Genomic DNA, 57671 nt, shown 5'->3' with positions numbered 1-57671 from the left:
AAACCTAGAACAAGAGATCCAGGCAGGGTTAACCCGTGAAACCCAATTGAAAGAACAATTGGCGTTTTATCAAAAGGTCATCGCACCTGAGGTTAGCGAAGATGGTTTTACCATTGACAGTATTCAGATAGCGCCATCGACTGCACCGAATCGTTTACAGTTATCCATGATCTTAGTTCAGCAAGTTCGTCTTAAAGGTGTCATTTATGGCGATTTAGACATTCAATTACACGGCAATATTGCGGGCAAATCTGTGACGTTAGATTTGCTTGATCATGTGGGGGAAGATAACCCGTTTGCGTTTCGATTTAAGTATTTTCAGATCATTGACACCTACTTCTCAGTGCCCGAAGGATTCGTGCCCGAAACCATCGCTATCGAGGCCGGAATACGCCAATACAAGCGGTATAAAGGCACTTACAAGCAAACGTTTGATATTTCTGTGAGTGAGGGGGATACCTGGGATATTCGTTATCAAACCGAGCGCTTTATAGGAGAATAGGCGGTACGGGGTTGTGGAATACTTGATTAAATTACTGGGTTATTAGATAATTCGTTGCCTTAACGAAAGTTATTTTGCATAGAAAGAGGTTTTTAGTGTCAGTTCAAAGTGCCATGCCCATCGAGTTTTCTGATGCTGCCGCAGCAAAAGTTAAGAGTTTGATAGAGGAAGAAGAAAACCCGAATTTAAAACTCCGCGTGTATATTACCGGAGGTGGTTGTTCTGGCTTCCAATATGGCTTCACCTTTGATGAAAACGTCAACCCAGACGACATGCAAATCGAAAAGGACAGCGTGACACTGGTGGTTGACCCTATGAGTCTGCAGTATTTAGTGGGTGGCGTTGTTGACTATACCGAAGGTTTAGAGGGATCACGCTTTTTAGTTGATAACCCAAATGCCAGCACTACCTGTGGTTGCGGTGCTAGTTTTAGTATTTGATCGTGCAATAACGACTATCTCTTATACGTGTCGCGGTCACTTGTGACACGCGACACTCGCACAAAAGACATGTTCACTTCCCCACATCTATTCCGCGGCCTTTTGCTGGGTATCTTTGGCTGCCAACGCTAACAATACTGGTGTCGATTGGCGGGAGAAGTTTGAATTATCACGTAACGTTTTTACTTCACAAGTGACAGTAACCTGCAACTCTTCATCTAATGCCTGTTTTACCGTGGCAACTTCTTGGGCTAATGAAACGTAAACAGCATCATTGATTTGTGTTGGAGTAAATGGGGCGGCTATCGCTATGCTACTAGTCAAAGTGAAAAATGTCGCAGCAATGATTTTTTTGGTTAGGCTCATGATTAAATCCTCATAGGGTCAAAAGTAAATGATTTGCCCTTTAATAGTAGGTTTTAAACACCTATTCGTTGCAGCGATAACGCCAAGAACAACAGATTTCCCGACCAATCACAGTTGTAACATTTTGATGCATTTTTAGTCGGTACCAACCTTAGTTCCATCGTGTTTCAGACACATTTATTCACACATGCAGTGCCTCACTCATATGCTCAGTTGAGATATTGCAATCGCATTGCCTTGAACATGCTTATTAGCAGCAATAGTAAAAGGCCAAGGTTCATTGTTCCGCCTGAGGATGTCGCCTGAGTCGGCGGGGGTGGTGGCGTTACGGGAGTTGCAGCTTGCACGTTCAGCGTTAAGCTCGATGAGGTGGCTAATGGTGGCTCGCCATCATCGGTAACGGTAGCCTTAATCGTCAATTGGCTCGCAACTAGGCTAGTTTCAGTAATGATAATCGAGTCGCCATTATCAGTGAACATTGAAGCCCCCTCGACCTGCCATTCAATCGAATGTCCATCGCCAGTGTTGGGATCTTGAACCTCTACGGAAATCGTTACATCACCATTGCCTGACACAATTTCATTGATTGCAGTGTTGTTCTGGCTGGCGGTTAGATTGACTACCGGCGCGGTATTCGTTTCCGCATCGCGGCTAAAAAAATATTGTCGATGAAAACGTCTCCGTTGCCTTCGACTTTTAGTTGGAAGGTATTGGTTAAATCAACATTGGTAAAGTGTGACAAAGGAATTTTATGGCGTTGCCAGCTTTGGTTTGTTACATCGAAGTGGAACGGCGTCTCAACCGGGCCTGGGCTAATCAAATATAAACTTAACCTGTCAGCATTGTAGGTCCAAAAATCAATATGCAAATAATCGAAATCAGAAACATCCTGGCGATTGCTATTAAAATCAGTTCCCTGATAATTTAAGCCCGCATATTTCAATGCGTTGTTGCCGTCAAAGTCGACTTCGGAAACTACCGTCATTTGCCCCCAATTGGGGTTGTAGTCGATGCCATTGATATTGGTAAAGCTGTCGCTGTAGAGTGAAATCACATTCGCCGCGGCTTCAGTCGGAAGGGCTGCACCAGAACTCGGCTCGGTTTGGACTTGGCAGCCATAAAAATCAACGATAGCCCCCGCTGGTGTATTAGGGCATTGGTCAATACTGTCACTAACCCCATCACCATCCGCGTCTTGTAAAGGCGGGTTTGCTGGATTGCATCCCGTATTACCATTGGCAGTAGAATGTGCGCAGTGGGCTACGTAATCGATTTCCAAAGTAGCTGTATTAAGATTGGGATCGATAGCCCCCCCCAGATTGCCGCCAACCGCGACATTCAGTAGCACAAACATGGGCTCTTCATATTGTCCACAGGTGCGCATATCGTGCTCAACCACTAGGTTGTCGTCCATAAAAAAGGCAATCTTATCGGGCGTCCATTCGATGGCATAGGTGTGAAATTCGGTAACATCGCTGCTCCCACCGGGGTACGTGGGACGGTACTCGTTGCCACAGCCTCCAGTATTAAAAAAATTGGTAATATAACTGGCACCTGAGTTGGCGTACCATTCCCACACGTCAATTTCGCCGGCGCCTGGATTGGGCCAATGGGAGAAATCGTTGTCGCCTTTATAGGGTTGTTCAGAAATCCGATTCTCCAACATCCAAAATGCTGGCCAAGTCCCCCCTTCCAGATCTAAAAAACGCAGTCGAGCTTCGATTCTGCCATATAAAAATTCGGCTTTATCTTTGCTGTTAATACGCCCTGATGTCCATGTGCGTGGCTCATTATTTAACCCCGGGCAAGCGATATCCATGCGTCGAGCAGTAATCTTTAGGGTGCCGTCGGAGAGGGCATAGTTGCGCTGCTCCGAGGTTTCATCATCGGTATAGCATTGCACTTCATTGTTATAATTGGCTTGGGTTTGCGCTGTCCAGTTTTGCCAATTCATTGACGAGCCACTAAAATCGTCTACCCATGCGAGTTCCCATCCAGCGTGTGCACAGGCAGCGAGGAACCAGAAAAACAAGGCTGCGCCTTTGATGAAGATGTTGTGCATTCTTTGGGAATAGCGCTGCATGTGGAATACCGTAATAAGACTTAGCTAGCTAGAGTGGCGCCCACAACCACTCAATAGCAAGTCTAAAACGTTGAAACGGACTCTGGAGTGGTCGAGTAGAGTTCTGATGTATATCCATGCAATAAAGTAATCACAGATTAGTTAGGTTTAGCAAGATAGCAGGAAGTTGCCTGCATTGATCAGCAACTGCTAAGCTATACTGAACGTGAATACAATCAAGATAGTAATATGAAGTTATACGGCTCTACGACTTCCCCCTACGTTCGCAGACTGCGGATATGGCTCGCTAATACCGAGCATGAATTCATCAATATGCAAATCTTTGATGGTCCCGATCGGGCGTTACTCGCTGAGCGTAATCCTGCGATGAAAATACCCATGCTCGAAGATGATGACAACCTGATCTTTGATTCTCGGGTGATTTATCGTTACTTGAGTGCTAAATATGATTATCCAATGCCCAGCTGGGAACAAGAAAACCAGCTTACAGTGATTGATGCGGTAAATGATTCACTGGTGCAGATTTTACTTCTCAAGCGTTCAGATTTTGATACATCTGCAGACCAAATGTACTTTCGTATTCAACGTGAGCGTATCGATACAAGCTTGCTTCATTTAGATGATTTAGTAGCGCAAGGTTGTTTTGATGATTGGCATTATCCAGCAATCTGTTTGTTTTGCTTAATCGACTGGATTGAGTTTCGGACCTTGCATGACCTATCTGAAGTCGAGCATTTACGGGCCTTTCATCAACGTAATGTGGATCGCATTGAAGTGACAGCGACCGATCCAAGAAGAGACTGACTCAGTCAGTCTCTCCCCAAGGCGCTGGTGGCGGTGTAATGGGTTTGGTCAAATCGAAATCCACACGAAATTCGCGCGCAGGGCGAACCATGCGATAGCTGAATTCGTTTGGGTATAAGAACAATTGCCATGTGTTATCTATGGATTGTGGAATCGCTTCACGGACGAATAGTTGCTGACTATATTGATCGGCAGGAAAGGATTGCACACTGGCGTAACCAACGGTCGTGCTGGTACCACCGTACTGGGTTAATCGATCATCTGAACCATCTTCATGGCGATGATCATGTTTCAAACTCAGGCCATGTTGGTCGTAGCGGATAACCCACGTGCGCGAGCGGTCTTCGCCAACATGAAATGGGATCCGAACTTCTTGCTCTGAGCATTCGCGCACATGCATGATCAGTGACTGATCAGCAAATCCTGTCCCGGCGGGTGTATCGACGCTGACTTTGCCTGCAAAAGCCTTGCCGCATAAGCTCTTAAGCTGGGTAAAAAAGCTTTCTGCTGGTTCAATAGCGGCAGCCGAGCTTAAGGTATAGAGGCAAGTAGTAACAACACTGATGGTTTTCAGAAACGGCTTAATTTGCATTAATATCCTCGCATAAAATCGATTTGATAGTTGAGCGCTTGGTTAGTGCACCAACGCTGATAATTGTCACTAAAGACTTGAAAGACTGCACGCGGATCTGAAATCGCTGCCGTGTGCTGGGTTATCCAAACTTTTGGATGTTGCCAGTAGGGGTGTCCACTCGGCAAGGGTTCCTGCGTAAACACATCCAACACCGCTGCCCGCAGTTGCCCTTGGTCTAAAGCGTTGAGCAATGCTTGATCATCAATCGAGTTGCCACGTCCTGCATTGATCACAACGCAATGTGCTGGTAATAACGCCAGAGTGTGTTGATTCAGCAAGTGTTTGGTGTTGGGGGTATCGGGTAGTAATACAACCAAGAAGTCGAGCTCAGCAAGGAAGTTATGCAAGTCATCAAATGCATAGAGTTGGGTATAGTCATCTTGGCTTTTACCACTCCGGTTGAGTCCCACTATGGTTGCTGCAAAACTGCGTAATACGGGGATTAACGCCGATGCCATACTGCCGGCACCCAAAATGCCAATACGTTTTTGGCTTAGCGTGTCTATTCGGGGCGGCTGCCATTGGCTTGGACGACGATGATCGGGATCTCCTTGGCGGGGGTGAAATGTCGATATATTCCGCGTGAAGTAAAGCAAATAGGCCAAAACATATTCACGAATAGCAGCGCTAAAGATACCTTTGGCTGCGGTCAGCACATAGTCTTGTTGCGCCAACTTGAGTAATGGGGCATTGCCCGACCAGGTTGATTGCAGCCATACCAGATTGGCACATTTAGGCACAACTTGAACGGCTAAATCAGGCTCACTCAGTAGTATTTCGACTTGTAGTGGGTCAAGCTCATCGGGGTGCGATACCACCTGTACAAGGTTTGGTGCTAGCGCCGCGTTGGCCAACGCCAGCCGTTGGTATTGTTTGGCATCTCGACTCAAAATACTCAGTGTATGCATTGTTGGCTATTAGTTGCTGTTGATTATTCTTTATTAATCATACGATTAGTGTGCCTGAGTAAAGATTAGTTGCCTAGAGGGTTGTTATTATTTTATTTCCGCGGAACGAAGTTCGTTTATAATTGTTAAAAAACGAATTATATTCGGATAAAAATCCAGGTTGAGAATAATTATGACTAATAACCCACAAGAACTTGATCGTACATTGACGCAAGCTAAAACTTTGTCACCTAAACGAAATACCACTCAAGCAACGACTATCCCAGCATTGGTCGATGAGCAATTAGCGCACTTCGGTATTGAACGTGACTCAGATTATGGTCGAGCACTTGCGGCTGCAGCCGAACATCTCTATCAGAGTCAATCTAGTGTGATGCAGTTGTGGGAAATTACGCAACAGACGTTAGATCACATTGGACAGCAGGAGAAGGTTGCCTATTTTAACGCTAAGAAATTTCTTTCTTTCCAAATCGCTAAAATATTAGACTCGCTGCAAAATCCTTTTCGAGCGACTTATCAAGCGTTATCGTCAACTGACACTACAGCAGGCAAATCCCACTACCCGTTATTTGATAACGTAACTGCACTATTTTCTGCAACTCCTGTTGTCGTGCGCACGGCAACTTATGTCTATGCCTGCACCGAATGGGTAGATGATGCTTTTCAGGGTAAAGAATCAACCCACCAAATCTATTCACGTTTATTGAATCCAACCAATATTTCGTTAGCTAACGCGATTGTCGATATGGAAGCAGGCCCTCACGCGGCAGATTACCTTGCCTGGAACTTTAATTCAGGTATGGCTGCTATCGATGCGCTGTTGTCGAATGTATTAACTCATGGTGATGTGTTGGTAGTTTCACGCAATGTGTATGGCGGTGTATTTCAGCTGTTGCATGATTATTTTGCCCGAGCCAACCGTATGGATATTCAGCTCGTTTGGTTTGACGGTTACAGTGCTGAAGATTTTGCCAAGTGCTTCGAGGAAGCAAAGATAACTCATGCAGAGCGCCTGAAAGCAGGTAAAGCAATGCACGTTTACTTGGAGTCACCATGTAACCCGCATGGCTACATCCTGGATGTGGCTGGGATCACGCGCATAGCGCATCAGCATGATGCCTTGGTTATGTTAGACAGTACTCTAGCAACTCCAGTATTGTCGCAACCGCTGCAACACCCAGATAAAGAAGCCCGCCCTGACTACATCGTGCATAGTTACACTAAAGATATTTGTGGTACTGGTGCTACCACGGCAGGGGTAGTTATTGGTGAAGCGTACCGCATGTTCCAGTCTAAAGGCGATTGTGTGAATGGGTGGGATTGGTCACGTACCATGTTCTGGGATGTTTACTATATCAAAGGCGCATTTCTCGACTCAGAAAAAGCCTTTGATGTGTTGACGGGTATGAAAACGCTGCCACAGCGGATCATGAACAAAGTCATTAACACCAAAGTGTTTACTCAATTCCTGCATGCGCATCCGGCATTCAATGTAAACTCGAATGCATTGGATGATCATAAGAATGCTGCTATTCGTCAGGCGTCTATGAATAATGGTTGGCCATGTAGCTTATTTACTGTGGATATGGAATCAGCAGAGATGGATCGCGACACTTTTGTACGATTCTTTGACGCTCTTGAGCCTGCATTTGGGCATCAGGTCAGTATTGGGCAAACCAATACGATTATTTTATGCCCTGCACTCACCTCGCACAGTGAATTGAGCGCGGAGGAGCAGCGCAAGGCTCAGATTTACATGACAACCATGCGCATCGCCATGGGCACAGATAATGTAAAAGCTCTGATAGCGCACTTTATTAATGCCGCCAAGTTACACATTGATCCCTCAGTACCGGGGTTCTCTGCGCAGTTTATGGGGGCTGATGAGATTGAAGCGCTGTTTAATAAAACCGCGCTGGAAGTCAGTCAGCAGCACTTTGCCGCGATGCCAAGTATGCATTCGTTACTGAGCTAAAGGTTGGCTTTGATTGTCGCGCTGAAACCAGATACTGCTGGTTTGCCTGGCAACGTTAATAGTTAGAGCTATTCACCCCATGGGTTACATGGGGTGGACGTCAAGTCGCATATACACGTTCACCTCTAGATCTTCTATGCGCGTTATTTCTTATTAAGCTGTTCTTATGCAATCTTTAGTGTCGATTGCAGCGTAGTGGCCGATAACCTATTGGTTACCATTTTTGCAGTAAGGATCAGGTATGAGTCAGTTATCCCTAAGCATTAGTTTGCATGCGCCGGTTGCGCGGGTGTTTGCCGCATTTTCTCAACCCGAACAACTTGTCCAATGGTTTGCGCCTGGCGCTTCGGTTGTGGTGCAAGTGATGTCGAGCTTTGTCGAAGGTGGCAAGTACAGTCTCACCATGCAGGAACCTTCGGGGCAGCAATTTCAATTAGTGGGTGAGTATCTGCAGATTGAAGAAGATGCCCATTTACGTTACTCATGGGCATGGGCGGATAATGCCGAAGAAACCATTATGACTGAAGTAGATGTGGTGTTTGTCGCGAGCGCAGAGGATACCTGTGAACTGACTTTGACCCACAGTGGCTTTGCCAACGACGCCGAGCGTGACCAGCATCAACAAGGCTGGATTGATTGCCTTGAGAAGCTGTCACGCCTGGTGTTGAGTTAGGCTTCTGGGCTGTATTTCGGGTAGTCCGTGTAACCCTTTGCACCATCAGTATACCAATAGGTCATGTCATCGGCAGGGGCCAGTGGCCATCCATTTTGCATGCGTTGAGGCAGGTCAGGGTTACTAATGTACGGCCGGCCAAAGGCAATTAAGTCAGCCTGTCCTTGCGCAATCGCTGTTTCCGCAGCCGCTTGGTCATAACCACAATTGCCCATTAATAGACCATCAAACAATGCTCTAAACTCGCTCAGTTGCATGGGTTCGCCGCGTTCATGGAAGCCAAATGCAAGGCCATCCATAACGTGCAGGTAGCCAAGTGAACGCTGGTTTAACTGTTGGGTAACGTAGGTAAACAACTCGCGGTAATCATCACACCCCATGTCGTTGAACACACCATTGGGAGATAGTCTAACGCCGACATGAGAGGCTGGCCATACGCTCAGTACAGCGTCGACAACCTCGCCAAGAAAACGGTAGCGGTTCTCAATACTGCCGCCGTACTCGTCATCACGTTGATTGCTACGGCCATCTAAAAACTGATTTATTAGATAGCCATTTGCGGCATGAATTTCCACCCCATCAAAGCCCGCTTGTTTAGCATTTTCAGCTGCACGGCGATAATCTTCAAGGGTCCTTGCAATATCTTCTTTAGTCATAGCTTTGGGGACTTCATAGTCTTTCTTGCCCTGCGGTGTATGAATATGATCACCGGCTAACTTTACCGCTGAGGCTGACAAGGGCAGTTCGCCGTTGTGGAAATCACTGTGTGATGCACGCCCACAATGCCAAAGCTGTAAAATAATACGACTGCCTTGCTGATGCACCGCATCAGTCACCTGACGCCATGCTGCGGTCATTTCAGCGGTGTAAATACCAGGTGAATTTACCCAGCCATTCCCTTCAGGCGAAATTGTTGTTGCTTCGGTGATTAATAATCCAGCACTGGAACGTTGTTGATAGTATTCGGCCATAAGGGCATTAGGTATTCGTTCACTGCCTGCCCGCCCGCGTGTTAGCGGTGCAAGGACAAAACGATTTTTCAATACGGCTGAAGCAAACTCTAGCGGGTCAAATAAAGAAGTAGAACTCACGGTGAATCTCCTGATTAGGTCAATACCAGATATATTGGGTACTTCCTGCCTATCCCAACAACCAGAAAAGTATAAGATAGAAAAAAAAGCCCCGCGTGTGCATTAGCGGGGCCTGGCAAAGGAGTGAACTATTGTGCGGTTGCAGCGTGCTGACGAACCAGTTGATCCATAAAGCGTACGCCCCATCCAGCCGCACCTTTGGGGGCTAAATCAGTGTCACTGGACAGATAGTCGACACCCGCAATATCTAGATGCACCCAAGGTAGGTTTTCGTCAATAAACGTGCCGACTACAGCTGCACCAATGCTAGCTCCAGGATTACCGGCTCCCGAGTTTTTAATATCGGCAATATCTGACTCGATTTGCTCGAAATGATTGGGATGTAAAGGCAATGGCCAGACCGCCTCACCGGCAGCCTCACCAACCGCCATCATCTCAGTGGATAACGCAAAGTCGCGGGTGATCACGGCGGCGTATTCATCACTTAGCGCGCGTGCTGCAGAGCCAGTTAGGGTTGCAATATTAACTAACATCTTCGGGTTAAACTCGCGCTGAGCATAGGTGACGGCATCAGCCAGAATTAGGCGGCCTTCTGCATCGGTAGAAATTATCTCTATACTTGTGCCATGCATCGTTTCAAGTACATCGCCTGGGCGGATGGCATCTTGCGACGGCATATTCTCGGCAAGCGGCATCAAGCCAACAAGATTAACGGCTTCACCGCGACTAGCAACTGCCAGCATGGTGCCCGCAACTGCTGCAGCACCGGACAGATCTGACTTCATTGCCCACATGCCATTGTTGGGTTTGAGACTAATGCCGCCAGTATCGAAGGTAATACCTTTACCGACTAGCGCAATTGGCGCACTATCCTTGGCTCCGCCCTTATATTCAATAACCAACAAACGCGGATCGTTGATGGAGCCTTTGCCGACACCCAGCAGCGCGCCCATATTATGCTTTTGCATGTCCTTAACATCTAATACATCGATATCAACGTTGTCGATGCCTTTAAACAACTTTTTGACGCGTTGAACAAAGCTCTCAGGATAAATGGTTTTACCCGGCTCACTGGCCATATCACGCGCTAAGTAAATGCCCTTCGCAACGTGTGCAAAGTCTTGTTCAAATAATTGTGTCGCATCTGGAGCAAGTGTATGCGCTAAGCTCAAATTTAATGAGGTCGGTTTATTGTCGGCTTTTTTGTAGCGATCAAAATGATAACCACGGAGCGTTGCACCTAATGCAAAGTGGGCTAATGCTGTGGCATCAGCCGCAGGCAAATCGAGAACCACGGTGAGAGGCTCGCTGCCGGCAACTTTACTCAGCCAAGCGACGCTCTGACCACCCAGCGTTTGCCACTCTGGTGCAGTCTGGATGTCATTACGATTAATCACATGCACGAAAACCTGCTTGTATGTGCCAATACCGTATAAAGTGAAACTTTGGGCTTGGTCAGGTTTAAAGGTGATTTGTTCAACTTGACGCATAAATTCGCCATTTGACTGCGCATTAATCTGTTTAGCAAGCTCGCTATGTAATTGCTCGCTTTGCATGACCAAAGCGATACTGTCACTACCCTGCGTCGGTGTGTCAGTAAAATTTAGCGTAATGGATGCATAAGCAGATAAGCTGGAAAAAAATAACCATGCAACAACTGCACGTAACCCGTATTTCATAAAAGTCTCCGTCAAGTTTTTTAACTGCCCTTTATAGCGCAAATAGGGGGGGGAAGATCAGTCCAACGCGATAAAACTACGAGGAGAAGAGATAAAAATAAACCTGATTATAATGTGGTTATAATCAGGTTTTCATTGATAGAACACGAAAGACACCGGTATGACAGTCGCACCTTATCCAAACGCAGTTGCGTCTGGCTGTTAGCGCTTGATATGCACTGTAAAAAACGGCTTAAGTGATTTTAGTCATAAGGTTTTTAACGGGGAGGGAAGTCAGCCAGCATCGCACTAACCACTTCATTGATCCGCGCTTCACGCTCTTCTGGCGTGGCATACTTAGATACTGTATTGGCGGCAGAGCTACTCCACACCACAGTTTTAGCCCGATTATCAATGATGTCGACAACCAATGTGCCGACGGTGTATTCGCGTACGCGAGTTGTTGGCACGTGGGCGCGATCGTACGGACCATACCACCAGAAAGGGCGAATTCCCCACGTTGTATAGTATGTATCAACATCAATACGCTTTTCATAACTCGTGTGAAATGCGACCAAGAAATCGGCTTGCGCAGTTTCAACTAAGGGGTGTCCATTGGCTGTCAAGGTCTTTGTAAGGCTGTCCTTAACTCGCTTATTCAGCAATGTTGTAACGGTTTCTGTAGAGGTGTGCTCAGGGGCAAAGGCAAAAGATTTAAGATGAGTGAAACTCGCCGTGGTGTCAAAGTCGGTATTGACCCGGGGTGACAATGAGCACGCTGATAATCCCAACAGGAAAAAACATAATAGGAAGAGCCGAAAATAACGCATTGATAACCTCATGGAATGTTAAACCTTATGACTTTTTGATACCGCAGACATCTTAATGAACTTGTGCTGCTAAGTGAAGCTTACCACCTCAAGCAAAACGGTGCATGAGACTGACAACATCTGCTGATTTCGACTCATCCTTCAGCCGTAAAGTTCACTACTTATAGATAGCAAGGGAGTTTTTGACTCAATTGGACGTTATAGACCAGAGCGGTCTCGACGTGGTTGACTTCTTTTCGTGCAGTCACTTTATCAAACACGAAATCACGTAAGTGCAACGCATTTGGAACGCAAACATGCAACAGAAAGTCATTTTCTCCACCGGTGTGATAGATGCTGACTACTTCTGTTGTACGCAATAAGTCGTGCTGAAAACCGGCAATGGTGCTACGGTCGTGTGATGATAGTCTAACTGCAACCATCGCTTGGATATGCCCGCCGAGTGCTTCAATATCAACAACCAATTGGCTACCACGAATAATCTGTTGTGCATTCAAACGCTTCACGCGTTCGTGACATGATGAAGGTGCTAGTCCAACCGCTTCAGCGAGAGATTTATTGTTGATTGCAGGATCAGCATATAATTCGGCCAATAGTTTAATATCGATAACATCCAAGGTTTGTTTACTTGTCATATTCGTCCTTTATTCTGGGGGATATAGCGCGCCTAATACAGCGCTTCGACTTGCCCCTGTGACTGCGGGCAAATTGCCGGGCAGCCGAGCATAAAACTGTTTGGCTAACCACGCAAACGCCAGTGCCTCCACGTGCATTGGATGAACCCCGCGAGATTGAGAAGTCAGCACTGTGGTGTGTGGTAAATGGATTGATAGCTGTTCCAGTAAAAATCGATTGAACGCGCCTCCGCCACAAATGATTAGCTCGTCAATGGGCAAATAGGGCTGTAATGCCTGTTTAATACTAACTACAGTCAATGCACATAAGGTCGCTTGAACATCTTCTGCTCGCAAGGAGGTTCCGGCGATATGCTTATCTAGCCATTGCAGTGAAAAATACTCTTTACCCGTACTTTTCGGTGCATCTTTAGCAAAGTAGGGGTCCAGCAGCATTTGTGATAACAATTCTTGGTTTACTTTACCTGATTGGGCCCACTCACCGTTATGGTCATACTGTTGATCGTTTTGTTGCTTGATCCACGCGTCCATCAGCGTATTTGCAGGGCCAGTATCAAAACCAATCACAGGTTTCGGATGGTCTTGTTTGGGGAGCACGGTTATATTCGCGATACCGCCTAAGTTTAAAATGGCTTCAGTGCGAGTGGGGCTACTAAAGCACGCTTGATGAAATGCTGGCGCAAGGGGGGCTCCCTGACCACCCAATGCCATATCCTTGCGGCGAAAATCAGCAATAACCGGAATACCGGTTTGTACAGCGATAACATTGGGATCACCAACTTGTAACGTAAATCGACTCTCTGTAAGCGGCTCAATACCCACCGGCCGATGTCGAATGGTCTGCCCATGCGCACCAATGGCAACGATATCTTGCGCCTCAAGCTTGGCTTTATTTAAACATTTTTTTACGGCCGCAATGCTGAGTTGTGCGACCCCATTTTCCACTGCGCCTAAGTGGTCGATTTCATTGTCACCGGGAGTCGCCAGCCGCTGTAATAAGTCGAGTAGCTGTCTAGGGTAGGGTAGATGAGTATGGGCAATGACTGTTAGTGTCGGTGCGGAGAAATCCACAATCACCGCATCTATGCCATCCATGCTAGTGCCTGACATCAATCCAATATAACGTTGCAGAGACTCAGGCATCGTGAATCTTAGTTCATGGCTAACATAATACGTTTATTGTGACTTAATTGCTCAAGCCGCAGCGCGGCCAACTGCTCAAACTCAGCGCGCTCTGTAGGATTGATTGGGTCAGCCTTGGGTAATTCAACCGTGCGCGGATTGCGATGCACGCCGTCGACAAGAAACTCATAATGCAGGTGGGCACCTGTGACCATACCCGAACTGCCTAAATATCCAATCACTTGCCCTTGTTTCACCGTTTCGCCAACTTTTACCGCGCGCTTTTTAAAGTGCAAATATTTGGTGGTGTATTTTTCACCGTGCTGAATGAAAACATGGTGACCGTTGTACTTGTCATAACCTGAGCGAATAACCTTACCATCACCGGCAGACATAATGGGTGTACCAACAGGTGCAACGTAGTCTGTACCACGATGTGCCTTCCAACGTTTTTGTACGGGGTGAAAGCGACGCGGATTAAAGTTTGAACTGACGCGAGTAAAGTGCACCGGCGCGCGCAAGAAGCTCTTGCGCATACTGCGGCCTTCAGCCGTATAGTAATTGCCATCGGTATAGCGGATAGCGTTGAATTCTTCATTTTGGTTTACGAATTCAGCCGCCACAATATCACCATGCCCGACAAATTCACCGTCAATATATTTTTCTTCAAAGACGATATTAAAGGTATCTCCAGCACGAATTTCTGAGGCGAAATCGATATCCCAACCAAAGATCCCAGCAAGCTGCATAATCTGATTGTCGGTTAAACCAGCGTCGATGCCGGCGTTCCAGAAGTTCGAGTTGATCTCGCCTTGGGCGAAGTTATGTCGGATATCGACCGACTTTTCTTCAATATCAGCTTTAAGCGAGCGTTCTTTATCGTCGCTGTTCGTGTATTGGGCAATGATAATTAGCTTTTCGGTTGGCGAGAAAACATACTCTACGCCCTCTAAGCGGCCATAACTATCGCGCTTGATGCTAATTTCTTCGCCAGGCTTGAGGGCAACCAGTTGTTTAGCCAGATCACCGATTTGGGTTACATCATAGGTGTCGCGCGGTGTTAATCCTGCACGTTTAAATATCTTGGCTAGCGTGTCACCAGAGCGAACGCGATAATTGACCCAATCGCTGGCCTCAAACTCGCCCGATGGTGGGAGTGTGGAATTGAGTTCAGGAAAATCCAATGGGTAGCGTTTACCGGCCTCTAGCACATGAGCTTCAGTGTGCTTAGATGCGACGACGGGTTCGGAGGGGATCAATAAAAGCAACACACAAAGCGCTGCCAAACCACTAACCGCAACTTTATGCGTGCTAGGTAATGATCGAAATGACCTTATTATTGCTGCTCGAAACGACATACACACCGGAATAAAACTAAATCACGGTCAGAATATACCGATTAAATTAAAATCGCCAGTTGTTCAAGGTTAATTGCAGGTAAATAACGCATGAAAACACTCACATTCGTGCACTTTTTCATACCCCACACTTTCAATGCCAGTCCACTGAAAGTAAACTATGCGGCTTTGTTAGACTAAATTCAAAAGTGAGTAGTACATGGCTGATTGGCAGGCTGCGCTAGAAGAAATAAAGCGCGGTGCAGATGATATTTTGGTAGAGGCCGAGCTGATTGAAAAATTAAAGTCTGGGAAACCGCTTAAGATAAAGGCGGGATTCGATCCGACGGCGCCTGATCTGCACTTAGGGCACACTGTGCTAATCAATAAGATGCGCACTTTCCAGCAATTAGGCCATCAGGTTATCTTTTTGATCGGCGACTTTACCGGTCTAATAGGCGATCCGACGGGCAAAAATGTAACCCGTAAACCATTAACGCGTGAGCAAGTACTCGCTAACGCTGAAACGTATAAACAGCAAGTTTTTAAAATACTCGATCCCGATAAAACCGAAGTAAGATTTAATTCTGAATGGATGGATCAGTTAGGTGCCGCAGGAATGATCAAACTTGCAGCAAGCCAGACTGTGGCACGGATGTTGGAGCGGGATGATTTTAAAAAGCGCTACAGCAATGGTCAGCCCATCGCGATCCATGAGTTTTTGTATCCACTAGTGCAAGGTTGGGATTCTGTTGCGCTGGAAAGTGATGTAGAGCTTGGAGGGACTGATCAACGTTTCAATTTATTAATGGGACGAGAATTGCAGAAAGAGCAGGGGCAAGCACAGCAAACAGTGTTAATGATGCCATTGTTGGAAGGCCTTGATGGTGTGCAAAAGATGTCCAAGTCATTGAATAACTACATTGGGATTACTGACGCACCGAATGAAATGTTCGGTAAGGTCATGTCAATCTCTGATGATTTGATGTGGCGTTACTACGATCTGCTGAGCTTTAAACCACTGGAAACTATCGCAGCGCTGAAAGCCGCTATCGCACAAGGTGCAAACCCTCGGGATGCTAAAATTGAGTTAGCGAAAGAGTTAATCGCTCGCTTTCATTCCGATGAAGCCGCTGAGGCAGCGCATCAAGACTTTATTCAACGTTTCAGCAAAAATGCAATTCCAGATGAAATGCCAGAATTAACTGTGACCTTAGATAGCGACGGGTTAGCTATTGGTAACTTACTCAAAGAGGCTGAATTGGTAGCCTCTACATCAGAAGCGATGCGAATGATAAAACAAGGCGCGGTGAAAATTGATGGCGAACGTGTGAGTGATGCTAAGTTAATTCTGAGCGAAGAGAATTGTGCTGTCTATCAAGTCGGAAAGCGCAAATTTGCTCGGATAACACTGACGCGTTAGGGTTATTTTTCTCGCAAACTGTTGAGGTGCACATCCAGCGCCTCAACAGAGATGCGGATCTCACGCACCGACAACAACAGTGAATACAGTAGGCAAACCAAACTAAATGCAAATAACCAGCTGCCTACCACCTGATAGTCAAGGTAAATGGCTAACATCGACAAAACACAAATAAAAAAACTCACCGCGCCGGCTTCTTGCATAGCCTTGATCAATTGAATTCGTTTACGCAAATTGATGATTTGTTTGTTCACGCTGGTATCATCATCGGTAAAGTTGCGGATCACGGTGGCAAGGGTCAGGAAGCGATTGGTATAGGCCAATAACAGCAATGAGATTGCCGGGAACAACATCGCAGGTGTTGCAAGTGTAATGGTCACTTGGCCAGCCTGTCTTTGGTTTTCTGGACGAGCTTTTCAACAAACGCAATCCCATCGTCTCTTGACTCAAAGGTGCGCACAGCAAGCGGGAGATCAATGCCAACGATATCGCTGACGCGTTCCATTTGGGCTTTAACCAGTGGGGACTTAATTGTCATCGCATCTATTACACAGCCAAATTCCAAGCAGGCCTTGTAGGCCGTAATAATGTGTTGTTCAGCCACCTCTGTATAGCCTTCGGAGCCACTCAGGTCGGCGTAATAACCAAACGGCCGACCAGCGTATGATTTAGCCAAATCAATAATGTCTTTTTTAAAGCGCGCAGTGATGTTTTCACCGATGGCTCCTATGATAACCGATTCAATAAAATTATCCCGAGCAATCAGGCTATAACTGCCGTATTTGTCTTGCCACCGGCGCTCTAGCATTATTGCTCTAACCTATGCCCGGCTTCCTTCCAGCCCATAATATCACCTTCCAGGTGACGCACGTCACTGAAGCCTGCTTCAGTTAAAATTTCAGCAGCCAAACCAGCACGCCGACCCGAACGACAATAAACCACTACGGGCTTGTCTTTGAAGTCAGTAATTTTGCTTAGCTGCTCAGCGACTTCGGTGTGCGCAATATTTACCGCATTAGGTACGTGTCCTTCAGCAAACTCTTCGTCACTGCGCACATCCAAAATCAACCAATCGCTAGTATCGGTAGCGAGCAATTCGTCTGACGAAATTGTTTTAACGTCAGCTGCTGCCAGCGAAAAGCTCAATACACTTATGAGCGTAAACAACCATTTCTTCATAGTCACTCCTTAATAGCGATAATCATCGCCTTTGAACGGTCCGTCTACATTCACTTGTATGTAATCCGCTTGCTGTTGGGTTAATTCGGTAATGACACCCCCAAAGCCCTCTACCATATAGCGCGCAACTTCTTCATCTAAGTGTTTTGGTAGTACAGTCGCGCTGAGTAATTCGCGTTGTTGCTCAGGATCGAGCGAAGCAAAACCTTGTTGGAATAAGTGAATTTGCGCTAGCACCTGATTGGCAAAACTACCGTCCATGATACGTGATGGGTGGCCTGTAGCATTCCCTAAATTCACTAATCGACCTTCCGATAACAATAATAGGTGATCGGCAGCATCGTCGGAGCGATAAATCTTATGTACTTGTGGCTTAATCTCTTCCCAGCGCCAATGTTGTCGGGTGTAAGCAGTATCTATTTCATTGTCAAAGTGACCGATGTTACATACCACGGCACCATTTTTTAGCCCCGCGAGCATATATCGATCACAGACATTAACATTACCTGTGGTCGTGACGACCAGGTCGGTATTTTCAAGCAAGACAGTGTTGAGATTAGAACCATCGCCGACATTCTTACCCTGTAAATAAGGTGAGACGACTTCGAAACCGTCCATACAGGCTTGCATAGCACAGATTGGATCGATCTCGCTTACGCGCACAATCATACCCTCTTGACGCAGTGATAGTGCAGAGCCTTTGCCAACATCGCCATAACCAATGACCAAGGCCTTTTTACCCATGAGTAAGTGGTCAGTTGCGCGTTTGATGGCATCGCTAAGGCTGTGGCGGCAACCGTATTTATTGTCATTTTTAGATTTTGTGACCGAGTCATTTACATTGATTGCGGGTACCTTCAGCGTGCCACGTTTTAACATCTCAATTAGGCGATGCACGCCAGTGGTTGTTTCTTCAGTAATACCGTGCACATTATCCAAAACCTGCGGGTATTTTTCGTGCAGCATTTGGGTTAGGTCACCGCCATCATCGAGGATCATATTGGCGTCCCAGGGCTTACCGTCCTTTAAGATAGTTTGCTCAAGACACCAGTCATACTCTTCTTCCGTTTCCCCCTTCCAGGCAAATACCGGCACTCCGGCTGCAACGATAGCAGCGGCTGCATGGTCTTGAGTAGAAAAGATGTTACATGACGACCAACGCACTTCGGCACCAAGCGCCACCAAGGTTTCGATCAGCACTCCGGTCTGGATCGTCATATGAATGCAGCCAAGGATTTTTGCACCTTTGAGAGGTTGTTCCTGCATGTACTTTGCACGGATTTTCATCAATGCGGGCATTTCACTCTCGGCGATAGTTAGTTCTTTCCGCCCCCAATCGGCCAGTGAGATGTCTGCGACTTTATAATCGCCCGTTGCCATTACGTGGTTGTCTTGATTCATACACTTCTACTTACTTGATTTGGATGCTTTTATGTACGTAGTATATCCGCATAAGTTCAAAAACCAAGCGACTTCGTTGTGTCACATTACAGTGATAAATCGTTAGCGTGAGCCCATTCGCAAAGGCGTGAAAGTTCCTCAATGATGCGAGGAGTAAAGCGATGAACTTTGTTTGCATCGACAGAAATAATCGGCGCACTTATGATCGCCGTGTGTGTTTGCCAAAATGCTGCATGGGACTCGCTTGCGCCAGCTACGGTTGTAATCAGAATATCTGGTTTACGACGCATAACTTCAGCAAACCTGACTTCAGGGTAATCCACAGGAGAATCGATAAAGATATTGTGGATATTGCATATCGCAAGAAACTGATTGGGCCATGCATTTGGGCCAATGGTCATTAGCGGTTTATGCCATAGGTAATAAAACGCAGAAACCGCGGGTTTGGCCTGGTAGCGCTGCCTTAGCAATCTCAAGTCTTGCAAAAACTGCTGGCTAATCGATTCGGCCAAAGCGTCACGTTGCAGGACTCGACCGAGTGCTTTTAGCTCACTTGCAATATCATCCAAGGTTTTTGGGGCCGAAGTAAATACATCTATCCCACTGGCGCGAATACGACTGATATCTTGAGGTTTATTACCACCTTGCCAAGCCAACACCAGCGTCGGTTGCAAACTAAGTAGCCGAGTGTAATTAATACCGTTGGCGTCAGCGACTATAGGCCGCTCACCAGCCGCGGCCGGATAATCACTAAACGCACTCACACCCACTAAGTATTGTTCGGCGCCCAGTAAGTAAACCCACTCTGCCAAGTGCGGTGATAGCGTCACTATGCGTTGCGCTTTAGCTTGTGAGGACTGCGCAATCACCGGTCCACAGAGCAGCAATACCAAGCTCATTAGTGCTATGTATACAATTCGGCTACGCAAGACGAAAAATTCCGTAACTGAACACTGCGAGCAACAAATAACTCACCACAAGTATAGCCTTTGCGCCTTGAATATACTGTTGCATGATGAACAGGTGACCCACACGCGTTGGGAATTGCTGGTTCCAACGCGGGAAACGCAATTTTTTCCCCGCGTATATGGCTGGGCCTCCAAGCTCTGCACCAATGGCTTTTGCGGTTATCCGTAAAATCGCATCGCGGCTATGTGATGAAAGGCTGCGAAGCCACTCCGGTAGCGTCAGCCATGGACGATAAAACAAGCTAAGTATAAAGCCGCTAACTATGAGTGGGATAAACCCAAGCCATTTAAAGCATAGGGCGACGGGTAACCCAAACTGCTTAAAACGGGGTTGTTTCGTCGACCAAACTTGACTACATTCGTAAATTAGGCGGGCAGTGAGCGCAGCTATCGGCCCTAGCAGCAAATACCAAAACAAGGGAATAGCGATTTGATAATAAAAACGTAAGATAATACCTTCCATTGCCGCCTTGCCAATCCCCAGCGGCGAGAGCTGAGAAACTTCACGTAACACAAAGTGTTGTAAATAATCGCGACCCAATAGCTTTTGTTCTTTTTGCGCAAAACCAACGATGCGTTTATAGCGGGTGAATTGCGGATTAAAGTGGATCGCAATCAGTAAGACTAACCCTTCAAAAAACCAGCGAAAGTACACAAGTTCTAAAAACAGCCATAAACAAATCGAAACTGGCGCTATTAGCAGTACCGGGGCAAGTATGCCAGCGATACGATTTTGCTGCTTGGAGCGCTGCTCAGCCCGGTTGACTTTGCTTGCCAGGCGTATCGCAATGTAGCGAAAAAAGGCCAGTGGATGGATTTTGTCTGGCCAGCGCCAAAGAGACTCTATGAGCATCACCAACCCGATCAACCATGCTGGCTGAAGTAGCGGGGATGCCCACAGCAGTTGCCAATCCATTAGCCGCCTATATCGATGTCTTTTAGACGCTTTATCATTCCCATGACCAGTTCGGCTGAGTGTTTAGCCGCTTTGTCAATGTAGGATTTGAACGAAACAGAAGAGCTTTTCCCGGCAATGTCAGATAATGAGCGAATGACTAGAAAGGGGGTATCAAACATAAAACAGGTTTGGCCGATCGCGGCGCCTTCCATTTCTACTGCGCACATGTCGGGAAACAATGAGCGTAATCGCTCAACGGCCTCGTCACAGCCTATGAATGAATCACCCGTACAAATAAGGCCTCGCTTACTGGCAATGTGCACAACTTCTTCGGCGGCTTGTTCGGCCGCTTCGATTAGTCGAATATCGCAGGGATAAATGTCTGGCATACCAAAAACTTGGCCGCGAGCGTAACCAAAATGTGTGACATCGACATCGTGATGCTGAACACCACTGGCAATGACTAAATCACCAATATCTAAGGTGGGATCAAAGCCACCGGCAGAGCCGGTATTGACCACAAAGTCGGGTGCGTATTGATCAATCAAAATAGTCGTCGCTACGGAAGCGGCAACCTTACCGATGCCACACTTGGCAACAACTACATCAACATCATGCAGCTTCCCAGAATAAAACTGCAGGTGGGCGTATTCTTCTACTTGAACGTTTTCGAGGGAACTTTTTAACAGCGCAACTTCCTGATCCATTGCGCCAAGTATGGCAATTTTCATGTTTCACAATCGGTCGTGTTTAAATGCGCGCAGTGTAATCGAAAAGCGCGCAAACTAACACCTCTGCGACAAGAATTAAGCGGTAATTGGGCGACTGGAGCGTAATGGTCGAGTAGGACGCTTACTGCCGTCAGGTCGTTTCCCTCCGCCATTGACTAGCGGTTCTTTAGCCAGTGCCTTGCGGTATGGAATAAGCTTCAATTCGATGCTTTCGCGCACTTCAGAGACAGTGTAGCCGGATTTTACCTTAATCCGCATGTGCGGCACCTTGGCAGCTTCGAGTGCACCGCTGACGAACCAGTCTTTTTGGATCTTGTAGCCTTCTTTACCTTGTTGATAGACCAAATCGATCGCTAAGACAGGATCCATTGTCGATTTACTGCACAAAACGAAGTCTAATTGCTTGCCAACAGCTTTACTTAAAGCAGACTTGCTGTTTTTTGCATTTGAGCCTTGTTTAATACTGATAAGGTCAGCCAAGCGAACACGACATATAATGCGGAACTCATGGCCCATCGCCTTTTCTAGTAGCTCCAAGAAATTGCGTTCGACGGGCGTAAACAGCTGAGTTCGTCTACTAAACGGGAAACTTAATTGCGTGGCGGTAGATTGCGCACTTAACTTCACGGCGCCGATCCCGACAAATACTAATAGCATCAACAATACAATCGCGAGTTCCATGAACATCCTCTCTACACAATGATACGAAGTCAAAAATTTGACGTTGGCAGAGTTTATCTGCCACGTAGCATAGATAGTGCAAGCTGAATGCCAAGATCATTGTGGGTTACAAAGAAGAATATAATAGCGGCGGTGGCCCCTCATAGACTGAAGGGCTAGAGAACTTTTTATAAAATCAAAATATCGACCTGAGCTCCGGCATTGTCTGCCGAAATAGCGACTCGTACCCGATTTTCCTGCATCGTAAGCAAGGTTCTGCCGTTAAACACAGAATGTACAGTTAATTCATGGTGCTGGCTTTGGTAAAACGCAATGACGGCATCAGTAGAGAGTGGAATATGGTAACTCATTGATTGGTGAGGCTGTTTATCGTCAGCGCTAAATTGTTGACACATCTTCGCTGCCGAATGCACGGCAATCCCTGCTAGCGACGGTGGGCATGATTGTTCTGCTTCAGCCTGCAAACCAAAAGAAGTAAAGCAAAGAGTAGCAAAAATAACGGATATGCGCTTCATAACTTGAGTTAACACTATTCTGATAATGAATTAACTATAGACTTAACTGGGTAGGTCAGCAACGCAGCAAATTATACTTGCGTATAACTTAAAAAAAACGCGGCAAATCGCCGCGTTTTCCTAAATGTACTCAATTAAGACACTTTAAATTGCTTAATTGACTGCTGTAGCTCTTCAGCAAGCTTCGCGACTTCTTGACTGCTCTGCGATGTTTGCTGTGCACCGACTGTCGTTTCTTCTGCGATACCTACGATGCTTTCAAGGCGTTCACTGATCTCTTGTGATACCACATTTTGCTCACGGGCTGATTGTTCAATTTGAGAACTCACGTCATGAGCTTTATGCACTGCATCCGAAATCAGATCCAATGCTGCTGTTGCCTTCTCGGTTTGTTCAACGCAGATTGTGGTTTGTTCTTTGCCTTGCGTCATTACCGCTACGGCTTTTTCAGCACCCGCTTGCAACACTTCGATCATATTATTGATCTCTTGGGTACTTTCCTGCGTGCGGCTAGCCAAGGTTCTGACTTCATCGGCAACTACCGCGAAACCTCGGCCTTGTTCACCTGCGCGCGCAGCCTCAATTGCCGCATTCAACGCTAATAGGTTAGTTTGGTCGGCAACGCCACGAATAACGTCAAGAATGCCACCAATGCTGGCACTGTCTTGATGCAGCTTGTTAATTACATCTGCTGCCTGCTCGACATCCTTGGCCAATACTTCGATAGTGCTCTTGTTTTCGAGTGAAATCGCTCTGACCTTCTCAGCTTCTTTGTCAGCATGCTTGATTTGCGCTAGCGTATCTTCTGCACTTTGCGTCACCAGTTGTGAAGTGCTGTGCATTTCCGTTGTGGCAGTTGCGACTTGCGCGATTTGTGACTTTTGATCCTGAATCGAAGCCGTGGTTTGCGTGGTGACGGCTGATGTCTCTTCTGAAGCTGCGGCTAACTGTTCGGCGCGCGAGCGGATACCCGAGACCAGTGTAGTAAGACTGTCAATAAGGTTATTACAATTGCGTGCAAGGTCGCCAAATTCGTCTTTGCTCTTCTCTTGGATCTTCTGGGTTAAATCACCAGACGCAAGCACATTCAATATCCGATTGACCTTATCTAGAGGCTTGGTAATCGCGGTGACTGTGTAGTAAGAAATACCACCGGCAATTATGAGTGAAATGATCACAATAATAATGATGCTTGTCGTTGCACCGCTTACCGAACTATTCACGCTTTCTTCAGTGACTTTTACTTTTTTATCCGCTAACGCTAGCAAGCTATTCAATTCAGTAATCGCTTGAGCAATGTTTTCTTCTGATGCCTGCAGTGCGGCTTTAGCTGCTTGTGCGCGTTCGAGCCGCTCAACATGCAGAGCCAAAACACCATCGTTGGCGGATATGGCTGACGTGGCACTACTGATCAAATCGGCAATTTCAGCCATTGTGCCCGAACTGTCTCTGCCACCTTCGGCTTGTTGCATATCTGATAGCTTCTGGGCTATTTGACCCACAATTAATTCGACTTCGTTACCGATGGTTTGTGAGCGCTGAATAGTTTGCGTCTTCGCATATTCAATTGTCACAGTAACAAGCGAGAGTAGGTCGCCTTCAATCTCGCTACCAATGGCCGCCGCTCTACGTAAGTTTGCGTTACTTTGTACGGAGTCCATATCACTGAAATCGAGGATGTATGACGACGCATCATCTGCATTATCTTCAAGATCACCGATTTTATCTTGAACCTCATTGCGCAACTCTAACTCGCGTTGATGGTTGTTATACATGCCATCAACGTTACCTTCATATTCTTGAAAGGTGGTCACAACATTGCCTAGTGCCACGCGCAAGTCTTGGTCGGCAGCAACAACGTTCTCCAATCCTTTGAGTTCTGAATTGAAGTTACTCTTACTTTGATTAAAGCTGTCTTTCTTATTTGCTAAACCCTCTAGAGTGGGTTCGTAATAAGCCTCAAAAGTTAATCGCCCCATATTCAGAAAGGCCGCTTTGAGCCCGTTACTGCCAGCAACAGCTGGAATGGCGACTTTGTTCACCTGTTCAGTTTCATCTTGAATGTCACTGAGGTTACTGAGCGATGAATAACTGATCACTAAGAGTAAGAGGATGATGATAGCAAAACCACCATAGATCCTTCTTGCGACTGTGATTCTCATAGGAACTCCTGAGCCTGTGCTTGTATTACAACGTGGGTGTTGCGCAACTACCGATGTTATCGAGTGTGACAAAATCCGCAGGAAATTACACCCCCTGAGGTTAAAAATTTAGTTCAATCTTTAGCCTCTGTCTGCTTTTCTCTCAGTAAAAAGTGAAAAAAGCGTCAATATTGAGTTATCGACCCGCAGCAAATTCCCTTAAGTCTGATTTTTAACAGAAAAATAAGTACTATCCTCGAGCCTCAAGGCGGTTAGCTTGCCACCCCATACATAGCCAGTGTCGAGGCCGATAAATTGTGCGTGATCATGCAAGCCATTTAATGCTGCCCAGTGACCAAAGATCACCCGGTGCTTTGGTTTCAATTCCGGATTACGGAATTGAAACCACGGTCGATATTTTGCGGGACCGCTCGCCGGCGAGTCCTTGATAGAAAAGTTCAAACGCTGCTGCTTATCGAGAAACCGCATGCGTGTCATGGCATTGACAATAAATCGTAAGCGATTATCACCGGTTAAATCAGTGCTCCATTTATTCGGCGTATTGCCATACATGGTTTGTAAAAACGCTGCACATTTTTTACTTTGTAATTTTTGTGCGATCTCGTCACTGAGCGCGACACTTTGCTTCAACGACCATTGTGGATATAGCCCAGCGTGCACTAAGAGTGTCTTTTTCTCGATCCTTAGCGCTAATGGTTGATGGCGCAACCAGTTAACGAAATCTGGCAATTGCGGCGAGCGTAGTAAGGGGTCTAGGTTGTCTTGGGGTTTAGCTTTGCGCAGCCCATAACAAATGGCCAACAGGTGTAGATCATGATTGCCTAAAACCGTTCTAAAGCTGTGCTTGAGATCGAACAGCAATTGCAGGGTAGACAAAGAATCTTCGCCCCGGGCAACTAGATCTCCCACCGACCATAAGACATCTTTTGTGGGGTCGAACTGTATCACTTTAAGTAAGCGTTTTAGCCCGTTATAACAGCCCTGAATGTCGCCGATGACGTAATTCGCCATCGCTTAATTCACTAAATGTGGCACGCGCAAACCAAACACGTCGATGGGGGCTTTGAACTGCTCTCCATCGGCGCTGCGCATTTCATAATAGCCTTGCATACTACCAACCGGTGTATCGATCACGGCCCCGCTAGTGTACACAAATGATTCGCCCGGCTGAATAGTGGGTTGCTTGCCAACCACGCCATCCCCGCGCACTTCTGCCGTTTTACCATTGCCATCGGTAATCAGCCAATAACGTGTTAGTAGCTGCGATGCTTGGGTACCAAGGTTACTAATTTCAACCTGATAGGCAAAGGCATATTTACCTTCTTCAGCTTTTGCGTGCTCTGCGAGATAACGGGTTCTGACTTTGACTTGAATGGCGTTATTCGCTGTCATGCAGCTCCTTGTCTGAATGCTTTTCGACAAAATTAGCTAACTCTGCATAGTCGGTCAATGCCAGATTCTCGGCGCGTAGGTCCGGCGAAATATTGAGAGCAGACCAATGTTCCTCTGCAATTAACTCTTTCAAGCTATTACGAATGGTTTTGCGCCGTTGGTTAAACGCCATGGCACACACTTGATTCAGGCGCGCGATATTATCAACCTTGACCGGGGGAGTTGTATAGGGGATCAAACGCACGATAGCAGAATCGACCTTAGGCGGTGGCTTGAATGCAGTGGGTGGAACGGGTAACACCGGCATAACTTGGCAATAATATTGTGCCATTACCGATAAACGACCATAGTTTTTATGGTTCGGGCCAGCCGCGAGACGATTAACGACCTCTTGTTGGAGCATAAAGTGCATATCTGCAATGCACCCGGTAAAGCTAAACAAATGAAACATTAGTGGGGTGGAAATATTGTAGGGCAGATTACCAAACACCCGGATCCGCTTACCATCGTGGCATAAAGAACCAAAATCAAAGGTTAGCGCATCTTGTTCGATGACGGTTAACTTCGATTGAATAAAGGGATGATGACGTAACCGCTTTGCCAGGTCTCGATCCAGCTCAACCACGGTTAGATGATCGATAATTTCACATACTGGCTCCGTTAATGCGCCCAAGCCCGGGCCAATCTCAACCATAACCTGGTCGTTCTGCGGGTTAATCGCACTGACAATTTTATCAATGATGTACTCATCGTGCAGAAAGTTTTGTCCAAAGCGCTTGCGGGCAGTATGGCCAAGATGTTTCTTACTCATTGCTGTTTACTCGCCATTTCAATCGCTGTTGCCAAGGCTAAGTGCATACTTCCTGCATCCACATTACCCGAACCCGCGAGGTCACAAGCGGTGCCATGATCAACCGAGGTGCGAATAAAGGGCAAGCCTAATGTGACGTTAACAGAGGCGCCAAAGCCTTTATATTTAAGCACCGGAAGCCCTTGATCATGATACATCGCCAACACTATATCGGCATCTTCTAGGTATTTTGGTTGGAAAATCGTGTCTGCAGGTAGAGGGCCGATCACATTCAGGCCTTCTGCGCGTAACTGCTCCAGTGCAGGAGTAATCGTCGTGATTTCTTCTTTACCTAAGTGTCCATTCTCGCCGGCATGAGGGTTAAGGCCACAGACATAAATTTTAGGTGATTCAATACCCAGTTTGAGACGTAAATCAGTATTGATGATATGGATCACTTTATGTAATCGTTCGGTAGTAATTGCGCGCGAAACATACGCCAAAGGGATATGAGTTGTTGCTAGAGCAACGCGCAGGCCTTCGGTCGCTAACATCATAACCACATCGGTGGTATTGGATTGAGCGGCAAAATACTCAGTATGGCCACTAAACGACACTCCGGCTTGATTAATAATCCCTTTATGTACCGGGCCGGTAACAACTGCGTCAAATTCACCATGCATATTAGCTTCACAGGCTGCGCGTAACGTCTCGACCACATAATGGCCATTATCACTATCTAGCTCACCGACTTGTACAGGTTTATCGCATGGGATGTGCTTAACGTAAAGCTCACCCGCTGTTTGCACGCGGGTTTCGTCCAATTCGAAATCCGTTAACTGCAACGGCAGACCTAACAACTCAGCGCGCTGGGCTAGCATGTGTTTGTCAGCAAAAACAACCAGCTGAGCGTCCCATTGCTGCTGGGCTATTTTGGCGACTAAGTCGGGGCCGATACCCGCGGGTTCGCCTGGCGTGATCGCGATGCGCAATGTCATGACTATGCGTTCCCACCGCCAACAATTTCAATGTACGCCGCGTCACGCATTTCACGCAGCCAACTATCCGTTTCTTCTGCAAACTTCCGATTAAAAATTAACTGATAGGCTTTATCTTCTTTGCGTCGCTCGGTGGCATCGTCCATACGACGATCGATTAATTGAATCAAATGCCACCCATGTTGTGAGCGCACAGGCTCACTAAATTCGCCCGGTTGCAGCGTAGCTAAGGTATCACGGAAAACGGGTACATAAATGTTCGGGTCGGTAAAGCCCAGTTCACCACCACGCAGGGCAGAGCCAGGATCTTCGGAATGCTCTTTCGCTAATTCTTCAAAGGTCTTTTCGCCATCGATAATTTGCTGCTTGAAGGTTTTCAGCATCTCTTCGGCCTTTTCTTCACTGAGGATAATTGAAGGCGTAATCAAAATATGTCGCGCATTGACCTCTTCTACTTCAACCGTTTCGATACCGCGGGTGTCCAGAACTTTGAGAATATGAAACCCTGCGCCACTGCGAATCGGTCCGACGAGTGCATCTTTGCGCTTTGACTGCACCGCTTCAGCAAAAAGTGTCGGCATTGAGTTGATGTTCATCCAGCCCATGTTGCCGCCTTCCAAAGCTTCTGAGCCAGATGAAGAGGCAATCGCAATCTTGGCAAAATCCGAACCGCTCTCGAGTAATTCGATTACTTTCTCGGCGCGGTCTTTAGCCGCTGCAATATCGTCATCGGAGGCCTGAGGCGGAAAGCCAATTAAAATATGCCCTAGTTGATACTCTGCTTGTTGCGCGCCTTGCTGATCAATGAGGTCAACCAACGTATTGATTTCTTGTGGAGTAATGTAGATCCGACGACGTACATTGGCTCGTGTGACCTCGCCAGTGATCAGTTCTTGCCGCACTGATTCGCGATATTGTTCATAACTGATCCCCTCAAGCGCGACTTGCGAGCGTAATTGTTCCAATGTCATTCCTTCGCTTTGAGCAATATTGCGGATGGTCTGGTCAAGCTGCGGATCACTGATCCGGATCCCCATACGGTCAGCCATCTGCATTTGCAAATTGGTTAAAATTAGCCGCTCGATGGCTTGTGTGCGCAAGGCTCTATCTGAAGGCAGCGATTGATTGTTGGCAATCGCATTGCGCTTAACGTTGCTGATCAGTTCCTGAATTTCACTTTCTAGGATTACGCCTTGGTCTACAATGACCGCGACACTGTCTAGTTTTGTCTCTTGCGCATTGACGTGACTGACAGAAATAATCAAGGCAAGTGCTACTAATAGTTTCTTCATAGATATTAACTAACTCTAATTTTCTAATTAATTTAAAACGTAGGGTTGACGGTACCCAAACATACCCTCTTCGAGCATTTCTCGATTGTTACGTGACGAACCAATCCCTTTAAAGACAAATTGTAAGGCAACACCGGAGTCGAATTCGTTAGTGCTTTGTACGCCACCACCATCGAAGCGATTACTTAAATGTCGTTGCGCCACGAACCGCACAGCCCAACAGCAAGACTCATATTGTAACCCGAAGTATGATTCTATACTCCGGTTTAAGTTCAGATCCCGATACCAACGACCCACCCAATGCCATTTCTCACTGATTGGCCAGCTTGCGGAAAGGCCGATTTGATCGATCTGTTCTCCCGACAAATTGCGCACGTAGCGATGGCTTAACTGCACTAGACTTGAACTGTCGCGACGATATTCCAACGCTAAGCTGCTGCGCTCAACCTTGTCAGAGGCGCTGGATACTTGCACGTCAGTGTGTACCAACCATCGGTTGCTGATGCGCCAATCAAGCTCAGCCGCAATCGCTGAACTGTCTTCTTCTTTTGCGGCTGCGACTACACGATTTTCATCGAGATAAAATATTTGTCCTAGGCTTACCACCAATTGCTCGCGGTTGGCGGCGTCGAGTAAACGGCTAGTCACACCGAGAGTAATTTGATTATTGTCACTGATGCGATCCAAGCCAGTAAATTCTTGCCCGCGAAAGAGACCATCGACGTCATTAAGTAGTAATGTTGTATCGTACAAACCGATGTTCGCTTGATCTTCATAGCTGGTATACAAATACTGAAATTGTGGTTCGAACGTTAACGTTGATGCTTCATCATTCCACATTTGATTGCGTTCAAAAACCACGTTTCCATATAGCCTGACTTGTCCCAGCGTACGCGTGACCTCTTCCGCAAGTTCAGTGCCTTCTACGTCTTCTTGTTTGTAATAGGTGTTTAATATGCTGGCTTCGGCAAGTAGCTCGCCCCACTGTCGTTGGTAAGGAATCGCTAACGTTGGAGCGATGTGGAAACGTAGGGCTTTGGGTTGTTCCGCAAGTGGATTGTCAAAGTAGGCCAACTCAGAATTAATCCGCAAATCCACCCTATCATGCACGGAAGTGCGGTACTCAAGTTTAGTCTCTGGCAAGGCTCGATAAGTATCTTGGTGGTCTCCGATGACTTCAAAATCACGCAATTGTGCGGTGAAATCGAGTTGTTGGGTGTAATAGGAAACACCAATCGTGCGGTATAAGTGAGTGTCGGCCCGGTTATAAAAATCCGAACCTAAGTCTACGATGTAGTTGTCATCACTTAAACCGTTGAAGTCGATATTGAGCTGCCAATTTTTAGCAAATTGTCCTTGGTGAAAAACGCGATAGAAATACCGATCGGAATCGCTGCCAGACAACTCATCGTCGTTGGGTAAGTATTCCAAGTGAATGCTACCCAGGGCATTTTTCAATAAATAGCGAAATTCATTTTTGATCTGTAAGCCACGGTCGGTCATCAAGCGAGGGGATATTGTCATATCGAAATTAGGCGCGATGTTCCAATAAAACGGTTGTTCATAGTCAATCCCAGTAGCGCTAGAACTGGTTATATTGGGAAAGAGAAGTCCCGTTTGACGCTGCGTTGACACAGGAAAAGCAAAATACGGTAAGTAAAACACTGGTACGCCGGCAACATAAAAACGCGTGTTCTTTGCTTCCCCTAAAATCGAACCTTTCTCGAGGCTGATCTCACTGGCGCGAATCTGCCAGTCTTCGCTACCGATGGGGCAAGTGGTAAAAGATACCTCTTGCAAAGAGATACCTTGATTAGCATCGACAGATATTTGGTCGGCTGCACCATGTCCAACAAAGCCCGTTAACTGGTAGCGGGTGGAGATAAGGTTTAGCTGTTGACTGTTCGAGTCAACATTAACCGATTGGCTTTCAACTTTGAGCTGTTCGCTTTGGTAGGTGACATTACCCTCGGCAAAGACACTTTTGCCGTTATCTTCAATTGTGGCTCTTTCTGCGCTAATAACCGCACGTTCACTGTAGATGTCTACATTTCCCTGAAATAATGCGGTTTTATCTTCTATGATTTCGGCCTGATTCGCGCGCACGACAATTTCCCCACCCGAGGTAAGTTGTTGGGGATCAAATGAGACCGGCGGCACGGCACACAATGTCACCGGCTCTTGCGCGAAAATTGTAGGGCTAACTAAAAACACAGACAGCGTTAGCGACGCACAGCGTGAAAACTTCAAAACGGTTTTTGCTCTATTCATAGGTGAGAATGACAAGGGGTCGCGTTCACCTATTCGTTTAATTTGCCAAGTTCTGGCGATTTTAAGCTGTTATCCTCGATTAACCAAGCAAACAACGACAAATAGTCGCATTTTATGTGATTTTCTTTCGCTCAGAGGGTTGATCAGTTAGGATTCAGATTCGTTGCAAAGGGTTCTAACTACTATGGCATATTGGGGTAAAGTTGTTGGCGTTGCGCTGGGTTTTATGGCCGGTAAATGGGTCGGTGCAATTCTTGGCTTAATTGTGGGTCACATGTTTGACAAAGGCTATAGTCAAGATTTTAGCCAAATGGGTGGTTTCGGGCGCTTTTTTACTGATAAAGACAATTTCAAACAGCAAGCCATCTTTTTTCATACCTTATTCGCCACACTCGGACACCTGGCAAAAGCTGATGGTGCGGTTACTCAATCGGAAATTGCTGTGGCTAGTCGTTTAATGGACGAAATGGGCTTAAGTGGTGAAACCCGCGAAGCCGCTCAAGCTGCCTTCCGCGAGGGTAAAGCGGCAGATTACCCGATTCAAGCAACGATTAACGAATTTGTCGATTCCTGCCATGGGCGCCGCGACATTATTCAAATTGTGTTGGAGATTTTAATTCAGGCGAGTTTCTCTGACGGTCATCTCGCACAAGCTGAATATAATGTTTTAGTAAAAGTCGCCAAGGCTGCCGGATTTAGACGTCAGGAGCTTGATTATTTAATTCGTATGTACGAGGCCGAGGTGCGTTTCCGTCAAGCTGGACCGCGGCAACGTCGCTCTTCGAGCTACAATGAGCAACAGAAATCCGCTGATGCTTACCAAATTCTGGGTGTCGCCCCTAATGCCGATCACGCCACGATTAAAAAGGCCTATCGCAAATTAATGTCGGCGCATCACCCTGATAAATTGATGTCGAAAGGACTGCCCGAGCAAGCAATGCAGATGGCCAAGCAAAAGGCACAAGATATTCAGCAAGCGTATGAATATATAAAGGAATCGAGAGGTTTCTAAATGTCTGCGCTAAGTCAAAATCATAGCCTGCTGGACGAGTTTCTACAGGTACTTTGGTTGGAAAAAGGCTTAAGTGAAAACACGGTTAATGCGTATCGCTCAGATATCAGCGCTTTTATCACATTTTTAATCCAAAGCAATGCGCGTCACCAAGAGTTAAATGCCGTCGATGAGGAAGATATTCAACAGTTCATTGACCAGCGTAATCGAAACGGAATGAGTCATCGCAGTAACAGCCGCGCAATGAGCGCGTTGCGCGCATTCTACCGTTATCAAGTCAGCCGTGAGCGCCGTGCGAGTAATCCATTGCGCCAGCTGACTAACCCTAAAGTCCAGATTGGTTTACCCAAAACACTGACCGAAGCACAAGTTGAAGCCCTTTTGCATGAACCGCGCACGGATGATCCCATTGAAATGCGTGATAAAGCCATGCTTGAAGTGCTCTATGCCACGGGTCTTAGGGTGAGTGAACTCATTAGTTTAGATACCTCCTCGCTGTCGTTGGCACAAGGGGTCGCACGGGTCACTGGCAAGGGCAACAAAGAACGTCTAGTGCCACTCGGAGAAGCGGCGCTAGAGCAATTACAGCGCTACATTAAAGAGGCTCGCCCAGAGTTACTGCGGCAGAAATCAGACATTCTGTTTCCTAGTTCACGTGGGCGTATGATGACCCGCCAAACGTTTTGGCATCGCATCAAGTTGTATGCAGTGCGTGCCAACATTCAGGTTGCGTTGTCGCCACATACGCTACGTCATGCTTTTGCTACGCACTTGTTGAATCATGGGGCGGATTTACGTGTCGTCCAGTTATTATTAGGCCATAGCGATTTATCGACCACTCAAATTTATACTCATGTGGCAAAAGAGCGGTTGCAAGCATTGGTGGGAGAACATCACCCTCGCGGTTAATGGTGATAGGTATTCGATAAGGTACGCAATAGGTGCGGTGAGTCATTTTGGCTGGCGCTATTCTCTGATAAACTCTCTTACCGAAACTTATGGCCCGAATAAGGGTCGTATTGAAAGAATGTGCTGACGACACCGGTCAGTGTTATACCCGTAATCAAAAAGAAGGTTTTCAGTGAAGTCGATAGTCAAACAGTTGAGCGTAATAGTACTTATTTTTACCGGGCTGCAGGTGCATGCGGATAATTACGATGCAGTTAAAGCTAAGATTGAAAGTAAGATTTCGATTCCAATCAATGCCATTGCCGAATCTCCAGTGCCAGGCCTGTTACAGTTAAATACAGCGCGAGGACTGTTTTATTCGAGCATGGACGGAACCTACTTGTTGCGCGCTAATGTCTATAATTTAGACGCGGGCATGCGCAATGAAACGGAAGTGGCTATGTCGGCAATCCGGACCGAAGGTTTAAAAGATTTTGTTGGCGAAACCATTGACTTTAAAGCTGAAAACGAGAAATACGTTATCAGTGTGTTTACTGATATTACCTGTGGCTACTGCCGTAAACTGCATCGTGAGATTGAAGAGTTTAATGCCCGCGGTATTACGGTTAGGTACTTGGCGTTTCCGCGCGCGGGACTTAATAGCCAAGGGTATAATGATATGGTTTCGGTGTGGTGCGCGGCCAATCCACAGAACGCCATGACAGAGGCTAAGTTAGACGATACGGTCTCGCCAGCAGAATGTGCAAATTCAGTGGCTGAACAGTATTTGTTTGGGCAAAAAATTGGGGTTACCGGTACGCCAAATATTATCATGCCGAATGGCACCATAATTCCGGGTTATCAACCGGCTGAAATGCTTGAACAAGCCATCAAGGATAACTCATAATACTGCCATCAATTTTTCGTTCTGCGTGGTAACCCACTGCGCAGAACATTATCTTTAAGTCCATGCCTTTAAACATCATTAGGAATACTGCATCTGACGTTGATTTTCCTGATTGGATGCAGTCATTAGATTTTCACCCCATTTTGAAACGGATTTTCCTCAGCCGTCATGTCAGCTCGCCTGAACAATTGCAAAGCTCGGCTGCTGGTTTGTTGTCATACGCCACGCTAAAGGGGGTGACTGATGCAGTTGAATTATTGGCTGATGCGTTAGCGCAACAGCAGGCAATAAGTATTGTTGGCGATTTTGATGCGGATGGAGCTACCAGTACCGCGTTGTGCTTATTGGCTTTGACGGCAATGGGGGCTAAACATGTCGATCATGTTGTCCCTAATCGTTTCGAGTACGGCTATGGATTAACTCCGCAAATCGTCGATGTGGTTCATCAACGTGGCGGTCAAGTGATCGTTACCGTAGATAATGGGATAGCCTGTCATGCCGGTGTTGCACACGCCAAAGCCCTTGGGCTGACTGTTATAGTAACCGATCATCACTTACCCTCAGAAACGCTACCAGCCGCCGACGCGATCGTAAATCCCAATCAACCTGGTTGTCAGTTTGCGTCCAAAACGTTAGCGGGTGTTGGGGTTGCATTTTACTTGATGGTTGCGCTGCGCGCACATTTACAGCAAACCGAGTGGTTTACGCATCAACAGATATCCGCGCCGAATATGGCACAATATTTAGATCTCGTCGCGCTGGGCACAGTTGCTGATGTAGTGACACTTGATCACAACAATCGGATTCTGGTTTATCAAGGTTTACAGCGTATCCGAGCGCGTCAGTGTCGACCTGGTATTTTAGCCTTGTTAGATGTCGCACAACGGAATGCAGAAGGACTCACATCAACGGATTTAGGTTTTGTTATTGGTCCTCGATTGAATGCCGCTGGGCGCTTAGATGATATGTCGATGGGTATCGCTTGCCTACTGACTGATAGCCCGCAACACGCGAAAAGTATTGCTATAGAGCTTGATCGTTTGAATCAACAGCGCAAGCACATTGAACAATCAATGCAGCAGGACGTGCTAGCGAGCATTCCTGCAATCGACACTGATGAGTATCAGACGTCGAATGGAGTTGTGCTTTATCAAGCTGATTTTCATGCCGGTGTTATTGGTATCGTTGCGGGGCGTATCAAGGATAAATTGCACCGACCAACGATTATTTTTGCGGAAGAAAATGCCGATCAGTTAAAAGGTTCGGCACGCTCCATTACTGGCGTGCATATTCGCGATGTTTTAGCGTTGGTTGACAGCCGTAATCCTAATTTATTGATCAAATACGGCGGCCATGCCATGGCGGCCGGGCTAAGTATTGCAAAAGTTGATTTTGAACAGTTTTGCCAAGCCTTCGAAGGTGCACTGAGTCAGTGGGAAAATCAGATCCAGCAAGTGCAAGCAATTTACTCTGATGGCGAGTTACCGGCTGATTGTTTGTCATTAGAGTTTGCCGAACAATTAAAACATATCATCCCCTGGGGGCAAGGCTTCAGAGAGCCGCTGTTTGATGGCGTGTTTACTTTAGTGCAACAACGTATTGTCGGTGAAAAGCACCTAAAAATGGTGCTAAAAGCAACAAATGGTGAATACATTGATGCTATTGCGTTTAATGTGGATACGACTCGCTGGCCTGCCCCTGAACAAGCGACAGTGCAGTTAGCCTATCGTCTGGACGTTAACGAATTTCGCAATAAACGCAATTTACAACTGTTAGTTGAGGCCCTCGATTAATGGATAAAAAGGCACTAAAACGGTTACTCAACAAGCATCCTGATTTAACCCACAGCGAATGCTGCAAAGTGATTTCTCACGTGCAACGTAGCGAAGATGACTGGTATATCAATACCCTAATGCTGGATGGATATGACGTGCCGTTTATTTATCGCCGCAAAAAGCCCTATCAAACGCTGAAAGGGGCGCGTGTTGACCTGACCTATTATTCGCACACGCAAGAAGTGGCGGGCATACATTTTGAAACCATGAAAGTGGTGCGGCTGAGACGCAGTTAACCGATGGCCAGTGAAACCTGTCAGGGCTATGTGCTGCATCGGTTACCTTACCGAGAAACCAGTTTATTAGTTGACGTATTTACCCTTGAGAGCGGCAAGTTGCGGGTCGTGGCAAAAGGTGTGCGGGGCAGTAAGTCGGATCGAAAAAGTCTCCTGCAGCCCTTCCAATTACTCGAATGTGTGGTGTCTGGGCGCAATGAATTGCGCAATTTAGGGCGTGTTGAGGCGCTATCTGGCCGAGCTTCCTTTGCACAGCATGCGCTATATTGTGGCTTTTACTTAAATGAATTGCTGAGCCGCGCCCTACCAATTGATTTGCCGCAGGAAGATATTTTTACTGACTATCAATTCGCTTTGCAGCATTTAGCCAAAGCTGCATCGGATAAGCAAAGTACTGACTTAGAAATTGTGCTCAGAAGTTTCGAGCTCAACCTGTTAGATCACCTTGGCTATCTGCCCGATTTCTCAGCTTGCGCGCAATCACATAGCCCAATTGCAGCAGATGCAAGTTACACCTTTCAGCCAGAGCATGGTTTTGTAGAAATCATGGCAACGAATAGTCGCCAGACTCAATCATCCCCATTTTTTCGCGGGCAAGACATTATCGCCATCGGAAGACAGGATTGGCAGACTGCTAGCCTGCGGGCGGCTAAGCTATTTATACGTTTAGCGCTACCCAGTGTGATTGGCAGTAAACCGCTACACAGTCGCTTGCTGTTTTCGCAGGTGAAGTAATCATCGCTAAAATATCGAGTTAAGCACGCAATAAGCGGACAGACAGCAAGTTGCATTATTGCTAACATATGCATGTATTTTTTGATCCTGTAGAGAATAAGGACAAGTTTTGAACGATATCTTTTTAGGCGTCAACATTGACCATATCGCTACGCTGCGGAATGCGCGAGGAACTCAGTATCCAGACCCAGTGCACGCCGCGCAAATAGCTGAACACGCAGGCGCTGATGGCATTACGGTGCATTTACGCGAAGATCGGCGACACATCCGTGATCGTGATGTCGAATTACTCAGTGAAACCGTGCAGACACGACTGAATCTGGAAATGGCTGTCACCACCGAGATGTTGGGCATAGCGACGCGCTTGAAACCTACTTTCTGTTGCTTGGTGCCAGAGAAGCGCGCAGAGCTAACCACTGAAGGCGGATTGAATGTGGCAGATAATCTAGCGGCAATAAAGGATGCCTGCACCCAGTTGGCTGAGAACGGAATATTAGTCTCCTTATTTATTGATGCTGACAAACGCCAAATTGACGCTGCGATGGAATGTGCAGCTCCATATATTGAAATTCATACGGGGCAATATGCTGATGCGTTGACGCTGCAACAACAGCAGTTGGAATTGACTAAATTAATTGATGGCATTACTTATGCTGATGCGTTGGGATTAGAAGTCAATGCAGGGCATGGCTTGCATTATCACAATGTTAAACCTATTGCCGCCATTCCCCAGATTGTAGAGCTGAATATTGGTCATGCGATTATCGCCCGTGCGGCATTTGATGGTTTACACACGGCGGTCAGGGATATGCGGGATTTAATGCAACAAGCGCGTATGTCAGTATCTACGCTGTAATTAACAGGAAATACTATTTTGATCGTAGGCCTCGGAACGGACATTGTTGAAATTGAGCGGATCGAAGCACATTGCGCTAAGTCCTCGCGTTTAGCTGAGCGAGTATTGACCGAGAAAGAGATGCAAGTTTATGCAAATCACTTACATCCGGCACGTTATCTTGCCAAGCGCTTTGCGGCTAAGGAAGCTGCGGTAAAAGCGCTCGGCACTGGTATTGGCAACGGCGTGAGTTGGCAGCATATTGAGATCGACAATAATGCACTCGGGCAACCGCAATTGCACTTTAGTGGTGAGTTTGCGCGGTTATGCGAGTCGCGCGCGATCAACTCTTGTGTGGTTTCTATTTCCGACGAAAAGCACTATGCGGTCGCAACCGTTATTCTAGAGTCAACGGGTTAGCCCATGGTGCAGTTTGTTAAGCCGGTAAAGCGGCATGCAAGAACGTCTAGCAAGCATCGCAAGGAAAATGCCAAGCAGTCTATTGCTGTGCAAATATCGACGCTTGATCATAATGGCGTGGGTGTTGCCACGCAGCATGCGCCGGTGGTTTTCGTTGACGGCGCCCTACCTGGTGAAGCGGTAACGGTTACGTTAGAAACTCGTAAAAAGCATTACTGGCAAGGCCAAGTAAAGCAGGTTGAGACATCGAATCCAGCGCGGCAAGACCCGTTTTGCCAGCATTCACTGGTCTGCGGCGGGTGTCAGCTCGATTATGTCGCCCCCGAATATTTACGCCAACAACGCAAGTTTGCGATCACACAACTACTGGACAAGATAGCTGGCATTAAAACGGTTGAGTGGGAAGCGGATATACATGCAGCGCCGCTAGGCTATCGGCGTAAGGCCCGTCTTGCCGTAGATGCACGAGATAGTAATGAGCGTCGTCTAGGATATCGACGCAGAAAGAGTAAAGAGGTATTTAAACTGCTTGAGTGCGCAGTGTTAGCGCCAGAAATAGAACGCCTCATTCAGCCGTTACAGGATTGGGTAGATGCGATGCATAACCCTAAACCACTGGGGCACGTTACCTTATTTTCAGGTGATCGTCGGGTATTGGTCCACGTTCGGGCAACGGCAGCGCTGGCTAATCATGATCGAATGGCCTTGATAGCATTAGCTGAGCAAAATAATTGCGCGCTATCGATAGCCATCGCAGACCACCCCATTCAATCGTTGCACGGTGATCTCGCGGCAATTACCTATTCACCGGGTGATGGTATACAGATACCTGTTGGGGCTGATGATTTTGTTCAGGTTAATTCTGGCGTGAATCAACAAATGGTAGCTCAGGTTGCTGAGTGGCTGACAGAGAATAACGCCAACTCAGTACTTGATTTGTTTAGTGGTACTGGGAATTTCAGTTTGTTGCTGGCTAATCGGGGTTTTCAGGTTCAGGGCGTGGAGGGCGTAGCCAATATGGTGACCCGCGCACAACACAGCGCAGAGCAACTTGCACTAAAACAGTGCGGCTTTGCCTGTCATGACCTTTTGAACGAAAAGATTGTGCAACAGATTCTCCACGAATCCTTTGATGCGGTTTTGCTTGATCCCTCGCGTGAAGGGGCACCTGCGGTCTGTCGTCATTTAAAACCGCAACGCCAGCCAATGATTGTGTACGTATCTTGCAATCCCGCCAGTTTCGCCCGTGATGCTAAACAATTAGTTGCGCAGGGTTATCAATTACAGAAGATACGTTTGGTTGAGATGTTTGCTTACACCAAGCATTGTGAATTAATGGCAGTCTTTCGCGGAAGTTAAGACAGAGAATCATGGTATCAACAAGAAAAGTACATAGCGAACAACGTCCACCATTTGAGCAATGGATGGCGCAATTGCACTTGCCGGAAGATACCCAACAAGCCTTACGGTCAATTGCTGAAAAACCAGAGATTTTACTTGTTGGCCAAGAAATGGTTGAGATTTTGGTCCAACTCAATATGGATGACACTACCTTGCAGGCGGCGTTGGTGTTTCCTTACTGTCAACAGCACGCGCTCTCTAATGAGGATGTTGTCGAATCTTTTGGGCCTGAGATCGGTAGCCTAATCGAAGGGGTTCGCAAGATGGAGGCTATCCGAGCGTTGCATGGTCGCGCTGGGGTCAACAAGACTGGGCAGTTTCAAGAGCATCAAATCGATAGTATACGCCGCATGTTGCTCGCCATGGTTGAAGATGTGCGCGCGGTGGTTCTGAAAATGGCAGAGCGGATTTGCGCTTTACAATCAGTGAAGGAAGCTGATGAAGAGACGCGCGTCATGGTTGCCACTGAATGTGCCTCAATCTATGCCCCCTTAGCCAATCGTTTAGGCATTGGACAATTGAAATGGGAATTAGAGGATCTCGCCTTTCGATATCTGCATCCTAAAACCTACAAACAGATTGCCAGTATGTTGGATGAAAAGCGAGCCGATAGAACAGAATATATCGAGTCAATGGTCACGCGCCTGCAGTCACTGCTTAATGAGCAAGGTATTCAAGCCACGGTTTATGGGCGCCCCAAGCATATCTTCAGTATTTGGAAGAAAATGCAGAAGAAGCGTCTGACATTTGAGCAGCTTTTTGATATCCGAGCGATGCGCATTATTGCTGACCGATTACAAGATTGTTACGCAGCCTTGGGCATAGTGCATGCAAACTTTAAGCACATTCCCAATGAATTTGATGACTATATTGCCACACCAAAACCCAATGGTTACCAATCCATTCATACGGTCATTATTGGGCCCCAAGGCAAGTCTATTGAAATCCAAATCCGCACTCAACAAATGCATCAAGATGCGGAGTTAGGCGTTGCCGCACATTGGAAGTACAAAGAGGGAGCGCAGAGCAAAACGTCAGGTCACGAGGAGCGCTTAAATTGGTTGCGTAAAATACTGCAATGGCAAGAAGAAGTTGCTGAATCGGGTGACTTAGTTGAAGAGCTTCGCAGCCAAGTGTTCGATGATCGGGTGTATGTTTTTACTCCTAAAGGTGATGTTTTAGACTTGCCACAAGGCTCAACACCGCTTGATTTTGCCTATTATGTGCACACCAATATTGGCCATCGATGTATTGGCGCAAAAGTTAATAAACGTATTGTCCCCTTCACCTATCAATTAAAAAGTGGTGATCAGGTTGAAGTGCTAACCGGTAAGGAGCCTAACCCCAGCCGGGATTGGATGCATCCAGGACTAGGTTACGTCCACTCATCACGGGCACGGGCCACTATTCATAGCTTTTTTAAGAAACAAGACCGGGTAAAAAATCTAGAAGCGGGTAAAGAAATTGTCGAACGCGAGTTACATAAAGCGCATTTGCCATTGAAAGCCTTAGGTGAGGTTTGTGAGCGCTTTAATCAGCCGTCTGTCGATGACTTGTATACCGCTATCGGTGCCGGTGACGTGCGCATTATGTCGGTTGTTCGTCAGTTGCAACAGCATTTACAACCGCCCGAATCAGAGCCAACACCAGACACGCTGGTAAAAACACCTATTAAGCCAAAAAGTAGCAAAAAACGTGATGATAGTGTGGTGGTGGAGGGGGTTGGCCATTTGCTGAGTCATCTAGCGAATTGCTGTCAACCCGTGCCGGGTGAAGCCATCGTTGGTTATATCACACAGGGCAGAGGAGTCAGTGTGCACCGGCAAAATTGCGAGCAACTGAGTCATTTACTTGAGCAGCATCCTGAGCGTGAAGTTGAGGTCAATTGGTCTGGCGACATTGCTACCGGTTTTGAAGCCCAGTTGTTAGTGATGTGCACCGACCGTACCGGCATTTTGCGTGATATTACCACCGTGCTCGCTAACTTAAGAGTATCCTTGTTGGGAGTCAATAGCTTAAGCAATAAGTCTTCGGGCTCGGCTGACATTGTCCTAACGGTTGAAGTGGCTGATGTGAAATCGCTACGTAAAGTAATGCTCAGTCTTAAGCAAATTCACGATGTGGTTGATGTGGTGAGAAAAGACGCATAATGACCGAGAAATCCGATAACTTGACCCGTCTGTTACGCATTATGCAGCAATTGCGCGACCCACAATCTGGCTGTCCTTGGGATCGCAAGCAGACGATGACATCGTTGCTCAAATATACCCTAGAAGAAACTTATGAAGTTGCAGACGCGATACTTGAAGGCGAGCCGGTAGCTATCTGTGACGAGTTAGGTGATTTATTATTTCAGGTGGTTTTTTATGCGCAAATTGCCCAAGAGGAGGGGCTGTTTACTTTTCACGATGTGGCTAAATCGATAGCAGATAAGCTCATCCGTCGTCATCCTCATGTTTTTGCAGATAATGTTAGTACACCGACGGATGAAGCGCTGGCAGCACAATGGGATGCGATCAAGGCTGCTGAACGACACCATAATGGAGACACGCAGACCAGTATTTTTGCAGCATTAAAGCGAGGCTTACCGGCATTTCAACGCGCCTATGAATTGCAGAAAGCGTGTGCTAACGTCGGCTTTGACTGGGATTCGGTCGATCCAGTAGTGGCTAAAGTTGAAGAAGAAATTGCTGAATTACGCAGTGAACTTAGCGCTCCAAAATTGAATAGTGATGCTGCAGAAGAAGAACTTGGTGATCTTTTGTTTGCCGTGGTAAATCTTGCCCGGCATATGCAGGTGTCTCCCGAGGTGGCTTTGACCAAAGCCTGTCAAAAATTTGAAAGGCGCTTTAATTACATTGAAGCTGAGTTTACCCATCAAGGTCAATCGATTGAGCAGGCTTCAGCAGATGAATTAGAAGCATTGTGGCTGCGTGCGAAACAGCAAACCAGCAAGTGATGAGCGAGATAACTTTATTTTGCTTAATGAGGGATAGTTAAGTGCCGCGACGGAACTTGCGGCGACTTAACTATACACCCAATTATTTCAGGTCAGGTTCGTATGAAACGCGGATCACTTTATGTTGACCGCTATAACGATTAATTGAAAATACAACGCGCCCTTTACCAAAGTAAAGCCAATCAACACGGTGTGTATCAGTTCCGTAATAAAACGGTATCCAGGCCTTACCCGTTTGGTATGATGTTGAGTCATCCGGATTGCCAAGCAAATTGCGCACTCGTGTATCACTCATGCCCAGTTCTACCTGCTTCATTGGTGAGTCATCAGGAATAGACGAAAGTTCAGCTTGTGCCTCTTGTGCTTCTTTGGCCTCAGCTTCTGCTGCTTCATTGCTTTCAGTATTGTCTGCGGAACTTCCGGTGGATGAGCAACCGGCTATGCCAAAGACCAATAAAAACGTGAGCAAGAGTGTATATTTGGTTTTATTAGTATTGATGACCATGAGGTGAGATCTCCTTATTATTTTGATCATTCATTATTCCGTCGCCTCAAGTAAACCATGACTATCAGAATTTAGAAATGATTTTATGTTTGGTGTTGGTAAAAATCAGGATCTGCTGGAGCGCAATATAATTTGTGCATTCAGCCATATGCCTGTATCTGATAGGGAGCATTAAGTGAAGAGTGCCAATACGGCACTCGGCGGTTGGTTAGATTTTTACTAAGTCGGCTTTCAGCGCGACACCAGCAATAATATTTCCTGCGCCACATTCAAACTTTTCGCTACTCGCAAATTCTTTGTGCTTATAGTTTGACTTTATGTTGACTACCGCATTCATGCCCTCTCTTAATGCGCGTTCTTGTAATTGCTTTAACGCTGACAACATGACCCATTCACACGCTTCTTGGTCAGACTTATTAAATGCATTGGTCTTTTTATTGGTGGATACGTTGCCATACGAACTTTTGATATCGGGATGGCTTTGTCCTGCGAAATACAAAGGCACGTCAAGTAACGCCGATTTTGCTTTTTCTGAGCTGAGAAACGGCTCGAGATCGAACTGAAGACGATCATCGCGGGCTAATGCCGGTGCACTGAAAGCGATACTAAGTGCAACAACTGCTAAAAACATCCTTTTCATGATTGAAACCTTTTATTGAGTAAATTGTTTAAACCAAATCCCACTATAAAAAGCGAGAATCTTAGCTAGCATAGAGCAACCTGGTTGAAAAATAAACACTAGCTGCAGGCACGTCCGATGGACTTATGTCAGTGGCAATTCGCTTGTTACTTTCCGGTATAAAAAGGATTGTGCAATCGATGAACAATACGCTTTTGTTGCAGTAACTCTCGTGCAGATTGATAACCCGGGTAGGATGCAAAATGTTTTTCTAACGTCCCTTGTTTAGCTGCTCTTTGTAAGCCAACCAATATGCGTTGTTGTAGTTCAGGTTTGGCCGGATTGACGAAATAGTAAATAAAGGCTGGATAGTCGAGTAAATGCGCTGGCTCAATGACCAAGCCTTTGTTGTGTGGGAGAGCGAGCTCGGCTTCTGCTTCTATAACGCTGCGAGGAAAATAGTCTACCGTTCCAGTTAACAGGAGCTTTGCAATACCGAATTGCCATTCGTACCACTGCACTGCTGAAACATTGAAGTCATTGTGTTTTAGGATCTCAGTGTCAGGCCAACCTTTGCCTTGTATGGCGATTTTCGATCGCAATTGGTTGGTATTGAGTCCAGCAAACGAGCGCTCATTCCCTTGTGCAATTAAGAATACCCGTTTGCCGAGTAACCCATCGATAAGCGGGTACTTTACCGGGAGTAGATACGCTTCTCGCTCAGGCGTAGTCATCGTCCACATAACATCGGCGTCACCGTCAAGCAAGGTTTGCATTTGGCGTGATTGATCCATCGGTATTGGATAGCGTCGAATGGTAACTTGACCGAACTCGTCGCTGCTCTCAGCCAGCGCTATTGTTAATAAATCACTAAAGTAATTTTGGGTCGCAGAGGTTTGCGATAGCGAGGTAAATATAACTTCCTCGGCGGCCGTTACAGATTGGGCTGATACTTGGAACACGCTGACAATACAAAGCCCAACAAAACACCGGCGTAACCACCTAACGATTTTGAACTGCTGGCAGTGATACAATCTGAATTTCACTTTACTGGCCATTGAAAGGAAACAACTTGTCTAAAACTTATCACACAACTTGTAAATTGAAAGTCGGCTGGTTATTTTTTGAATAATTTGCGAATGGGGCTTCGCTTTTACGTCAAAATCTGTATAATTCGCGCCCTGCCCAGTTACGCCCACTTTGGGAAAGTGGATGAATCAACAGGCTCGAAGGGGTCTAGGCGTTGATTTTCGGGAGATTACTCCGGTAATCGGTAACAGTTATATTTTCGGGTGACGAATAATGAAAACTTTTGTTGCAAAACCAGAAACAGTAAAAAGAGACTGGTTCGTGGTTGATGCCACTGATAAAACACTTGGACGTTTAGCGTCTGAAATCGCTCGCCGCTTGCGCGGTAAGCATAAGCCAGAGTATACACCGCACGTTGATACTGGTGATTACATCGTAGTTGTTAATGCTGAAAAAATTGCTGTAACCGGCAATAAAGCAAAAGACAAAGTCTACTATGCGCACTCTGGTTACCCAGGTGGTTTGAAAGACATCACTTTTGAAAAGCTTATCGACAAGAAGCCTGAAATGGTTCTAGAGAAAGCTGTAAAGGGTATGTTGCCTAAAGGTCCTCTTGGCCGTGCAATGTTCCGCAAAATGAAAGTGTACGCTGGCTCTGAGCATAATCATGCTGCCCAGCAACCACAGGTTTTGGATATTTAAGGAGCGACACACATGGCAGATACTCAATATTACGGCACGGGTCGTCGCAAAAGCTCAACTGCTCGCGTATTCTTGCGTCCAGGCACGGGTAGCATCACTGTAAACCAACGTCCTCTTGACGAGTTCTTTGGTCGTGAAACTGCTCGCATGGTCGTTCGTCAACCGCTTGAGTTGGTTGAAATGACTGAGAAGTTTGACCTTTACATCACTGTTCGCGGTGGCGGTATTAGTGGTCAAGCGGGCGCAATCCGTCACGGCATTACTCGCGCGTTGATGGAGTTTGATGAGACTCTACGTCCAGCACTACGCAAAGCTGGCTTCGTTACTCGTGACGCACGTCGCGTTGAACGTAAGAAAGTGGGTCTTCACAAAGCGCGTAAGAAGCCACAATTCTCAAAACGTTAAGTTTTATTGGATTGTACAAAAAGCCCGGCCGATGCCGGGTTTTTTTATAGACGAAATAAGTTGGTCAAATCATTTGGCCGAAAATCGCTTTTTGACACCGTTACAGACGTTTTATTCCCATCGTTACCTCGTGCGGCCCTTGGAAATGATGAATTTCAACTAAATCCTTGTTTTTTGCCTGTATTTCCTTGTCATTAGCGGGGGTTTTTTTTATCATTTCCGATCGAAAATAATCATTCGAATCGTCATGACGACTCGCTTTCGGCTTTCTCATAAAAGAGAGGCCATTTGTCCAAATCTGGAGAACCGTGGATGAGTAATGTATCTGTTGATGCGAGCGAATCTTCGCAAGCACAAGGTCAACCACAACCTAATAATCGTCGACGCTTTTTGACTGTCGCTACTTCGGTAGTCGGTGGTATAGGTGTCATTGGAGCAGCTGTTCCATTTATCGCTTCTTGGAATCCAAGTGCCAAGGCAAAAGCCGCTGGTGCAGATGTTGAAGTTGATATTTCTGGTATTGAACCAGGACAGTTGGTGCGGGTTATGTGGCGCAGTAAGCCGGTGTGGATTGTGCGTCGAACGCCTGAAATTTTGGCGGCATTAGCGGCCCACGAGGATCAACTGAAAGATCCAAACTCAGAAGTTGAACAGCAACCCACGTTCGCTCAGAATCAATGGCGTTCATTGAAGGACGAATATCTCATTTTAGTCGGTATTTGTACGCATCTTGGCTGTTCACCACAGCACCTTAAAGACGGTGCCATGGCTCAATATGCGGAAGGCGTATCTGACGGTTTCTTCTGTCCGTGTCATGGTTCTAAGTTTGATATGGCAGGGCGTGTTTTCCAAAACGTCCCAGCGCCATCCAATCTTGTGGTTCCGCCTTATCAGTTTGTCGATGATACAACTGTCATCATCGGCTCAGAAGCAGAGGTTGCTTAACATGTCAGGATTTTTAAATTGGATTGAAGAACGCATCCCCATGATGCGTGTGGCGAACATGCATGCTATCCAGTATCCCGCGCCACGAAATATGAACTTTTGGTACGTATTTGGCTTTCTCGCCACTATCGTATTAGTTAACCAAATCGTGACTGGTATTTGGTTGACGATGAACTTTGAACCAAGTGCTGAGCGTGCCTTTGCATCGGTCGAGTATATTATGCGCGAGGTTGATTACGGTTGGCTTATCCGTTACATGCACTCAACGGGCGCATCAGCATTTTTTATCGTGGTTTACATGCACATGTTCCGAGGCATGATTTATGGCTCGTATCAAAAACCACGTGAGTTGCTGTGGGTCTTTGGTATGCTAATTTACTTAGCCTTGATGGCCGAAGCTTTCATGGGCTATGTATTACCATGGGGTCAAATGTCGTATTGGGGAGCGCAGGTTATTGTTTCCTTATTCGGTGCTATTCCAGTGATTGGTCCAGACTTGGTTGTTTGGATCCAAGGTGACTATGTTATCTCTGGCGCTACGTTGAATCGCTTCTTCGCGTTACATGTTATCGCACTACCGTTAGTTATCGTGATCTTAGTGTTCTTGCACATTATCGCCCTGCATGAGGTTGGTTCGAATAATCCCGACGGTGTGGCAATCAAGCACAAAAAAGGCTCCCTCTCTGAGGATGAGAAAACCAAGTGGACAATTCATGAATACTACACCAGTAAGTACGATATCGCTGACGATGTAGTGCCTTTCTTCCCGCATATCGTGTTGAAGGATTTAGTGGCTTTTGCGGTCTTCTTGTTCGGGTTCTGTTATGTCATGTTCTTCATGCCCGAAATGGGTGGCTATTTCTTAGAAAAACCAAACTTTGAAATTGCAAATCCATTGAAAACACCAGCGCATATCTTCCCGGTATGGTACTTCACACCGTTCTACGCAATACTCAAAGCGGTGCCCGATAAGTTATTCGGTGTAATCTTCATGTTCGCTGCGATTGCTGCGTTATTTGCATTGCCATGGATTGATCGTGGACGCGTGCGCTCATGGCGCTATCGCAGTGGCCTGCATAAAGTTAACTTGTTAATGTTCGCTGCTGTTTTTGTCTTCTTGGGATATCTTGGTGGTACCCCACAAGAGAACTGGAAGATTGTTGCATCACAGTTTGCAACTATTATGTATTTTGGCTTTTTTGTGTTGCTGTTTTTGTATAGTAAAAACGAAGGAACCAAGCCTGTACCCGCGAGGATCCCACGATGAGAAGAATTATACTAGCAGCACTTCTAACCTTGCCGTCTTTGGTATGGGCAGCGGGAAGTACCTATCCTCTGGACCATGCAGACTATGATTTGACAGATAAGGCATCACTCCAAAATGGTGCCAAAATCTTCATGAATTACTGTTTGGGCTGCCACCAAATGCAGTATCAACGTTATCAGCGGACTTTTAATGATCTTGGAATTCCTGATGAACTCGGTCAAAAGTATCTGCAGTTTACGGGTGAAAAGGTGTCTGATTACATCACTACACCAATGCCGGCGGCCTATGCTGCGACTTGGTTTGGTGCGCCACCACCTGATCTTACGCTGGTCGCTCGCGTGAGGGGCGCTGATTGGTTGTACACCTATTTACGCACATTCTATGTAGATGAAAATAAAACCTTTGGCGTTAACAATAAGGTCTTTCCTGATGTTGGTATGCCACATGTACTCCAAGAGTTACAAGGTACTCCACGTGAACACTATGAAACTGTCATGGTGGATGGTGAAATGGTTGAGCGCTATGCGGGTTTAAAATCCGATGGTGATGGTATGTTGGCGGCGGATGAGTACGACCAGGCAATTCTTGATTTGGTAAACTTTCTGCAATACACCGGCGAGCCTGCACGCCTAAAATCTGAAGCGATTGGTAAGTGGGTATTAGTGTTTATCGTTGTATTCTTTGTCTTTGCATTATTGTTGAAGAAAGAATACTGGCGCGACGTGCACTAAACATACAATTTAAGGTATAATGTTTCGATTGAGGGCGCACTCGCGCCCTTTTTTGACGATTAAATACGCGTACTAGTCAAACTAGATAACGCAAAACTGCGTAATGCGGAGGAACGTGAATGGCAGTTGCCACAAATAAACGGTCAATAATGACATTGTTTTCAGATACTTTAGATATCTATAGTCATCAAGTCAGAATCGTTTTAGCGGAAAAAGGTGTAGGCGTTGAGATCAGTTATACTGATCCAACCAACTTGCCAGAAGACTTAATTGATTTAAATCCCTATGGCACCGTGCCAACCCTTGTTGACCGTGAGCTAGTGTTATACAAATCGCATATCATCATGGAATATCTTGATGAGCGTTTCCCACATCCGCCACTGATGCCTGTTTACCCAGTTTCGCGCGGTCAAAGTCGTTTGATGATGCACCGTATTGAACAAGATTGGTATTCGCTTGCAGCAAGGATTTTGCAAGGCGAGGGCGATGTTGATGCTGCCCGCAACGAACTACGTGAAGCAATCTTGAGTATTGCGCCGTTATTTGCGGAAACGCCTTATTTTATGTCGGAAGAGTTCAGTTTAGTTGATTGTTACCTCGCTCCATTGTTGTGGCGCCTACCGGCACTCAAGATTGAGTTGTCAGGGGCAGGTAGTAAAGACATACTTGCTTATATGGGGCGTATCTTTGGACGTAGTTCTTTCAAAGCGTCGTTGACTGATCAAGAACGTGAAATTCACAACCCATTATAAGTGCCCATGACTGATCAAATTGCGATGACTTCAAATCAGCCCTATCTATTAAAGGCATTCTTTGATTGGATTGTGGATAATGAGCTTACGCCGTACATTGTGGTTAACGCGAACGTGTCCGGCGTTGAAGTACCGCAGCAATTTGTTAAAGATGGGCAAATCGTATTGAATATTTCCCCATCTGCATGTGTACATTTTAGTATGGATTACGAGAGCCTGAGTTTTCAGGCTCGTTTTAGTGGTCAGCCATATCGTATCTATATACCGAGTCATGCAGTGCTTGCAATATATGCGCGTGAGAATGGTGCAGGTACTGTGTTTACGACGGAAATGGATGTTGATAGTGAAGCTACTACTGCCACTCCATCAGCTCCTGACAAACCAAACGCCGCTAAAAAGGTAAAATCGAAACCCTCGTTGCGTGTAGTCAAATAGTTTTTAGGACCATACATGGAAGTAGATGAGGGACTAAGCCTTAAGCTGAAAAGGAAGCAAGTTGATAGTGTCTATGCACATTCTCTAACGCTAGTAATCTCGCATCCCCTCGCAGCCTTTTTAGTTATTTATATTTTTCGCTCTTCGCTTGAGTTTGCGTACGCTTTACAATGGTTTTTTGCGGTCTGTGCGCTTTCCTTAATCCGTATCCCTCTGTATCTCTTTTATCGTAAGCAAAGCGACACAACAGATGCATTGGTGTTGGCGCGTCTACATAATCGCTTTATCGCGGCCAGTGCGACGCAAGGCATTTTATACGGTATTGCCTGGCTCCATTTATTAGGCGCTAATGATCCTATCGTGTCAGCATTAGTGGCGTTGTTAGCCATAGGGCTTAGTGCGTCTGCCTTGGTAGGCTACGCCTCGGACTGGCGCACTATGTTGGCATTTTTTGTTCCTGTTATCATGCCTGCATTTGGTTACTTTTTGCTTGCAGGCGATAGCCTCAGTTACGCACTGGCTGTGTGCATGTTGTTATATGCGGTGGTTATTTTACGTACCATGCTGCCGGTGAATCGTTCTATTTTGGAAGCCTTTTCTCTAAACGCGCAATTAAAGGAACAAATTGAGATCCGCAAGCAGGCAGAGCAAAAACTGCTAGCTTTATCCCGCCAAGATGGGCTCACTGGTTTGGCCAATCGGCGTTATTTTGATGAGGCTTTGACAGAAGAAATGCTCCGTGCACAGCGCGCTGGGTCGCCGCTGGCGTTGTTGTTAATTGATGTGGATTCATTTAAGCAATATAACGACACTTATGGTCATCTGGACGGGGATGATTGTTTACGTGTACTTGCGCAATTGATTAATCAACATGCTCGACGTGCGGGCGAGTTGGCGGCACGTTTTGGTGGCGAAGAGTTCTCTGTAGTATTGCCGAATACCGACGCAGATAAAGCGATGCAAGTTGCTGAATCGTTGCGAGAGGCTCTCAGGCAAGCAGAAATTGCGCATGAGTCAACGCTAGTTGAGAACAAACAACAATTGAGTATGTCGATTGGCGTTGCGGTCTATATCAGCGGTGAAGCGCCTAATGCGCTAATCAATCGTGCTGACAAGGCGTTGTATCGGGCTAAGGCGTTGGGTCGCGACCAAGCAATACTCGCAGGCTAGATTAAAAACAATGTGGCGGTACCTAGGAATGCGAATATTCCTACCACATCGGTGATGGTAGTGAGTATCACACTGCCAGCTAAGGCGGGGTCAATTTTTAACCGTTTCATGATGATAGGTAATGTCGCGCCTGATAGCGCTGCGGCTATCATATTAGCCAACATCGCAAATGCTATGATGACACCGAGCTGGTAGTCTTGTTTCCAGAGTGCAATAACTGCTGCAATGAGTATTGCCCAAATCATCCCATTCAAGAAACCAATGGCTAACTCTTTACTTATCAGCGAGCGACTATTGCCGGAATTGACGTGTCCAAGTGCCATACCACGGATAACCAATGTTAATGTTTGGTTGCCAGCAACGCCGCCCATACTAGGAACAATAGTGTTCAATATCGCAAGTACCGCTAGCTGACTTAAAGTAGCTTCAAATAGATCACTGACGGCTGCAGCCATTAATGCGGTTAAAAGGTTAACGCCAAGCCAAATCGAACGCCGTCGTGTACTTTGTAATACAGGGGCAAAGGTATCTTCTTCATCATCAAGACCTGCCATGCTCATCATTGAGTGTTCGGCGTCCTCACGAATAATGTCGACGACATCGTCGATGGTGATACGACCGACCAGCCGGTGTTTATTATCGACAACAGGGGCTGATAGCCAGTTGTAACGTTCAAATAAACTGGCAACTTCGCCATCGTGCATATCGACAGGGATCGCCTCAGGCTCATCATCCATAACTTCTGCAACGAGCGCTTCTGCCGGTTCAATCAACAATCGTGTGACTGGCAAACTACCGATCAACGTATCATTCCGATCGACAACATAGAACGTATCTGTACCTTCAGGCACTTTGGAACGTAACCGCAAATACCTTAGAACCACATCGATGGTAACATCTGAGCGCAATGTGATCGTATCGGTGTTCATAATGAAACCGGCCGTTTCTTCACCGTACGATAAGGCCTGTTCAGCCCTATGTCGGTCTTGCGCATCCATTGATTTAAGCAATGAAGCTAAAACTTCTTCGGGCAATGAGCTTAGCGTCTCGGCTAAATCATCAGTATCCATTTGACCTAATACGTCAACCGCATTAGTCGTCGTCATTTGGGTGATGATACCGTTACGCACATCTTCAGAGAGCTCTTCGATGACATCGGCATGAAAATCACTATCAATGAGTTGCCACAGTTCATCACGAGATTTTTTCGGGCTAGATTCAAGGATTAAAGCGACATCGGATGCCGGTAGGGTATGCAACGTTCTGCGCACTGAAACGAAGCGACCAGACGCTAAGGCACGCATAATATCTTTCATTTGCGCGCGGGTGCGGTTGGATTCTAAAGCTTCGGCCATGAGTTACGCTTATTCCAAATGAGAAACCTCTCTAGGGTAACTTATAATGGCTTGTATTGACTATGAATTTTAAATGTTGCGAGCCTTTTGCTCAGTGGTTCTTTGAGGCGCATCGCTCATTCATCGAGATTGGCGTTGGCCGGTCGAGGGAAAGCTTCAGCCCGCAAATGCAACTTTTGATTTGCGGGAGAATAACCTATATGTAACAAGCTGAACGACTGCAGTGTCTGACAGATTTACAGATCAAGCTCCTTCAGCTTGCGGGTTAGGGTGTTACGACCCCACCCCAATCTTTTCGCTGCGTCTTGCTTATGCCCATGGGTAAAGTGCAAGGCGCGTTGCAGCAAGGTTTTTTCAAACACATAAATTGCATCATTAAGAATATTATCTTTGCCACTCTTCAATTGCTGATCAGCCCAATTGGCTAACAACGTATCCCATGAGCTATCCACTCCACTTGCTTGTGGAGTTACATCTTCGTGTATTTCAGGAGGGAGATCGGCAGGCAGAATTTCTTGCCCAGAAGCCATCACTGTGAGCCAGCGACACACGTTTTCGAGTTGTCTAACATTACCCGGCCAAGCTAAATCACTCATTATTCGGGCGGCATCTTTGCTCAGCGTTTTGGCCTCTACGTCTAATTCTTTTGCAGCGCGACTGAGAAAATGTTTGGCGAGTAAAGGAATGTCCTCACGGCGCTCCCTAAGAGAGGGAATATGCACTCTGATCACATTGAGACGATGAAACAAATCTTCGCGAAACTTACCTTCGGTTACACGTTTTTCGAGATTCTGATGCGTGGCAGCGATGATCCTGACATCGACTTTGATTGGCTCCCTGCCGCCGACGCGATAAAACTGGCCATCGGCTAAAACGCGCAAGAGGCGAGTTTGGACATCCAATGGCATGTCTCCGATTTCATCGAGAAAAAGCGTACCACCATTGGCTTGTTCAAAGCGCCCTTGACGCAAGTTCTGAGCACCGGTAAATGCGCCTTTTTCATGACCGAAAAGTTCAGACTCCACTAAATCAGCTGGGATAGCGGCCATGTTTAACGCGATAAATGGATTCATGGCTCGCGGAGAGTGCCGATGCAAGGCGTGTGCGACTAATTCTTTGCCCGTGCCCGATTGACCATTGATAAGGACACTGATTGAAGAACGTGACAAACGTCCAATGGCACGAAAAACTTCTTGCATCGCTGGTGCTTCGCCAATGATTTCTGACGCGGGTTTCTCTTCCGCGACAATCTCGCTGCGACTGTTTTCTTTGGCATGTAACAACGCCCTTTGCACCAATGCAATGGCTTCATCAATATCAAACGGTTTAGGTAAATATTCAAAGGCCCCGCTTTGATAGGCATTAACAGCACTGTCCAAATCCGAATGCGCAGTCATAATAATAACTGGCAACATTGGATGTTGGTCATGCACGCGACTCAACAGTGTCATACCGTCCATTTCTGGCATTTTTATGTCAGAAATGATCACTTGTGGCGGTTGCGCAACATCCAGTTGTAGTAGCAAGTCTTGTGGATTAGCAAAGCATACACAGGGGATTTGAGCCGCTTGTAAAGCCTTTTGCAGGACCCAGCGGATTGAACTGTCATCATCGACGATCCAAACAGGTTCAGCATTCATGATCGGTTACCTTGCGCATAATGTTTAAGACTCCGCCGATGGCAACTGCTCGGTAGTTACAATCGGTAAATAAATAGAAAATTCGGTATGCCCGCGATGGCTGTCACATTCGATCTTACCCTTGTGATGATCAATCAGGGTTTGTGAAATCGATAAGCCAAGGCCACTCCCATCGGTTTTACTCGATACCATGGGGTAGAACAGGGTGTCACGCACCTGCGTTGGAACGCCCGGCCCGTTATCAATAATTTTGATCACCGCACACAACGGGTAGCGCTCGCCGTGAATAGTCATTTGTCTTTCAATGCGGGTGATCAGCTGGATAGTAGGCTCAGGTGTATTGGATTCATGCAGGGCTTGTTGAGCATTTCTAACAATATTCAATAATGCTTGCTCAATCATATGTGGATCGATCAGGAGATCTGGAATGCTCGGGTCATAGTCTCTGACTAAGCGCGCGGAATAGACCTCATCGGCGCTAACGAGTGTTCTCACGCGTTCAATAGACTGATGTAAATTGCATACATGCAAACGCGGCAGTGTATTTGGACCTAATAACCGATCAACCAAACTGCGCAAGCGATCCGCTTGTTCGATGATCATAGCCGTAAACTCTGAGTATTCTGGATTGTTCAGCGAACGACTGAGTAGTTGCGCTGCACCACGAATGCCTCCTAACGGGTTTTTGATTTCATGCGCCAGCCCCCGGATTAGCTCTCGTGCTGCATGCTGTTGCGCATGTTGTTGAGTTTCTTGGGAAATTCGCTTTTGCTTGTCAATCTGACGTACTTCAAACATCAAGTACGCATTATCTTGCGCAGCGATGCCTGTTACCGTGATATCAGCAAGTACATAGCGTTGGTCGCGAAAGCATAGCTGGATCTCGTTCTCAGTAAATTCTTCGCTTTCAGTTAACGCTCGCAATAAGCGACTTTCGTCAATGCTTCGGTTGAGGAAATAGTCGCGTAAGTCGCTCCCGACCAATTGATTCAAACTTCTTTCAAATAATTTTTGTGCTGCGAAGTTACAGAACTGGATAATGAAGCCGTCATCAATAATGACGACTGCAGTATTCAGATTGTCTAACAACTTATGCGCTTCAAAATTCACTTCTGCTCACCAATCAATTGCACAAAAATGGTGCAATAGCAGTTTAACTTGCAATCCATGGGTGCACAACTTAAACACCGAACGTTGGTCAGCGCACTTAAATAAGGCTCTCGCCCCAATAATGTGCTGCTGTAGACCTGTTTATCTTATTGTTTTGGATTGATAAGTGCAGACGCCTGATGCATGAACAGGGTTTGCGAAGGAGACGATGCAAGGACCTTGCCTTTATTATCAACAAACTGAACTTTAAAACGGTGTTGGCCGCGGACGACGCCTGATAGTTCAAACAAGCCCGATGGACTCTCCCCCACAACGTTGCCATCAAAGAGTAATTGATAAGTGCCTGGAGCAGTCGGCGTGAGCTGTGCAGCTATCGATAACTGACCGTTGTTATCTCGCAAAGTCGCCTTGTCCTCTGGTGTGGTGATTTGTAACTGATAATCGATTTGACTGTCCTGCGCCGGCTTTGGCGTTGCTCCCGCTGCAGGTTTTGCTAGGGGGGCACTGGTATTCACTTTATTCAAGCGGACAGGTGTGCTTCCCGGCACCGGTTGGTCGGTATAGGTGACTGTACCATCGGCAGCAACCACTTTGTATACCGTCTGTGCAAGTGTATTAAAGGACAACACAGCGGTAAGAATACAGATTAATAGTTTATTCATCACACTTAAGTGTAGAGTGATTTACAAAAATAAAAAAGCCCGCACTTAGCGGGCTAGGTATATCAATCGATAAGTATTACACGCTGTAGTACATATCAAACTCAACAGGGTGAGTTGTCATGTTCAACGTTTCTACTTCAGCCGCTTTAAGTTCAATGTAAGCATCGATCATATCGTCGGTCATTACACCACCCGCTTTTAAGAAGTCACGGTCATTACTGAGTGCTTCTAGGGCTTGTTCCAGTGAACTGGCCACGGTTGGGATTTCCGCCGCTTCTTCTGGTGGTAAGTCATATAAGTCCTTATCCATAGAATCACCAGGATGGATCTTATTCTTAATCCCATCAAGTCCAGCCATCAACATTGCGGTAAATGCAAGGTAAGGGTTGGCCGTTGGGTCAGGGAAGCGAACTTCAATACGACGAGCTTTATCGCTAGTTACGTAAGGAATACGAATCGACGCGGAACGGTTACGAGCAGAGTATGCCAACATCACTGGCGCTTCAAACCCAGGAACTAGACGCTTGTATGAGTTAGTTGAAGCATTAGTGAATGCATTGATGGCGCGCGCATGCTTGATGATACCGCCAATGTAGTACAGAGCTTCATCAGACAAGCCTGCATATTTGTCACCGGCGAAGATGTTCTTGCCATCTTTGCTGATTGATTGGTGGCAGTGCATACCAGAACCGTTATCACCAACGAGTGGCTTCGGCATAAACGTTGCTGTTTGCCCATAGGCATTCGCAACATTATGTATAACGTACTTGTACACTTGGATTTCGTCTGCCTTAGTCACCAATGTATTGAACTGACAAGCAATTTCATTTTGGCCAGCCGTTGCAACTTCATGGTGATGTGCTTCGACAACTAAGCCCATTTCTTCCATAACTAAACACATTGCCGCGCGAGTATCATGTGCTGAATCTACTGGTGGGACAGGGAAGTAACCACCTTTTACGCCTGGACGGTGAGCCAGGTTACCACCTTCAAAATCCGCACCGGAGTTCCATTTTGCTTCTTCTGAATCAATTTTGTAGAACGAACCCGCCATATCTGTGTGGAACTTGACGTCATCAAACAAGAAGAACTCTGGCTCAGGGCCGAAGAACGCAGCGTCACCAATCCCTGTCGATTTTAAGTATTCTTCTGCACGACGCGCCACTGAGCGTGGATCACGCTCGTAACCTTGCATGGTTGAAGGCTCGAGAATGTCACAACGAATATTCACTTGAGTTTCTTCTGCAAATGGGTCCAATACTGCACTGGTAGGGTCTGGCATCAGGATCATGTCTGACTCGTTGATACCTTTCCAACCTGCAATTGATGAGCCATCAAACATTTTGCCTTCTTCAAA

60 protein-coding genes (2 of these 60 only partly in view) are annotated in these 57671 nt (G+C 46.5%); 25 read left to right on the top strand and 35 right to left on the bottom strand.

Annotated features, from left to right (window positions below):
* Together AC121Z_RS13635 and erpA are read left to right on the top strand one after the other, a co-directional pair.
* Positions 1-502, top strand: partial view of a DUF6776 family protein gene (locus tag AC121Z_RS13635; protein WP_498124565.1) — the 3' portion only. 242 nt of this gene lie to the left of the window's left edge; the window shows 502 of its 744 coding nt (coding positions 243-744); the start codon falls outside the window, past its left edge; the stop codon is at positions 500-502.
* Between the two features lie 95 nt (positions 503-597).
* Positions 598-942 (top strand): iron-sulfur cluster insertion protein ErpA, encoded by a 345-nt coding sequence (erpA, locus tag AC121Z_RS13630; RefSeq protein WP_498124564.1) that lies wholly within the window; start codon positions 598-600, stop codon positions 940-942.
* An 87-nt stretch (positions 943-1029) separates the two neighbouring features.
* On the opposite strand, the gene AC121Z_RS13625 is transcribed toward erpA, so the two are convergent.
* The 3 genes from AC121Z_RS13625 to AC121Z_RS13615 all read right to left on the bottom strand — a co-directional run bounded on the left by AC121Z_RS13625 (position 1030) and on the right by AC121Z_RS13615 (position 3391).
* Positions 1030-1308, bottom strand: coding sequence for a hypothetical protein (locus AC121Z_RS13625; RefSeq protein WP_498124563.1), 279 nt, complete (start codon positions 1306-1308; stop codon positions 1030-1032).
* A gap of 209 nt (positions 1309-1517) precedes the next feature.
* Positions 1518-1883, bottom strand: coding sequence for a hypothetical protein (locus tag AC121Z_RS13620; protein WP_498124562.1), 366 nt, complete (start codon positions 1881-1883; stop codon positions 1518-1520).
* Positions 1884-1927: 44 nt separating this feature from the next.
* A complete protein-coding gene (locus tag AC121Z_RS13615) occupies positions 1928-3391 on the bottom strand; it encodes a glycoside hydrolase family 16 protein (RefSeq protein WP_498124561.1) in 1464 nt (487 codons plus the stop codon).
* A gap of 228 nt (positions 3392-3619) precedes the next feature.
* On the opposite strand from AC121Z_RS13615, the gene AC121Z_RS13610 reads away from it, so the two are divergent.
* Positions 3620-4195 (top strand): glutathione S-transferase family protein, encoded by a 576-nt coding sequence (locus AC121Z_RS13610; protein WP_498124560.1) that lies wholly within the window; start codon positions 3620-3622, stop codon positions 4193-4195.
* 1 nt (position 4196) lies between these two features.
* On the opposite strand, the gene AC121Z_RS13605 is transcribed toward AC121Z_RS13610, so the two are convergent.
* A complete protein-coding gene (locus AC121Z_RS13605; protein WP_498124559.1) occupies positions 4197-4787 on the bottom strand; it encodes a hypothetical protein in 591 nt (196 codons plus the stop codon).
* Positions 4787-5737, bottom strand: coding sequence for a D-2-hydroxyacid dehydrogenase (locus tag AC121Z_RS13600; RefSeq protein WP_498124558.1), 951 nt, complete (start codon positions 5735-5737; stop codon positions 4787-4789). Before AC121Z_RS13600 ends, AC121Z_RS13605 begins: the two co-directional genes overlap by 1 nt.
* Positions 5738-5909: 172 nt before the next feature.
* Between AC121Z_RS13600 and AC121Z_RS13595 the strand changes: the two genes are divergently transcribed.
* Both AC121Z_RS13595 and AC121Z_RS13590 read left to right on the top strand, forming a co-directional pair.
* On the top strand, positions 5910-7712 hold the full coding sequence (locus tag AC121Z_RS13595) for a trans-sulfuration enzyme family protein (protein ID WP_498124557.1): 1803 nt from the start codon (positions 5910-5912) through the stop codon (positions 7710-7712).
* Between the two features lie 241 nt (positions 7713-7953).
* The gene (locus AC121Z_RS13590) at positions 7954-8385 is read left to right on the top strand and encodes an SRPBCC family protein (protein ID WP_498124556.1); all 432 of its coding nucleotides are present in this window, start codon (positions 7954-7956) and stop codon (positions 8383-8385) included.
* Here AC121Z_RS13590 and AC121Z_RS13585 read toward each other — a convergent pair.
* The 6 genes from AC121Z_RS13585 to AC121Z_RS13560 form a co-directional block, all read right to left on the bottom strand.
* On the bottom strand, positions 8382-9476 hold the full coding sequence (locus tag AC121Z_RS13585) for an alkene reductase (RefSeq protein ID WP_498124555.1): 1095 nt from the start codon (positions 9474-9476) through the stop codon (positions 8382-8384). The two genes, AC121Z_RS13590 and AC121Z_RS13585, sit on opposite strands and share 4 nt — an antisense overlap.
* Positions 9477-9604: 128 nt before the next feature.
* The gene (locus AC121Z_RS13580) at positions 9605-11155 is read right to left on the bottom strand and encodes a leucyl aminopeptidase family protein (RefSeq protein ID WP_498124554.1); all 1551 of its coding nucleotides are present in this window, start codon (positions 11153-11155) and stop codon (positions 9605-9607) included.
* Between the two features lie 257 nt (positions 11156-11412).
* Positions 11413-11964 (bottom strand): DUF4136 domain-containing protein, encoded by a 552-nt coding sequence (locus tag AC121Z_RS13575; protein WP_498124553.1) that lies wholly within the window; start codon positions 11962-11964, stop codon positions 11413-11415.
* 161 nt (positions 11965-12125) lie between these two features.
* Positions 12126-12599, bottom strand: a complete 474-nt coding sequence (locus tag AC121Z_RS13570; RefSeq protein ID WP_498124552.1) for an Lrp/AsnC family transcriptional regulator — start codon at positions 12597-12599, stop codon at positions 12126-12128.
* A gap of 9 nt (positions 12600-12608) precedes the next feature.
* On the bottom strand, positions 12609-13742 hold the full coding sequence (locus AC121Z_RS13565; protein ID WP_498124551.1) for an anhydro-N-acetylmuramic acid kinase: 1134 nt from the start codon (positions 13740-13742) through the stop codon (positions 12609-12611).
* An 8-nt stretch (positions 13743-13750) separates the two neighbouring features.
* Positions 13751-15079, bottom strand: coding sequence for a peptidoglycan DD-metalloendopeptidase family protein (locus AC121Z_RS13560; RefSeq protein ID WP_498124550.1), 1329 nt, complete (start codon positions 15077-15079; stop codon positions 13751-13753).
* A 199-nt stretch (positions 15080-15278) separates the two neighbouring features.
* Between AC121Z_RS13560 and tyrS the strand changes: the two genes are divergently transcribed.
* Positions 15279-16481 carry a tyrosine--tRNA ligase gene (tyrS, locus tag AC121Z_RS13555; RefSeq protein ID WP_498124549.1) on the top strand — a complete coding sequence of 401 codons (1203 nt, stop codon included), beginning with the start codon at positions 15279-15281 and terminating at the stop codon, positions 16479-16481.
* A gap of 2 nt (positions 16482-16483) precedes the next feature.
* Here tyrS and AC121Z_RS13550 read toward each other — a convergent pair whose 3' ends face one another.
* The 16 genes from AC121Z_RS13550 to AC121Z_RS13475 all read right to left on the bottom strand — a co-directional run bounded on the left by AC121Z_RS13550 (position 16484) and on the right by AC121Z_RS13475 (position 31759).
* A complete protein-coding gene (locus AC121Z_RS13550; protein ID WP_498124548.1) occupies positions 16484-16861 on the bottom strand; it encodes a DUF2721 domain-containing protein in 378 nt (125 codons plus the stop codon).
* A complete protein-coding gene (locus AC121Z_RS13545; protein WP_498124547.1) occupies positions 16858-17289 on the bottom strand; it encodes a hypothetical protein in 432 nt (143 codons plus the stop codon). Before AC121Z_RS13545 ends, AC121Z_RS13550 begins: the two co-directional genes overlap by 4 nt.
* Entirely contained in the window at positions 17289-17660 is a 372-nt protein-coding gene (locus tag AC121Z_RS13540) for a rhodanese-like domain-containing protein (RefSeq protein WP_498124546.1), read from the bottom strand. Before AC121Z_RS13540 ends, AC121Z_RS13545 begins: the two co-directional genes overlap by 1 nt.
* A gap of 9 nt (positions 17661-17669) precedes the next feature.
* On the bottom strand, positions 17670-19061 hold the full coding sequence (gene ahcY, locus AC121Z_RS13535; RefSeq protein ID WP_498124545.1) for an adenosylhomocysteinase: 1392 nt from the start codon (positions 19059-19061) through the stop codon (positions 17670-17672).
* Between the two features lie 86 nt (positions 19062-19147).
* Positions 19148-19990: a cobalamin-binding protein gene (locus AC121Z_RS13530; RefSeq protein WP_498124544.1), complete on the bottom strand. Its 843-nt coding sequence runs from the start codon at positions 19988-19990 to the stop codon at positions 19148-19150.
* Positions 19983-20945, bottom strand: a complete 963-nt coding sequence (locus AC121Z_RS13525; RefSeq protein ID WP_498124543.1) for a cobalamin biosynthesis protein CobD/CbiB — start codon at positions 20943-20945, stop codon at positions 19983-19985. Before AC121Z_RS13525 ends, AC121Z_RS13530 begins: the two co-directional genes overlap by 8 nt.
* Entirely contained in the window at positions 20945-21658 is a 714-nt protein-coding gene (locus tag AC121Z_RS13520) for a 5'-methylthioadenosine/adenosylhomocysteine nucleosidase (RefSeq protein WP_498124542.1), read from the bottom strand. The genes AC121Z_RS13525 and AC121Z_RS13520 overlap by 1 nt, the downstream gene beginning before the upstream one ends.
* 75 nt (positions 21659-21733) lie before the next feature.
* Positions 21734-22339 (bottom strand): DUF2726 domain-containing protein, encoded by a 606-nt coding sequence (locus tag AC121Z_RS13515; RefSeq protein WP_498124541.1) that lies wholly within the window; start codon positions 22337-22339, stop codon positions 21734-21736.
* Positions 22340-22506: 167 nt separating this feature from the next.
* Positions 22507-22854 (bottom strand): hypothetical protein, encoded by a 348-nt coding sequence (locus AC121Z_RS13510; RefSeq protein ID WP_498124540.1) that lies wholly within the window; start codon positions 22852-22854, stop codon positions 22507-22509.
* 134 nt (positions 22855-22988) lie between these two features.
* Positions 22989-25016, bottom strand: coding sequence for a methyl-accepting chemotaxis protein (locus AC121Z_RS13505; protein ID WP_498124539.1), 2028 nt, complete (start codon positions 25014-25016; stop codon positions 22989-22991).
* 198 nt (positions 25017-25214) lie between these two features.
* Positions 25215-26027 carry a symmetrical bis(5'-nucleosyl)-tetraphosphatase gene (locus AC121Z_RS13500; protein ID WP_498124538.1) on the bottom strand — a complete coding sequence of 271 codons (813 nt, stop codon included), beginning with the start codon at positions 26025-26027 and terminating at the stop codon, positions 25215-25217.
* A gap of 3 nt (positions 26028-26030) precedes the next feature.
* On the bottom strand, positions 26031-26408 hold the full coding sequence (apaG, locus tag AC121Z_RS13495) for a Co2+/Mg2+ efflux facilitator ApaG/CorD (RefSeq protein ID WP_498124537.1): 378 nt from the start codon (positions 26406-26408) through the stop codon (positions 26031-26033).
* Complete coding sequence (rsmA, locus tag AC121Z_RS13490) at positions 26395-27219, bottom strand: 16S rRNA (adenine(1518)-N(6)/adenine(1519)-N(6))-dimethyltransferase RsmA (protein ID WP_498124536.1); 825 nt, start codon at positions 27217-27219, stop codon at positions 26395-26397. Before rsmA ends, apaG begins: the two co-directional genes overlap by 14 nt.
* Positions 27216-28196 (bottom strand): 4-hydroxythreonine-4-phosphate dehydrogenase PdxA, encoded by a 981-nt coding sequence (pdxA, locus tag AC121Z_RS13485; RefSeq protein WP_498124535.1) that lies wholly within the window; start codon positions 28194-28196, stop codon positions 27216-27218. The genes rsmA and pdxA overlap by 4 nt, the downstream gene beginning before the upstream one ends.
* Positions 28197-28198: 2 nt before the next feature.
* Positions 28199-29488 carry a peptidylprolyl isomerase SurA gene (gene surA, locus AC121Z_RS13480; RefSeq protein ID WP_498124534.1) on the bottom strand — a complete coding sequence of 430 codons (1290 nt, stop codon included), beginning with the start codon at positions 29486-29488 and terminating at the stop codon, positions 28199-28201.
* Positions 29489-29515: 27 nt separating this feature from the next.
* Positions 29516-31759 carry an LPS-assembly protein LptD gene (locus AC121Z_RS13475; RefSeq protein ID WP_498124533.1) on the bottom strand — a complete coding sequence of 748 codons (2244 nt, stop codon included), beginning with the start codon at positions 31757-31759 and terminating at the stop codon, positions 29516-29518.
* A 184-nt stretch (positions 31760-31943) separates the two neighbouring features.
* Between AC121Z_RS13475 and djlA the strand changes: the two genes are divergently transcribed.
* From djlA to mazG, 11 genes are all read left to right on the top strand, one after another.
* Entirely contained in the window at positions 31944-32771 is an 828-nt protein-coding gene (gene djlA / locus AC121Z_RS13470) for a co-chaperone DjlA (protein WP_498124532.1), read from the top strand.
* On the top strand, positions 32772-33680 hold the full coding sequence (gene xerD, locus AC121Z_RS13465) for a site-specific tyrosine recombinase XerD (RefSeq protein WP_498124531.1): 909 nt from the start codon (positions 32772-32774) through the stop codon (positions 33678-33680). It begins immediately after the preceding gene.
* Positions 33681-33852: 172 nt separating this feature from the next.
* Positions 33853-34566, top strand: coding sequence for a thioredoxin fold domain-containing protein (locus AC121Z_RS13460; RefSeq protein ID WP_498124530.1), 714 nt, complete (start codon positions 33853-33855; stop codon positions 34564-34566).
* A 62-nt stretch (positions 34567-34628) separates the two neighbouring features.
* A complete protein-coding gene (gene recJ / locus AC121Z_RS13455) occupies positions 34629-36359 on the top strand; it encodes a single-stranded-DNA-specific exonuclease RecJ (protein WP_498124529.1) in 1731 nt (576 codons plus the stop codon).
* Positions 36359-36637: a hypothetical protein gene (locus tag AC121Z_RS13450; RefSeq protein ID WP_498124528.1), complete on the top strand. Its 279-nt coding sequence runs from the start codon at positions 36359-36361 to the stop codon at positions 36635-36637. Before recJ ends, AC121Z_RS13450 begins: the two co-directional genes overlap by 1 nt.
* A 3-nt stretch (positions 36638-36640) precedes the next feature.
* Positions 36641-37372: a DNA repair protein RecO gene (gene recO / locus AC121Z_RS13445; protein WP_498124527.1), complete on the top strand. Its 732-nt coding sequence runs from the start codon at positions 36641-36643 to the stop codon at positions 37370-37372.
* Positions 37373-37481: 109 nt separating this feature from the next.
* Entirely contained in the window at positions 37482-38228 is a 747-nt protein-coding gene (gene pdxJ / locus AC121Z_RS13440; protein WP_498124526.1) for a pyridoxine 5'-phosphate synthase, read from the top strand.
* Between the two features lie 15 nt (positions 38229-38243).
* On the top strand, positions 38244-38627 hold the full coding sequence (acpS, locus tag AC121Z_RS13435; protein WP_498128259.1) for a holo-ACP synthase: 384 nt from the start codon (positions 38244-38246) through the stop codon (positions 38625-38627).
* Positions 38628-38630: 3 nt separating this feature from the next.
* Entirely contained in the window at positions 38631-39986 is a 1356-nt protein-coding gene (gene rlmD / locus AC121Z_RS13430) for a 23S rRNA (uracil(1939)-C(5))-methyltransferase RlmD (protein ID WP_498124525.1), read from the top strand.
* 11 nt (positions 39987-39997) lie between these two features.
* Positions 39998-42178, top strand: a complete 2181-nt coding sequence (relA, locus tag AC121Z_RS13425; RefSeq protein ID WP_498124524.1) for a GTP diphosphokinase — start codon at positions 39998-40000, stop codon at positions 42176-42178.
* Positions 42178-42987 carry a nucleoside triphosphate pyrophosphohydrolase gene (mazG, locus tag AC121Z_RS13420; protein ID WP_498124523.1) on the top strand — a complete coding sequence of 270 codons (810 nt, stop codon included), beginning with the start codon at positions 42178-42180 and terminating at the stop codon, positions 42985-42987. Before relA ends, mazG begins: the two co-directional genes overlap by 1 nt.
* 82 nt (positions 42988-43069) lie before the next feature.
* Here mazG and AC121Z_RS13415 read toward each other — a convergent pair whose 3' ends face one another.
* The 3 genes from AC121Z_RS13415 to AC121Z_RS13405 all read right to left on the bottom strand — a co-directional run bounded on the left by AC121Z_RS13415 (position 43070) and on the right by AC121Z_RS13405 (position 45073).
* Positions 43070-43492, bottom strand: coding sequence for a hypothetical protein (locus AC121Z_RS13415; RefSeq protein WP_498124522.1), 423 nt, complete (start codon positions 43490-43492; stop codon positions 43070-43072).
* Positions 43493-43700: 208 nt separating this feature from the next.
* The gene (locus AC121Z_RS13410) at positions 43701-44132 is read right to left on the bottom strand and encodes an excinuclease ABC subunit A (protein WP_498124521.1); all 432 of its coding nucleotides are present in this window, start codon (positions 44130-44132) and stop codon (positions 43701-43703) included.
* Positions 44133-44278: 146 nt separating this feature from the next.
* Complete coding sequence (locus AC121Z_RS13405) at positions 44279-45073, bottom strand: transporter substrate-binding domain-containing protein (protein WP_498124520.1); 795 nt, start codon at positions 45071-45073, stop codon at positions 44279-44281.
* 340 nt (positions 45074-45413) lie between these two features.
* Between AC121Z_RS13405 and rplM the strand changes: the two genes are divergently transcribed.
* From rplM to AC121Z_RS13365, 8 genes are all read left to right on the top strand, one after another.
* The gene (gene rplM / locus AC121Z_RS13400) at positions 45414-45842 is read left to right on the top strand and encodes a 50S ribosomal protein L13 (RefSeq protein WP_100656064.1); all 429 of its coding nucleotides are present in this window, start codon (positions 45414-45416) and stop codon (positions 45840-45842) included.
* 12 nt (positions 45843-45854) lie between these two features.
* Positions 45855-46247 carry a 30S ribosomal protein S9 gene (gene rpsI, locus AC121Z_RS13395; RefSeq protein ID WP_100656063.1) on the top strand — a complete coding sequence of 131 codons (393 nt, stop codon included), beginning with the start codon at positions 45855-45857 and terminating at the stop codon, positions 46245-46247.
* 312 nt (positions 46248-46559) lie between these two features.
* Complete coding sequence (gene petA / locus AC121Z_RS13390; protein ID WP_498124519.1) at positions 46560-47192, top strand: ubiquinol-cytochrome c reductase iron-sulfur subunit; 633 nt, start codon at positions 46560-46562, stop codon at positions 47190-47192.
* Position 47193: 1 nt separating this feature from the next.
* Positions 47194-48459, top strand: a complete 1266-nt coding sequence (locus AC121Z_RS13385) for a cytochrome b (protein ID WP_498124518.1) — start codon at positions 47194-47196, stop codon at positions 48457-48459.
* Positions 48456-49190, top strand: coding sequence for a cytochrome c1 (locus tag AC121Z_RS13380; protein ID WP_498124517.1), 735 nt, complete (start codon positions 48456-48458; stop codon positions 49188-49190). The genes AC121Z_RS13385 and AC121Z_RS13380 overlap by 4 nt, the downstream gene beginning before the upstream one ends.
* 119 nt (positions 49191-49309) lie before the next feature.
* On the top strand, positions 49310-49942 hold the full coding sequence (gene sspA, locus AC121Z_RS13375; protein ID WP_498124516.1) for a stringent starvation protein SspA: 633 nt from the start codon (positions 49310-49312) through the stop codon (positions 49940-49942).
* Positions 49943-49966: 24 nt separating this feature from the next.
* Positions 49967-50377, top strand: coding sequence for a ClpXP protease specificity-enhancing factor (locus AC121Z_RS13370; protein ID WP_498128257.1), 411 nt, complete (start codon positions 49967-49969; stop codon positions 50375-50377).
* 15 nt (positions 50378-50392) lie between these two features.
* A complete protein-coding gene (locus AC121Z_RS13365; RefSeq protein ID WP_498124515.1) occupies positions 50393-51547 on the top strand; it encodes a GGDEF domain-containing protein in 1155 nt (384 codons plus the stop codon).
* Here the strand turns inward: AC121Z_RS13365 and mgtE are convergent.
* The 5 genes from mgtE to glnA form a co-directional block, all read right to left on the bottom strand.
* On the bottom strand, positions 51544-52902 hold the full coding sequence (mgtE, locus tag AC121Z_RS13360) for a magnesium transporter (RefSeq protein ID WP_498124514.1): 1359 nt from the start codon (positions 52900-52902) through the stop codon (positions 51544-51546). The genes AC121Z_RS13365 and mgtE overlap by 4 nt on opposite strands.
* 236 nt (positions 52903-53138) lie before the next feature.
* Complete coding sequence (gene glnG, locus AC121Z_RS13355) at positions 53139-54542, bottom strand: nitrogen regulation protein NR(I) (protein WP_498124513.1); 1404 nt, start codon at positions 54540-54542, stop codon at positions 53139-53141.
* Between the two features lie 24 nt (positions 54543-54566).
* The gene (glnL, locus tag AC121Z_RS13350) at positions 54567-55652 is read right to left on the bottom strand and encodes a nitrogen regulation protein NR(II) (protein ID WP_498124512.1); all 1086 of its coding nucleotides are present in this window, start codon (positions 55650-55652) and stop codon (positions 54567-54569) included.
* 146 nt (positions 55653-55798) lie between these two features.
* A complete protein-coding gene (locus AC121Z_RS13345; protein ID WP_498124511.1) occupies positions 55799-56314 on the bottom strand; it encodes a DUF4124 domain-containing protein in 516 nt (171 codons plus the stop codon).
* Between the two features lie 76 nt (positions 56315-56390).
* Positions 56391-57671, bottom strand: the 3' portion of a protein-coding gene (gene glnA / locus AC121Z_RS13340; RefSeq protein WP_498124510.1) for a glutamate--ammonia ligase. Its footprint extends 129 nt past the window's final position; the window shows 1281 of its 1410 coding nt (coding positions 130-1410); its start codon lies off the right edge, out of view — the gene reads right to left on this strand; the stop codon is at positions 56391-56393.

This window comes from Alteromonas sp. DYW1 (genome assembly GCF_059752595.1).
Note: the sequence above shows the minus strand (reverse complement) of the source record. Positions and strands in the feature narration are given on the sequence as shown.

Excerpts from the sequence above, each read along its gene's own strand:
- AC121Z_RS13625 (WP_498124563.1), bottom strand. The coding sequence starts at position 1,308 with ATGAGCCTAACCAAAAAAATCATTGCTGCGACATTTTTCACTTTGACT.
- AC121Z_RS13615 (WP_498124561.1), bottom strand. The coding sequence starts at position 3,391 with ATGCAGCGCTATTCCCAAAGAATGCACAACATCTTCATCAAAGGCGCA.
- AC121Z_RS13610 (WP_498124560.1), top strand. The coding sequence starts at position 3,620 with ATGAAGTTATACGGCTCTACGACTTCCCCCTACGTTCGCAGACTGCGG.
- AC121Z_RS13605 (WP_498124559.1), bottom strand. The coding sequence starts at position 4,787 with ATGCAAATTAAGCCGTTTCTGAAAACCATCAGTGTTGTTACTACTTGC.
- AC121Z_RS13600 (WP_498124558.1), bottom strand. The coding sequence starts at position 5,737 with ATGCATACACTGAGTATTTTGAGTCGAGATGCCAAACAATACCAACGG.
- AC121Z_RS13595 (WP_498124557.1), top strand. The coding sequence starts at position 5,910 with ATGACTAATAACCCACAAGAACTTGATCGTACATTGACGCAAGCTAAA.
- AC121Z_RS13590 (WP_498124556.1), top strand. The coding sequence starts at position 7,954 with ATGAGTCAGTTATCCCTAAGCATTAGTTTGCATGCGCCGGTTGCGCGG.
- AC121Z_RS13580 (WP_498124554.1), bottom strand. The coding sequence starts at position 11,155 with ATGAAATACGGGTTACGTGCAGTTGTTGCATGGTTATTTTTTTCCAGC.
- AC121Z_RS13575 (WP_498124553.1), bottom strand. The coding sequence starts at position 11,964 with ATGCGTTATTTTCGGCTCTTCCTATTATGTTTTTTCCTGTTGGGATTA.
- AC121Z_RS13570 (WP_498124552.1), bottom strand. The coding sequence starts at position 12,599 with ATGACAAGTAAACAAACCTTGGATGTTATCGATATTAAACTATTGGCC.
- AC121Z_RS13565 (WP_498124551.1), bottom strand. The coding sequence starts at position 13,742 with ATGCCTGAGTCTCTGCAACGTTATATTGGATTGATGTCAGGCACTAGC.
- AC121Z_RS13560 (WP_498124550.1), bottom strand. The coding sequence starts at position 15,079 with ATGTCGTTTCGAGCAGCAATAATAAGGTCATTTCGATCATTACCTAGC.
- tyrS (WP_498124549.1), top strand. The coding sequence starts at position 15,279 with ATGGCTGATTGGCAGGCTGCGCTAGAAGAAATAAAGCGCGGTGCAGAT.
- AC121Z_RS13545 (WP_498124547.1), bottom strand. The coding sequence starts at position 17,289 with ATGCTAGAGCGCCGGTGGCAAGACAAATACGGCAGTTATAGCCTGATT.
- AC121Z_RS13540 (WP_498124546.1), bottom strand. The coding sequence starts at position 17,660 with ATGAAGAAATGGTTGTTTACGCTCATAAGTGTATTGAGCTTTTCGCTG.
- ahcY (WP_498124545.1), bottom strand. The coding sequence starts at position 19,061 with ATGAATCAAGACAACCACGTAATGGCAACGGGCGATTATAAAGTCGCA.
- AC121Z_RS13525 (WP_498124543.1), bottom strand. The coding sequence starts at position 20,945 with ATGGATTGGCAACTGCTGTGGGCATCCCCGCTACTTCAGCCAGCATGG.
- AC121Z_RS13520 (WP_498124542.1), bottom strand. The coding sequence starts at position 21,658 with ATGAAAATTGCCATACTTGGCGCAATGGATCAGGAAGTTGCGCTGTTA.
- AC121Z_RS13515 (WP_498124541.1), bottom strand. The coding sequence starts at position 22,339 with ATGGAACTCGCGATTGTATTGTTGATGCTATTAGTATTTGTCGGGATC.
- AC121Z_RS13510 (WP_498124540.1), bottom strand. The coding sequence starts at position 22,854 with ATGAAGCGCATATCCGTTATTTTTGCTACTCTTTGCTTTACTTCTTTT.
- AC121Z_RS13505 (WP_498124539.1), bottom strand. The coding sequence starts at position 25,016 with ATGAGAATCACAGTCGCAAGAAGGATCTATGGTGGTTTTGCTATCATC.
- AC121Z_RS13500 (WP_498124538.1), bottom strand. The coding sequence starts at position 26,027 with ATGGCGAATTACGTCATCGGCGACATTCAGGGCTGTTATAACGGGCTA.
- apaG (WP_498124537.1), bottom strand. The coding sequence starts at position 26,408 with ATGACAGCGAATAACGCCATTCAAGTCAAAGTCAGAACCCGTTATCTC.
- rsmA (WP_498124536.1), bottom strand. The coding sequence starts at position 27,219 with ATGAGTAAGAAACATCTTGGCCATACTGCCCGCAAGCGCTTTGGACAA.
- pdxA (WP_498124535.1), bottom strand. The coding sequence starts at position 28,196 with ATGACATTGCGCATCGCGATCACGCCAGGCGAACCCGCGGGTATCGGC.
- surA (WP_498124534.1), bottom strand. The coding sequence starts at position 29,488 with ATGAAGAAACTATTAGTAGCACTTGCCTTGATTATTTCTGTCAGTCAC.
- AC121Z_RS13475 (WP_498124533.1), bottom strand. The coding sequence starts at position 31,759 with ATGAATAGAGCAAAAACCGTTTTGAAGTTTTCACGCTGTGCGTCGCTA.
- djlA (WP_498124532.1), top strand. The coding sequence starts at position 31,944 with ATGGCATATTGGGGTAAAGTTGTTGGCGTTGCGCTGGGTTTTATGGCC.
- xerD (WP_498124531.1), top strand. The coding sequence starts at position 32,772 with ATGTCTGCGCTAAGTCAAAATCATAGCCTGCTGGACGAGTTTCTACAG.
- recJ (WP_498124529.1), top strand. The coding sequence starts at position 34,629 with ATGCCTTTAAACATCATTAGGAATACTGCATCTGACGTTGATTTTCCT.
- AC121Z_RS13450 (WP_498124528.1), top strand. The coding sequence starts at position 36,359 with ATGGATAAAAAGGCACTAAAACGGTTACTCAACAAGCATCCTGATTTA.
- recO (WP_498124527.1), top strand. The coding sequence starts at position 36,641 with ATGGCCAGTGAAACCTGTCAGGGCTATGTGCTGCATCGGTTACCTTAC.
- rlmD (WP_498124525.1), top strand. The coding sequence starts at position 38,631 with ATGGTGCAGTTTGTTAAGCCGGTAAAGCGGCATGCAAGAACGTCTAGC.
- relA (WP_498124524.1), top strand. The coding sequence starts at position 39,998 with ATGGTATCAACAAGAAAAGTACATAGCGAACAACGTCCACCATTTGAG.
- mazG (WP_498124523.1), top strand. The coding sequence starts at position 42,178 with ATGACCGAGAAATCCGATAACTTGACCCGTCTGTTACGCATTATGCAG.
- AC121Z_RS13415 (WP_498124522.1), bottom strand. The coding sequence starts at position 43,492 with ATGGTCATCAATACTAATAAAACCAAATATACACTCTTGCTCACGTTT.
- AC121Z_RS13410 (WP_498124521.1), bottom strand. The coding sequence starts at position 44,132 with ATGAAAAGGATGTTTTTAGCAGTTGTTGCACTTAGTATCGCTTTCAGT.
- rplM (WP_100656064.1), top strand. The coding sequence starts at position 45,414 with ATGAAAACTTTTGTTGCAAAACCAGAAACAGTAAAAAGAGACTGGTTC.
- rpsI (WP_100656063.1), top strand. The coding sequence starts at position 45,855 with ATGGCAGATACTCAATATTACGGCACGGGTCGTCGCAAAAGCTCAACT.
- petA (WP_498124519.1), top strand. The coding sequence starts at position 46,560 with ATGAGTAATGTATCTGTTGATGCGAGCGAATCTTCGCAAGCACAAGGT.
- AC121Z_RS13385 (WP_498124518.1), top strand. The coding sequence starts at position 47,194 with ATGTCAGGATTTTTAAATTGGATTGAAGAACGCATCCCCATGATGCGT.
- AC121Z_RS13380 (WP_498124517.1), top strand. The coding sequence starts at position 48,456 with ATGAGAAGAATTATACTAGCAGCACTTCTAACCTTGCCGTCTTTGGTA.
- sspA (WP_498124516.1), top strand. The coding sequence starts at position 49,310 with ATGGCAGTTGCCACAAATAAACGGTCAATAATGACATTGTTTTCAGAT.
- AC121Z_RS13370 (WP_498128257.1), top strand. The coding sequence starts at position 49,967 with ATGACTTCAAATCAGCCCTATCTATTAAAGGCATTCTTTGATTGGATT.
- AC121Z_RS13365 (WP_498124515.1), top strand. The coding sequence starts at position 50,393 with ATGGAAGTAGATGAGGGACTAAGCCTTAAGCTGAAAAGGAAGCAAGTT.
- mgtE (WP_498124514.1), bottom strand. The coding sequence starts at position 52,902 with ATGGCCGAAGCTTTAGAATCCAACCGCACCCGCGCGCAAATGAAAGAT.
- glnG (WP_498124513.1), bottom strand. The coding sequence starts at position 54,542 with ATGAATGCTGAACCTGTTTGGATCGTCGATGATGACAGTTCAATCCGC.
- AC121Z_RS13345 (WP_498124511.1), bottom strand. The coding sequence starts at position 56,314 with ATGAATAAACTATTAATCTGTATTCTTACCGCTGTGTTGTCCTTTAAT.